This window comes from Pseudomonas sp. H26/SER47-MNA-CIBAN-0231, from assembly GCF_040310465.1.
Lineage (GTDB): Bacteria > Pseudomonadota > Gammaproteobacteria > Pseudomonadales > Pseudomonadaceae > Aquipseudomonas > Aquipseudomonas atacamensis.
This window is the reverse complement of the sequence record NZ_JBEOPW010000005.1, coordinates 167,118-224,788: the sequence shown is the minus strand read 5'-3', so window position 1 is coordinate 224,788 and position 57,671 is coordinate 167,118. Positions and strand designations below refer to the sequence as shown.

49 protein-coding genes (2 of these 49 cut by a window edge) are annotated in these 57,671 nt (G+C 60.7%); 15 read left to right on the top strand and 34 right to left on the bottom strand.

Annotated elements, in window-relative coordinates:
• The 3 genes from serC to mtnA all read right to left on the bottom strand — a co-directional run.
• A protein-coding gene (serC, locus tag AAEZ10_RS10490; protein ID WP_039760041.1) for a 3-phosphoserine/phosphohydroxythreonine transaminase crosses the window boundary here: on the bottom strand, positions 1–459 show its beginning. Its footprint begins 627 nt before the window's first position; only the first 459 of its 1,086 coding nucleotides appear in the window; its start codon is at positions 457–459; the stop codon falls past the left edge of the window.
• Between the two features lie 228 nt (positions 460–687).
• Positions 688–3,342: a DNA gyrase subunit A gene (gene gyrA, locus AAEZ10_RS10485; protein WP_016770926.1), complete on the bottom strand. Its 2,655-nt coding sequence runs from the start codon at positions 3,340–3,342 to the stop codon at positions 688–690.
• 423 nt (positions 3,343–3,765) lie between these two features.
• Positions 3,766–4,842, bottom strand: coding sequence for an S-methyl-5-thioribose-1-phosphate isomerase (gene mtnA, locus AAEZ10_RS10480; protein ID WP_016770927.1), 1,077 nt, complete (start codon positions 4,840–4,842; stop codon positions 3,766–3,768).
• Between the two features lie 108 nt (positions 4,843–4,950).
• Between mtnA and AAEZ10_RS10475 the strand changes: the two genes are divergently transcribed.
• From AAEZ10_RS10475 to AAEZ10_RS10455, 5 genes are all read left to right on the top strand, one after another.
• Positions 4,951–6,285: a TRZ/ATZ family hydrolase gene (locus tag AAEZ10_RS10475; protein ID WP_350569088.1), complete on the top strand. Its 1,335-nt coding sequence runs from the start codon at positions 4,951–4,953 to the stop codon at positions 6,283–6,285.
• Between the two features lie 58 nt (positions 6,286–6,343).
• Positions 6,344–7,042, top strand: a complete 699-nt coding sequence (ubiG, locus tag AAEZ10_RS10470) for a bifunctional 2-polyprenyl-6-hydroxyphenol methylase/3-demethylubiquinol 3-O-methyltransferase UbiG (protein ID WP_350569086.1) — start codon at positions 6,344–6,346, stop codon at positions 7,040–7,042.
• Between the two features lie 4 nt (positions 7,043–7,046).
• A complete protein-coding gene (gene mupP, locus AAEZ10_RS10465; protein WP_073472346.1) occupies positions 7,047–7,718 on the top strand; it encodes an N-acetylmuramic acid 6-phosphate phosphatase MupP in 672 nt (223 codons plus the stop codon).
• A gap of 248 nt (positions 7,719–7,966) precedes the next feature.
• Positions 7,967–8,707 (top strand): YciK family oxidoreductase, encoded by a 741-nt coding sequence (locus tag AAEZ10_RS10460; protein ID WP_024013876.1) that lies wholly within the window; start codon positions 7,967–7,969, stop codon positions 8,705–8,707.
• 361 nt (positions 8,708–9,068) lie between these two features.
• Positions 9,069–9,995 carry a GGDEF domain-containing protein gene (locus tag AAEZ10_RS10455; RefSeq protein ID WP_024013877.1) on the top strand — a complete coding sequence of 309 codons (927 nt, stop codon included), beginning with the start codon at positions 9,069–9,071 and terminating at the stop codon, positions 9,993–9,995.
• A gap of 102 nt (positions 9,996–10,097) precedes the next feature.
• On the opposite strand, the gene AAEZ10_RS10450 is transcribed toward AAEZ10_RS10455, so the two are convergent.
• From AAEZ10_RS10450 to AAEZ10_RS10420, 7 genes are all read right to left on the bottom strand, one after another.
• Complete coding sequence (locus AAEZ10_RS10450) at positions 10,098–10,859, bottom strand: iron-containing redox enzyme family protein (RefSeq protein WP_166554491.1); 762 nt, start codon at positions 10,857–10,859, stop codon at positions 10,098–10,100.
• A gap of 79 nt (positions 10,860–10,938) precedes the next feature.
• Entirely contained in the window at positions 10,939–13,398 is a 2,460-nt protein-coding gene (locus AAEZ10_RS10445; RefSeq protein ID WP_073472344.1) for an EAL domain-containing protein, read from the bottom strand.
• Positions 13,399–13,535: 137 nt separating this feature from the next.
• The gene (locus AAEZ10_RS10440) at positions 13,536–15,353 is read right to left on the bottom strand and encodes an ABC transporter ATP-binding protein (RefSeq protein WP_076563770.1); all 1,818 of its coding nucleotides are present in this window, start codon (positions 15,351–15,353) and stop codon (positions 13,536–13,538) included.
• A complete protein-coding gene (locus AAEZ10_RS10435; protein WP_177180902.1) occupies positions 15,346–15,948 on the bottom strand; it encodes a DsbA family protein in 603 nt (200 codons plus the stop codon). Before AAEZ10_RS10435 ends, AAEZ10_RS10440 begins: the two co-directional genes overlap by 8 nt.
• A 35-nt stretch (positions 15,949–15,983) precedes the next feature.
• Positions 15,984–16,925 carry an oxygen-dependent tRNA uridine(34) hydroxylase TrhO gene (gene trhO / locus AAEZ10_RS10430; RefSeq protein ID WP_016770934.1) on the bottom strand — a complete coding sequence of 314 codons (942 nt, stop codon included), beginning with the start codon at positions 16,923–16,925 and terminating at the stop codon, positions 15,984–15,986.
• 297 nt (positions 16,926–17,222) lie between these two features.
• Positions 17,223–17,522, bottom strand: coding sequence for a BolA family protein (locus AAEZ10_RS10425; protein WP_016770935.1), 300 nt, complete (start codon positions 17,520–17,522; stop codon positions 17,223–17,225).
• A gap of 12 nt (positions 17,523–17,534) precedes the next feature.
• Complete coding sequence (locus tag AAEZ10_RS10420) at positions 17,535–18,050, bottom strand: DUF2059 domain-containing protein (protein WP_016770936.1); 516 nt, start codon at positions 18,048–18,050, stop codon at positions 17,535–17,537.
• 191 nt (positions 18,051–18,241) lie between these two features.
• On the opposite strand from AAEZ10_RS10420, the gene AAEZ10_RS10415 reads away from it, so the two are divergent.
• Entirely contained in the window at positions 18,242–19,636 is a 1,395-nt protein-coding gene (locus tag AAEZ10_RS10415; protein ID WP_016770937.1) for a class II fumarate hydratase, read from the top strand.
• A gap of 85 nt (positions 19,637–19,721) precedes the next feature.
• Here the strand turns inward: AAEZ10_RS10415 and AAEZ10_RS10410 are convergent, their stop codons facing one another.
• Complete coding sequence (locus AAEZ10_RS10410; protein ID WP_350569081.1) at positions 19,722–20,675, bottom strand: DMT family transporter; 954 nt, start codon at positions 20,673–20,675, stop codon at positions 19,722–19,724.
• A gap of 31 nt (positions 20,676–20,706) precedes the next feature.
• Positions 20,707–20,841, bottom strand: a complete 135-nt coding sequence (locus tag AAEZ10_RS10405) for a hypothetical protein (RefSeq protein ID WP_350569079.1) — start codon at positions 20,839–20,841, stop codon at positions 20,707–20,709.
• 42 nt (positions 20,842–20,883) lie between these two features.
• Between AAEZ10_RS10405 and AAEZ10_RS10400 the strand changes: the two genes are divergently transcribed.
• Positions 20,884–21,075 (top strand): DUF6316 family protein, encoded by a 192-nt coding sequence (locus tag AAEZ10_RS10400; RefSeq protein ID WP_122603652.1) that lies wholly within the window; start codon positions 20,884–20,886, stop codon positions 21,073–21,075.
• 103 nt (positions 21,076–21,178) lie between these two features.
• On the opposite strand, the gene AAEZ10_RS10395 is transcribed toward AAEZ10_RS10400, so the two are convergent.
• Together AAEZ10_RS10395 and pap are read right to left on the bottom strand one after the other, a co-directional pair.
• Positions 21,179–22,363, bottom strand: coding sequence for a thiolase family protein (locus tag AAEZ10_RS10395; RefSeq protein WP_122707365.1), 1,185 nt, complete (start codon positions 22,361–22,363; stop codon positions 21,179–21,181).
• Between the two features lie 103 nt (positions 22,364–22,466).
• The gene (pap, locus tag AAEZ10_RS10390) at positions 22,467–23,981 is read right to left on the bottom strand and encodes a polyphosphate:AMP phosphotransferase (protein WP_016770941.1); all 1,515 of its coding nucleotides are present in this window, start codon (positions 23,979–23,981) and stop codon (positions 22,467–22,469) included.
• Positions 23,982–24,370: 389 nt separating this feature from the next.
• On the opposite strand from pap, the gene mnmC reads away from it, so the two are divergent.
• The gene (gene mnmC, locus AAEZ10_RS10385; RefSeq protein WP_350569076.1) at positions 24,371–26,350 is read left to right on the top strand and encodes a bifunctional tRNA (5-methylaminomethyl-2-thiouridine)(34)-methyltransferase MnmC2/FAD-dependent 5-carboxymethylaminomethyl-2-thiouridine(34) oxidoreductase MnmC1; all 1,980 of its coding nucleotides are present in this window, start codon (positions 24,371–24,373) and stop codon (positions 26,348–26,350) included.
• Positions 26,351–26,353: 3 nt separating this feature from the next.
• Here the strand turns inward: mnmC and AAEZ10_RS10380 are convergent, their stop codons facing one another.
• A complete protein-coding gene (locus tag AAEZ10_RS10380; protein ID WP_350569074.1) occupies positions 26,354–31,177 on the bottom strand; it encodes an NEL-type E3 ubiquitin ligase domain-containing protein in 4,824 nt (1,607 codons plus the stop codon).
• Positions 31,178–31,495: 318 nt separating this feature from the next.
• Here AAEZ10_RS10380 and AAEZ10_RS10375 point away from each other — a divergent pair, with 318 nt between their 5' ends.
• From AAEZ10_RS10375 to AAEZ10_RS10360, 4 genes are all read left to right on the top strand, one after another.
• Positions 31,496–33,268 carry an N-acetylglutaminylglutamine amidotransferase gene (locus tag AAEZ10_RS10375; RefSeq protein WP_151552273.1) on the top strand — a complete coding sequence of 591 codons (1,773 nt, stop codon included), beginning with the start codon at positions 31,496–31,498 and terminating at the stop codon, positions 33,266–33,268.
• Positions 33,269–33,271: 3 nt separating this feature from the next.
• The gene (gene ngg, locus AAEZ10_RS10370; protein ID WP_024013889.1) at positions 33,272–35,017 is read left to right on the top strand and encodes an N-acetylglutaminylglutamine synthetase; all 1,746 of its coding nucleotides are present in this window, start codon (positions 33,272–33,274) and stop codon (positions 35,015–35,017) included.
• A 147-nt stretch (positions 35,018–35,164) separates the two neighbouring features.
• Positions 35,165–36,355: an osmoprotectant NAGGN system M42 family peptidase gene (locus AAEZ10_RS10365; RefSeq protein ID WP_024013890.1), complete on the top strand. Its 1,191-nt coding sequence runs from the start codon at positions 35,165–35,167 to the stop codon at positions 36,353–36,355.
• A gap of 169 nt (positions 36,356–36,524) precedes the next feature.
• A complete protein-coding gene (locus AAEZ10_RS10360; RefSeq protein WP_003172962.1) occupies positions 36,525–36,752 on the top strand; it encodes a YheU family protein in 228 nt (75 codons plus the stop codon).
• Positions 36,753–36,757: 5 nt separating this feature from the next.
• Here AAEZ10_RS10360 and csrA read toward each other — a convergent pair whose 3' ends face one another.
• The 3 genes from csrA to AAEZ10_RS10345 all read right to left on the bottom strand — a co-directional run bounded on the left by csrA (position 36,758) and on the right by AAEZ10_RS10345 (position 38,288).
• Positions 36,758–36,943, bottom strand: a complete 186-nt coding sequence (csrA, locus tag AAEZ10_RS10355; protein WP_024013891.1) for a carbon storage regulator CsrA — start codon at positions 36,941–36,943, stop codon at positions 36,758–36,760.
• Between the two features lie 133 nt (positions 36,944–37,076).
• Positions 37,077–37,409 (bottom strand): YnfA family protein, encoded by a 333-nt coding sequence (locus tag AAEZ10_RS10350; protein WP_350569070.1) that lies wholly within the window; start codon positions 37,407–37,409, stop codon positions 37,077–37,079.
• A gap of 63 nt (positions 37,410–37,472) precedes the next feature.
• Positions 37,473–38,288 (bottom strand): SDR family oxidoreductase, encoded by an 816-nt coding sequence (locus tag AAEZ10_RS10345; RefSeq protein WP_016770947.1) that lies wholly within the window; start codon positions 38,286–38,288, stop codon positions 37,473–37,475.
• Positions 38,289–38,618: 330 nt separating this feature from the next.
• Between AAEZ10_RS10345 and AAEZ10_RS10340 the strand changes: the two genes are divergently transcribed.
• Positions 38,619–38,771, top strand: coding sequence for a DUF3309 family protein (locus AAEZ10_RS10340; protein ID WP_003183939.1), 153 nt, complete (start codon positions 38,619–38,621; stop codon positions 38,769–38,771).
• A 72-nt stretch (positions 38,772–38,843) separates the two neighbouring features.
• Here the strand turns inward: AAEZ10_RS10340 and AAEZ10_RS10335 are convergent, their stop codons facing one another.
• From AAEZ10_RS10335 to AAEZ10_RS10290, 10 genes are all read right to left on the bottom strand, one after another.
• Entirely contained in the window at positions 38,844–40,937 is a 2,094-nt protein-coding gene (locus tag AAEZ10_RS10335) for an LTA synthase family protein (RefSeq protein ID WP_350569067.1), read from the bottom strand.
• 314 nt (positions 40,938–41,251) lie between these two features.
• A complete protein-coding gene (locus tag AAEZ10_RS10330) occupies positions 41,252–41,857 on the bottom strand; it encodes an START domain-containing protein (protein ID WP_071173184.1) in 606 nt (201 codons plus the stop codon).
• A gap of 40 nt (positions 41,858–41,897) precedes the next feature.
• Positions 41,898–42,152 (bottom strand): YkgJ family cysteine cluster protein, encoded by a 255-nt coding sequence (locus AAEZ10_RS10325; RefSeq protein ID WP_071173185.1) that lies wholly within the window; start codon positions 42,150–42,152, stop codon positions 41,898–41,900.
• A 163-nt stretch (positions 42,153–42,315) separates the two neighbouring features.
• Complete coding sequence (locus tag AAEZ10_RS10320) at positions 42,316–42,789, bottom strand: translation initiation factor 2 (RefSeq protein WP_350569064.1); 474 nt, start codon at positions 42,787–42,789, stop codon at positions 42,316–42,318.
• A gap of 78 nt (positions 42,790–42,867) precedes the next feature.
• Entirely contained in the window at positions 42,868–44,307 is a 1,440-nt protein-coding gene (locus tag AAEZ10_RS10315) for an aminotransferase-like domain-containing protein (protein WP_041478242.1), read from the bottom strand.
• A gap of 201 nt (positions 44,308–44,508) precedes the next feature.
• Entirely contained in the window at positions 44,509–45,321 is an 813-nt protein-coding gene (locus tag AAEZ10_RS10310; protein WP_122746684.1) for an OmpA family protein, read from the bottom strand.
• Positions 45,318–45,680 (bottom strand): DUF4398 domain-containing protein, encoded by a 363-nt coding sequence (locus AAEZ10_RS10305; protein WP_350569062.1) that lies wholly within the window; start codon positions 45,678–45,680, stop codon positions 45,318–45,320. The genes AAEZ10_RS10310 and AAEZ10_RS10305 overlap by 4 nt, the downstream gene beginning before the upstream one ends.
• 9 nt (positions 45,681–45,689) lie before the next feature.
• Positions 45,690–46,511, bottom strand: a complete 822-nt coding sequence (locus tag AAEZ10_RS10300) for a substrate-binding periplasmic protein (RefSeq protein WP_339101182.1) — start codon at positions 46,509–46,511, stop codon at positions 45,690–45,692.
• A gap of 81 nt (positions 46,512–46,592) precedes the next feature.
• Positions 46,593–47,522 carry an electron transfer flavoprotein subunit alpha/FixB family protein gene (locus tag AAEZ10_RS10295; protein WP_056788298.1) on the bottom strand — a complete coding sequence of 310 codons (930 nt, stop codon included), beginning with the start codon at positions 47,520–47,522 and terminating at the stop codon, positions 46,593–46,595.
• On the bottom strand, positions 47,523–48,272 hold the full coding sequence (locus AAEZ10_RS10290; protein ID WP_007908338.1) for an electron transfer flavoprotein subunit beta/FixA family protein: 750 nt from the start codon (positions 48,270–48,272) through the stop codon (positions 47,523–47,525). It lies immediately after the preceding gene.
• A 551-nt stretch (positions 48,273–48,823) separates the two neighbouring features.
• Here AAEZ10_RS10290 and AAEZ10_RS10285 point away from each other — a divergent pair.
• Entirely contained in the window at positions 48,824–50,488 is a 1,665-nt protein-coding gene (locus AAEZ10_RS10285) for an electron transfer flavoprotein-ubiquinone oxidoreductase (protein ID WP_350569059.1), read from the top strand.
• Between the two features lie 122 nt (positions 50,489–50,610).
• On the opposite strand, the gene AAEZ10_RS10280 is transcribed toward AAEZ10_RS10285, so the two are convergent.
• Positions 50,611–51,501, bottom strand: coding sequence for an AraC family transcriptional regulator (locus AAEZ10_RS10280; RefSeq protein WP_016770956.1), 891 nt, complete (start codon positions 51,499–51,501; stop codon positions 50,611–50,613).
• Between the two features lie 190 nt (positions 51,502–51,691).
• Here AAEZ10_RS10280 and AAEZ10_RS10275 point away from each other — a divergent pair, with 190 nt between their 5' ends.
• A complete protein-coding gene (locus AAEZ10_RS10275) occupies positions 51,692–52,744 on the top strand; it encodes an NAD(P)-dependent alcohol dehydrogenase (protein ID WP_016770957.1) in 1,053 nt (350 codons plus the stop codon).
• Between the two features lie 11 nt (positions 52,745–52,755).
• Here the strand turns inward: AAEZ10_RS10275 and AAEZ10_RS10270 are convergent, their stop codons facing one another.
• The 5 genes from AAEZ10_RS10270 to AAEZ10_RS10250 all read right to left on the bottom strand — a co-directional run.
• Positions 52,756–53,559: an IclR family transcriptional regulator gene (locus AAEZ10_RS10270; protein ID WP_016770958.1), complete on the bottom strand. Its 804-nt coding sequence runs from the start codon at positions 53,557–53,559 to the stop codon at positions 52,756–52,758.
• A 61-nt stretch (positions 53,560–53,620) separates the two neighbouring features.
• Positions 53,621–54,931, bottom strand: a complete 1,311-nt coding sequence (locus AAEZ10_RS10265) for an MFS transporter (protein WP_130888462.1) — start codon at positions 54,929–54,931, stop codon at positions 53,621–53,623.
• Positions 54,932–55,122: 191 nt separating this feature from the next.
• Positions 55,123–56,271 (bottom strand): galactonate dehydratase, encoded by a 1,149-nt coding sequence (dgoD, locus tag AAEZ10_RS10260; protein ID WP_016770960.1) that lies wholly within the window; start codon positions 56,269–56,271, stop codon positions 55,123–55,125.
• 62 nt (positions 56,272–56,333) lie between these two features.
• Complete coding sequence (locus AAEZ10_RS10255) at positions 56,334–56,954, bottom strand: 2-dehydro-3-deoxy-6-phosphogalactonate aldolase (protein ID WP_073472308.1); 621 nt, start codon at positions 56,952–56,954, stop codon at positions 56,334–56,336.
• Between the two features lie 19 nt (positions 56,955–56,973).
• Positions 56,974–57,671, bottom strand: partial view of a 2-dehydro-3-deoxygalactonokinase gene (locus tag AAEZ10_RS10250; protein WP_350569056.1) — the 3' portion only. Its footprint extends 292 nt past the window's final position; the window shows 698 of its 990 coding nt (coding positions 293–990); its start codon lies beyond the right edge, outside the window — the gene reads right to left on this strand; its stop codon occupies positions 56,974–56,976.

Genomic DNA, 57,671 nt, shown 5'->3' with positions numbered 1-57,671 from the left:
GGTTTCGTTCGGCGCGTAGTGAACGTACGCGGCGTCTTTCGACAGATTCCACTCGTTCTGGCCTGGGATGGCGAAATAGTCGTAAGGCTTGGCAGTGGCAGCAACGTTGACGTGGCCGTAGCGCGAGGCTTCTTCGATGGCTTTCTGCGACCAGATACCGGTGTCGATGTAGTCGGCCGAGCCGCCTTCAGGCAACAGGTTCAGCGGGATCTGTGCGAACTGCTGGCTGGCGCCGCCCTGCAAAAACAGAACTTTGTAGTTCGACGGGATATTCAGCAGGTCACGCAGATCCTGCTCGGCCTGGGTGGCAATGGACACGAACTCATCGCTGCGATGGCTCATTTCCATGACCGACAGACCCTTGCCGTGCCAATCAAGGAGTTCACCCTGGGCGCGCTGCAGGACAGCTTCAGGCAGCGCCGCCGGACCGGCGCAGAAGTTATAGGCTCGCTTGCTCACATCCAATCTCGCTCTGATTTGGTGGTCACTTGAATCTTTTGGTTTGCGGCTGATCGTTCCCACGCTCCGCGTGGGAATGCATCCAATGACGCTCTGCGTCATGGGACGCGGAGCGTCCCCAGCGGCATTCCCACGCAGAGCGTGGGAACGATCATCCGCAGTGTTGCAATTTTCATACTGGACAAATAACAAGGGGGCGAATTCTCATCCGCCCCCTCGTTTGTCCGCTTATTCCTGCGGTTCTTCGTCTGCTGCGGCGTCGAGTTGCTGGTCTTCACCTGCTTCGTCGATACCGACGCTGCCTGCGATTTCCTCGCCCTCTTCACCTTCGAGCTCTTCGCCTTCGATTTCCGAAGGCTCCTGAACCCGCTCCAGGCCGACCAGGGTTTCATCCTTGGCCAGCTTGATCAGCGTCACGCCCTGAGTGTTACGACCCAGGCTCGATACTTCGTCGACACGGGTACGCACCAGGGTGCCCTGATCGGAGATCAGCATGATTTCTTCGCCGTCGAGCACCTGAACTGCGCCGACCAGACGGCCGTTACGCTCGTTGCTGACCATGGCGATCACGCCCTGGCCGCCACGCTTGTACTCAGGGAACTCGGTGATCGCGGTGCGCTTGCCATAACCACGCTCGGAAGCGGTGAGGATCTGGCTGCCTTCTTCCGGAATCAGCATGGAAATCAGCTTCTGCCCTTCCGGCAGACGCATGCCGCGCACACCGCGAGCGGTACGGCCCATGGCACGCACGTCGGACTCTTTGAAACGGGTGACCTTGCCGCCGTCGGAGAACAGCATCACTTCGCGCTCGCCATCGGTGATGGCCGCAGAGATCAGCACGTCGCCTTCGTCCAGCTCCAGAGCGATCAGACCGACGCTGCGCTGACGGCTGAAGGATTCCAGCGGGGTCTTCTTCACGGTGCCGTTGGCGGTGGCCATGAAGATGTAGTGACCTTCGGTGTATTCCTCGACCGGCAGCATGGTGGTGATGTATTCACCATCATCCAGCGGCAGCAGGTTGACCAGCGGACGACCACGGGCCGCGCGGGATGCTTCCGGAATTTCGTAGGTCTTGAGCCAGTACACCTTGCCCTTGCTGGAGAACAGCAGCAGCGTGGTGTGGCTGTTGGCAACCAGCAGGTGAGCGATGTAGTCCTCGTCCTTGACGCCGGTAGCCGATTTGCCTTTGCCACCACGACGCTGAGCCTGGTACGCAGCCAGCGGCTGGGTCTTGGCGTAGCCACCGTGGGAGATGGTCACGACGCGTTCTTCTTCCGGGATCATGTCACCCAGGGTCAGGTCGAGACGGGCATCGAGAATTTCGGTGCGGCGCACATCGCCGTATTCGGCGCGGATCACTTCCAGCTCTTCGCGGATCACTTCCATCAGGCGCACAGCGCTGTTGAGGATGCGGATCAGCTCGCCGATCTGGTTGAGGATCTCTTGATACTCGGCCAGCAGCTTCTCGTGCTCCAGACCGGTCAGACGGTGCAGGCGCAGTTCGAGAATGGCTTGCGCCTGTTCTGGCGAGAGGAAGTACTTGCCTTCGCGCAGACCGTATTGCGGATCGAGGTTTTCCGGACGGCACGAATCGGCACCGGCACGCTCAACCATCGCCACCACAGCCGAAGATTCCCAAGGCGTGCTGATCAGCGCTTCCTTGGCTTCCGACGGTGTTGGCGAAGCCTTGATCAGGGCGATTACCGGATCGATGTTCGACAGCGCAACAGCCTGACCTTCGAGAATGTGCCCACGCTCGCGCGCCTTGCGCAGTTCGAACACGGTACGGCGGGTAACCACTTCGCGACGGTGACGGACGAAGGCTTCCAGCAGATCCTTGAGGTTGAGGATGCGTGGGCGGCCGTCGATCAGCGCGACGATGTTGATACCGAACACCGATTGCAGCTGGGTCTGGGCGTAGAGGTTGTTGAGGATCACCTCCGGCACTTCGCCGCGACGCAGTTCGATCACGACGCGCATACCGTCCTTGTCGGACTCGTCGCGCAGCTCGGTGATGCCTTCGAGCTTCTTCTCTTTGACCAGCTCGGCGATTTTCTCGATCAGACGCGCCTTGTTCAGCTGGTAAGGCAGCTCGGTGATGACGATCTGCTGACGGCCACCGACCTTGTCGATGTCTTCGATGATCGAGCGGGCACGCATGTAAATGCGTCCGCGACCGGTGCGGTAGGCTTCGATGATGCCGGCGCGACCGTTGATGATCGCAGCCGTCGGGAAGTCCGGACCGGGAATGTATTGCATCAGCTCATCGACGGTCAGCTCAGGGTTGTCGATGAGGGCCAGGCAACCGTCGATGACTTCACCGAGGTTATGCGGCGGAATGTTGGTCGCCATGCCTACGGCGATACCGCTGGAACCGTTGACCAGCAGGTTCGGCACGCGGGTCGGCATGACCGCCGGGATCAGTTCGGTGCCGTCGTAGTTCGGCACCCAGTCCACGGTTTCCTTGTGCAGGTCAGCCAGCAGCTCGTGCGCCAGCTTGGTCATGCGCACTTCGGTGTATCGCATGGCCGCGGCGTTGTCGCCGTCGACCGAACCGAAGTTGCCCTGGCCGTCGACCAGCAGGTAGCGCAGGGAGAAAGGCTGGGCCATACGAACGATGGTGTCGTACACGGCAGTGTCGCCGTGCGGGTGATACTTACCGATCACGTCGCCGACGACACGGGCAGATTTCTTGTACGGCTTGTTGTAGTCGTTGCCCAGCTCGCTCATCGCGAACAGTACGCGACGGTGCACGGGCTTGAGGCCATCGCGCGCATCCGGCAGTGCACGGCCGACGATCACGCTCATTGCGTAGTCGAGGTAGGACTGTTTCAGCTCGTCTTCGATATTGACCGGGAGGATTTCTTTGGCCAGTTCGCCCATGAGAAGCCTGATTCCTTTTTCTGGTGAAACTTCGTCATATCCATGTGGGAGCAACGAAGCTCGTCGGGGCCGGCCGAGTGCCATGCGCCGACTTACGACAAATCAACATTGGATCGCGGATTTGCGCAGTAAAGACAGCTCCGTGGAGCCGCCTCGGAAAACGCCGGATGTTATCACAAAGGCCGCCACGCACCTATCCCCCAGATGCGCATGGAGCATAGTTAGTTGACCGATGACAGGCTTGAGGGGGACGAGAGAGGCTCAGAGCTTGGTTGAATGTGAAATCGGGGTCTGAATTAGCGATGTTTATTGACATTACCGACCTCTTCGCGAGCAGGCTCGCTCCCACACAGGCCAGTGGCGTTCACAAAACCTGTGGGAGCGAGCCTGCTCGCGAATGGCTCAACACAACACCAAAGCCTGTCAATGCAGGCGCTTGCGACACATCAGCTGGGCCATTTTCGCGGTGTCCGGGCGTTCGACGATGCCTTTCTCGGTGACGATCGCGTCAATCAGATCCGCCGGAGTGACATCAAACACCGGGTTGAACGCTTCAACATCGGCACCGACGCGTTTACCGCCAACTTCGAGCAGTTCGGCGCCATCACGCTCCTCGATCGGGATGTCATCGCCGCTGGCGAGGTTCATGTCGATGGTCGAACTTGGCGCCACGACCATGAAGCGCACGCCGTGGTGCATGGCGTTGACTGCCAGTTGATAGGTGCCAATCTTGTTCGCCACGTCGCCATTGGCGGTGATGCGGTCAGCGCCGACGATCACCCAGGTCACGCCTTTGGTTTTCATGATGTGCGCGGCGGCGGAGTCGGCATTCAGGGTCACCGGGATGCCTTCGTTGGCCAGCTCCCACGCGGTCAGCCGCGAGCCCTGCAACCATGGCCGGGTTTCGTCGGCGTAAACGCGCTCGACCATGCCTTCTATATAAGCAGCGCGGATCACCCCCAGCGCAGTACCGAACCCGCCGGTGGCCAGCGCGCCGGTATTACAGTGGGTCAGGATGGCTTGAGCGTTGCCCTGATGCTTGCGGATCAGATCGACACCAAGCTGCGCCATGGTCAGGTTGGCCTCGCGGTCGCTTTCATGAATGGCGATAGCTTCGGCTTCCAGCGCCGCCAGCGGATCGGCGTTGCTTTTCAGCCGATCCAGGCGATCGTGCATGCGCCCCAGCGCCCAGAACAGATTGACCGCGGTCGGACGCGAATCGGCCAGCAGAGCGAAATCCTCTTCCAGCGCCGCGTACCAGTCGCCGCCCTCGGCAATCCGCGCCCGCGCCGCGAGGACGATGCCATAAGCCGCACTGATGCCGATGGCCGGCGCGCCCCGCACGACCATCGAGCGAATCGCCTCGGCCACGCCGGCGGCGCTGGTGTAGGCGATCCAGGTTTCCTCGAACGGCAAAATACGCTGATCCAGCAGGTGCAGCGCGCCATCACGCCAATCGATGGCCTTTACTTTCTCCGCAGCCAACAGTCGATCGCGCATCCCACACCCCGCACTCATGAACAAAAGCCGCCGATTATAGCGATCCCCCCGCGAAGACGCTCGGGTATACTTCGCCATCCTTTACAAAAGCACTGGAACCGACCCTCGATGCCGAAACCTGCCATTGCGCTCGACCTGTTATTGCTGCCGACCTGGCTGGTCCCCGTCGAACCGGCAGGCGTGGTGCTCAAGGAGCACGGCCTGGGCATCCGTGACGGTTGCATCGTGTTTATCGGCCCGCGCGCCGAAGCGTTGAAGTGTAACGCGACAGAAATCCGCGAACTGCCGGATGTTCTGTTGGCGCCGGGACTGATCAATGCCCACGGCCACGCGGCGATGACGCTGTTCCGTGGCTTGGCTGACGATCTGCCGCTGATGACCTGGCTGGAAAACCACATCTGGCCGGCCGAAGGCAAATGGGTCGATGAGGATTTCGTCCGCGACGGCACCGATCTGGCCATCGCCGAGCAGATCAAGGGCGGCATCACTTGCTTCTCTGACATGTACTTTTTCCCGAAAGTCGCCAGCGAGCGCGTACACAACAGCGGCATCCGTGCGCAGATCGCCATTCCGATCCTCGATTTCCCGATCCCCGGCGCCAGCAGTGCCGACGAAGCCATTCGTCAGGGCGTCGAATTGTTCGGCGACCTCAAGCATCACGAACGCATCAAGATTACTTTCGGCCCGCATGCACCCTACACCGTCGGTGATGAGAACCTGGAGAAAATCAGGGTGATCGCCGAGGAGCTTGACGCCTCGATCCACATGCATGTGCATGAAACCGCATTCGAAGTGCAGCAGGCCGTCGAGCAAACCGGCGAACGGCCACTGGCGCGCCTGGGCCGCCTTGGCCTGCTCGGCCCGCGCTTCCAGACGGTGCACATGACCCAGATCAGCGATGACGACCTCGCGCTGCTGGTAGAAAGCAACAGCAGCGTGATCCACTGCCCGGAATCCAATCTGAAACTGGCCAGCGGCTTCTGCCCGGTCGAACGCTTGTGGCAGGCTGGGGTGAACGTCGCCGTCGGCACCGATGGCGCGGCGAGCAACAATGATCTGGATCTGCTCGGCGAAACCCGCACCGCCGCCCTGCTGGCCAAAGCCGTCGCCGGCTCTGCCACTGCGCTGGACGCCCATCGCGCCTTGCGCATGGCCACTCTCAATGGCGCCCGTGCGCTGGGGATCGAGGCGCAGGTCGGCTCGCTGGAGATCGGCAAAGCCGCGGACATCGTCGCTTTCGACCTGTCCGGTCTGGCGCAGCAACCGGTGTATGACCCGGTGTCGCAGCTGATCTATGCGACCGGGCGTGATTGCGTGAAACACCTGTGGGTTGCCGGCAAGCAACTGCTCGACGACCGGCGCCTGACCCGCATGGACGAACAACAGCTGGGCGCGACCGCCCGCCACTGGGGCCAGCGCATCAGCGGCCACACCGAATCGTAAACACCGCGGCGCAATATCCGCGGCTACAGCCCTTTTCAGGTTTTTCGAGGAATTGAACATGAGCAACGTCGACCACGCCGAAATCGCCAAATTCGAGGCCCTGGCCCATCGCTGGTGGGACCGCGAAAGCGAATTCAAGCCGCTGCACGACATCAACCCACTGCGGGTCAACTGGATCGACGAACGAGTCAATCTGGCCGGCAAGAAAGTCCTCGACGTCGGCTGCGGCGGCGGCATCCTCAGCGAAGCCATGGCTCAGCGTGGCGCCACGGTGATGGGCATCGACATGGGCGAAGCGCCGCTGGCGGTCGCACAACTGCATCAGCTGGAATCCGGGGTCAGCGTCGAATACCGCCAGATCACCGCCGAAGCCCTCGCCGAGGAAATGCCCGAGCAGTTCGACGTGGTCACCTGCCTGGAGATGCTCGAGCACGTGCCGGATCCATCCTCGGTGATCCGCGCCTGTTTCCGCATGGTCAAGCCGGGCGGCCAGGTATTCTTCTCGACCATCAACCGCAACCCCAAGGCGTACCTGTTCGCGATCATCGGCGCCGAATACATCATGAAGCTGCTGCCGCGCGGCACCCACGACTTCAAGAAATTCATCCGCCCGTCCGAGCTCGGCGCGTGGAGCCGCATGACCGGCCTGACCGTCAAGGACATCATCGGCCTGACCTACAACCCGCTGACCAAGCACTACAAGCTGGCCAACGACGTTGACGTCAACTACATGATCCAGACCCTGCGCGAGGAATAAGCCGATGGCCATCAGAGCGGTACTTTTCGACATGGACGGCACCCTGCTCGACACCGCGCCGGACTTCATCGCCATCTGCCAGGCGATGCGCGCCGATCGCGGTCTGCCGCCGATCAACGACAAGCACATCCGCGACGAGATTTCCGGCGGCGCCAAGGCCATGGTCGCGGTGACGTTTTCGATGGATCCGGAATCGCCGGGCTTCGAGGAACTGCGCCAGGAGTTTCTCGAGCGCTATCTGGTCGGTTGCGCAGTGCACAGTAAACTGTTCGACGGCATGGGCGAACTGCTCGCCGATATCGAAAAGGCCAACCTGATCTGGGGCGTGGTCACCAACAAACCGGTGCGCTTCGCCGAGCCCATCATGCAGCGTCTGGGGCTGGCCGAGCGTTCGGCGCTGCTGATCTGCCCGGATCATGTGAAGAACAGCAAGCCGGATCCGGAGCCGCTGATCCTCGCCTGCAAGATGCTTGATCTGGATCCGTCGACGGTCCTCTTCATCGGCGATGATCTGCGTGATATCGAATCGGGCCGCGATGCCGGGACCAAGACCGCTGCGGTGACTTACGGCTACATCCACCCGGACGACAACCCGCGGCACTGGGGCGCGGACGTGGTGGTGGATCACCCGCTGGAGTTGCGCAAGGTGCTCGACAGCGCGCTGTGCAGCTGCTGACCTGACTGCTGCAAACTCCCTGTGTGGCGAGGGGATTTATCCCCGCTGGGTTGTGCAGCTGCCGACCTGAATGTTGCAAGCTCCCTGTGTGGCGAGGGGATTTATCCCCGCTGGGCTGCGAAGCGGCCCCCGCTTTTATCCAGGCGATGTGACACACAGGTTTTGCGACGGCTTCGCCGCCGAACGGGGATAAATCCCCTCGCCACAGGGGTGAAGCAGGTCTTCATGAAATGGATTGTGAGGTTCTTATGTTTGATTACACCGCTCGCCCTGAATTGCTCAAGGATCGGGTCATTCTGGTCACCGGTGCCGGGCGCGGCATCGGCGCGGCTGCGGCGAAAACCTATGCCGCCCACGGTGCCACCGTGTTGCTGCTGGGCAAGACCGAAGCCAATCTGACCGAGGTCTACGACGAAATCGAAGCAGCGGGCCACCCGCAACCAGCGGTGATCCCGTTCAACCTCGAGACCGCCCTGCCCCATCAATATGATGAGCTGGCCGCAATGATCGAAACCGAGTTCGGCCATCTCGACGGCCTGCTGCACAACGCCTCGATCATCGGCCCGCGCACGCCGATCGAGCAACTCTCCGGCGAAAACTTCATGCGCGTCATGCAGGTCAACGTCAACGCGATGTTCATGCTGACCAGCACCCTGCTGCCGTTGCTCAAGCTGTCCCAGGATGCTTCGGTGGTGTTCACCTCGAGCAGCGTCGGGCGCAAGGGGCGCGCGTACTGGGGCGCTTACGGTGTGTCGAAATTTGCCACCGAGGGCCTGATGCAAACCCTGGCCGATGAAGTGGAAGGCGTCGCGCCGGTACGCTCCAACAGCATCAACCCGGGCGGTACGCGCACCAGCATGCGCGCGCAGGCTTATCCGGGGGAAAATCCGCTGAACAACCCGACACCGGAAGAGATCATGCCGGTGTATCTGTACCTGATGGGCCCGGACAGCGCGGGCGTCAATGGCCAGGCTTTCAACGCCCAATAACGCCATACGTCGCATTTGTTGCCGCGGCAGAATGCTGTCGCGGCAAGCCATTGCCGCTCATAACCGTCACAAAGCCGCCAATAACCCAGCGCGGCCGCCCGGCATCCATCAGCAAGTCTTTGATTCGAAAAGCTTTAAATTAAATCGAACCGAATGGCACGGGTTTCGCTCTAAATTCCCTCAAAACATGCCGTGTGATGGCCATGGGGCAACGCCGATTTCGATAGCTGACTGATCGTCTTGCGGCAGACTAAACTTACGCCAAACGTCCTACGGGACTGATGGATCAGTACGACGCGCAGCCCATAGCCGCTCTCACCCAGCCTGTAAGACAGACTTACTGCTTAGGGGCTCACGCCATATGAAATCTCCTTCCCAGACCCATGCAATTGACTTTGACAGTGCCAAATTGCAGCGCCTGGGCTTCGGTCAACTACCGGCGCTGATCGAGCGCCCGACCAGCCTGGCGCAACTGCGTCAGCAAATGAGCCTGCAACTGCAAACCAGCCTGGAGCCTCAGCGCATCCTTGGCCTGTTCTTCCGCGAAATCCAACGCCTGGTGCCACTGGACGCGCTGAGCTATGTGCATCAGGCCAGCGACTTGCGCCTGGAGTTCGGCGCGCGCGGCCACCACTCGGTCAGCTACACCCTGAGCCACGAAGGCGAGCACATGGGCGAGCTGGTCTTTCGCCGCAATCAGCGTTTCAACGACAAGGAACAGGGCGATCTCGAGTCGCTGCTGTCCTGCCTGCTGTACCCGATGCGCAACGCCCTGCTCTATCGCGCCGCAACGCAAAGTGCCTTGCGCGACCCGTTGACCGGTGCCGGCAACCGGGTGGCCATGGAGCAGACCTTGCAGCGCGAGATCGACATGTCGCGCCGCCATGCGCAGCCGCTGTCGGTGCTGATGCTCGACATCGACCACTTCAAACGGGTCAACGATGACCACGGGCATGGCGCCGGTGATGAGGTGCTCAGAGCCATTGCCGCGTCGATCAAGGCGCAACTGCGCAACGTCGACATGGTGTTCCGTTATGGCGGCGAAGAGTTTCTGATCCTGCTGTCCAACACCGGTCGCGAAGCGGCGGCGATGGTTGGCGAGCGTTTGCGCCAGGCGACGCAGTCGGAGGAATATTTTGCCGATGGCCAGTTGATCGAGATCACCGTGAGCCTGGGTTGCTCAACGTTGTTGCCGGGCGAGTCGGCAGACAGCTTATTGCGCCGCGCCGACAGTGCGTTATATGTCGCAAAGCGCGAGGGGCGGAACCGGCTGGCGATGGCCGGCTAAAAATCATTGTGGGAGCGAGCCTGCTCGCGAAGAGGGAGGGTCAGACAACGATTCGTTGCATGACCCACCGCTTTCGCGAGCAGGCTCGCTCCCACAGTTCGATCAGCTTTCGGTTACGGTCCGGCGCTCGCGGTTGACCAGCAGGCGCTCCGAAGTCTCAAGCTGCATGCACCGCTCCAGGAACAGGTACATGTAGTCATAACTCTTGCAGATCGCCTGCCGCAATTCCGCCTGCAAAGCCTTGCTCGGGTTCATGCCGGCCAGGGTGCAGATGATTTCCAGCGCTTCCCACGGATGGGCGTCGTCGTACTGGGCATGCATCTTCAACCACTTCATCGCGCGCTTGCGGTCCTCTTCCGGGAACGCTGCCGCGTAGACCCCGGTCGAGCAGACCACCGCTGACCACTCCCCGGTCGCCCCCTCGATCGCATAGTTGGTCGCGGCAATCGCCACGATCAGCGAATCCGCTGAGCTGGTGTGCCAGCACCAGTGACTCAGCGCGTGCAGCTCCGGCGGCACTTGCTGGGCCTGGAGATCTTCGAGGCTGACGCCATGGGCGCGACTCCAATGCATCCAGTAATCGGCGTGATTGAGTTCGACGCGGATGTTGCGCATCAGCCAGCGCCGCGCCATGTCTTCGCCGGGGTGGCGGGCGAAGCGGGTCTTGGTCAGGTTCTGCGCCATGTACAAGGCAAACTGCTCGACCACAGGCCAGCCGCCGATGAGGTACTGGCGCATGGTTTTCGCGCTGAGTCTGTTGTCGCGCATGCGCTGATAAAGTTCATGTTCGACAACCCGGCGCTTGCTCTCGCTGCAATCCTTGATGAGCTGTTGCGCCCAGGCAGGATAACTTGCAGCTTCCATGAGGGGTCCGGTTCGGTTGAATGTGTCGATCACTGTTCGGCTCCTTTTGAGTTGTGATGGCAAGGATCGGCGAGAGACTTCAACGGAACGTGCCAGGCGCTTTGAACAACAACGGCTGCGGTCTGGCAGGACGACTTTGCAAACTGTCACAGGTAAACAACTGCGGACGCTCGATGACATACCCCTGAGCGTAATCCACACCTATTTCAAGCAATGCCTGTTCGATCTGGTTAGTTTCAACAAACTCGGCAATTGTCTGCTTACCCATAACATGGCCGATGTGATTGATCACTTCGACCATTGCCCGATTAATCGGGTCGTCCAGCATATCCTTTACGAAACTCCCGTCGATCTTCAGGAAGTCTACAGGCAAATGTTTCAAGTAAGCGAATGAAGACATTCCGGCACAAAAGTCATCCAGAGAAAAGTGACAACCTAAGCCTTTGAGTTCATTGATAAAACGAATTGCACTGCCAAGATTTGCGATTGCACTGGTTTCAGTAATTTCAAAACAAATCATTTCAGGCGGTATAGCGTAGTTAACAAACTGTTCCCGCAGGAAGTGCAAAAACGCGTCATCTCCTATAGTAATGCCTGACAGATTAATCGCACACATCGCCAAAGGAAGTTCATGTTCCTGTTCAATACACTGGGCAATAACCTTGAAAACATTTTCAACTACCCAGCGATCTAACTGGGTCATCAAACCATATCGCTCCGCTGCCGGAATAAAGCTGTCAGGCAAAATCATCCGCCCGGATTCATCATGCAAACGCAGGAGTATTTCGATGTGCCCCGCCTGGCCGGGTTGCGGCTTGAGCGGTGCGATCTGTTGGGCGTAAAGGCAAAAGCGGTTTTCTTCCAGCGCCATGTGCAGCCGTTGCACCCAAGCCATTTCACCGAAGCGCATGGACAGTTCGGAATCATCGGCATGGTAGACCTGCACGCGGTTGCGGCCCTTTTCCTTGGCCATGTAGCAAGCCATGTCCGCCGCACGCAGAGAGGCTTCAAGGGTGGTCGGATTCTGCGCGACATGCACCAGGCCGATACTGACGGTGGTCAGGAACGGCCGCCCCTTCCAGACAAAATGCAGGTTCTGCACGGTCTGGCGCAGGCTTTCGGCAATCTTCTCGGCGATGTCCGGCGGGCAGTTCTCGAGCAAAATCCCGAATTCATCGCCGCCCAGTCGCGCCAGGGTATCGCCCTCGCGCAAGTCTGATTGCAGCAGCGTGCAGATGTGCCGCAGCAACTCATCGCCCGCCGCGTGCCCGCAGGTGTCGTTGACCAGTTTGAACTGGTCGAGATCGAGGAACATCAGCGCGTGCCGCCCGGGCTGGCGCGTCAGTTTGTGCAAGGCCTGTTCGAGGCGATATTCGAATTCGCGGCGGTTGGCCAGCCCGGTCAGGGCATCGTGGGTCGCTTGCCAGGACAGATTGGCGATGTATTGCCGCTCCTGAGTCATGTCGTGCAGCACCAGCACCGTGCCGCTGACATTCCCGGCATTGCGGATCGGCGCGCCGACCAGGGTCACCGACAGGGTGCTGCCGTCCAGACGCTGGATCAGCTTGGAATGTTCGCTACCGCCGCTGAGCTGGCCGCTGAGAATGTGCTCGATCAACGTCAGCCCTTCGGTCTGGGCGTTATCGTCAAGCAGGTTGAAAAGCGCCGACAACGGCAGCCCTGCCGCCTGCTCGGCCTTCCAGTGCGTCATGGCCTCGGCGGCCGGGTTCATGTAATCGATCGCGCCGTTGACGTCGGTGGTGATCACGCCATCACCAATCGACTGCAGAGTGATATGCGCGCGATCCTTTTCCAGTTGCAGCGCCTGGGCAAACTCATGGCGCTGCTTGAGCAGTTTGTGCGTGCGCCACAGCGCCAGCGCGATCAGACCCAGCGCGGTGGCCAGGTTGGTGAACAGCAGCAGGCGCATGATCACCCGCGAGCCTTCGCCCAAGGCATCGCTGAAAGCCCTGGCCGCTGGGGTGACTGCATCGTTGATGGCAAAGATCTGTAACTTCCAGCGCTGCACATCGCCGGGACTGGCCTGGTTCTGCGCAATGCCTTGGTGCATCTCCTGCGCGACTTCGTGCAGTCGGTCGAGATAGGCATCGCCAATCGTCCAGCGATCGATCGCGGTTTCCAGATAACTGTAGTGGCGGAAATTGAGGTACAGCCAGATGACGCTGGAGACATCGTCTGGATGATTACCGCCCTTGAGAATGCCTTCGCGCGCCGCTTGCAGATCCGGCGGCTGACGATCCAGCGCCAGACGCAATTGGTGCCCGCCCTGGGGCACGGCGATCGCCGTCAGGTATTTGCGATAGATCGCCTCGTCACGGCTGTCGGCGTAGAGGTTGAGGTAATAGATGGCGTCTTTCTGACCCTTGGACCACAGGCTTTCGCCAGCGACGTAGCCACGCACGGCCGAAAGCACGTAAAGGCTCACGCCCCCCAGTAATGCCTGGAACACCACGACAGCAATAAAGGGCCAGACGATACCCAACAACCGTGGTGTTCCCAGAGTCTGCTTTTGCTTCATGAGATTCCTTGCATGAGCACTGCCCGCTCGCCTTCCGGGCGAATTCGCTATGACGAGACTAGGTGGGGTTCTCGTTCAAGGCAAGGCGCGGCGTTACACCGCGCGCAGAACCTCTGACAGGTCGGCGAGGGTTTCGATCAGTGCTGTTGCAAGTTGCCGTAGAGCTTGGCGTACAGACCGCCGTCGGCGATCAGTTGGCGATGGTCGCCGTCCTCGGCGATCTGCCCGCCGTCGAATACCAGCACGCGGTCCGCCTGTTTCACCGCCGACAGGCGATGGGCAATGATCAGCGTGGTGCGGCCATGGAGAAATTTCGCCATCGCCTGGTGCAGGTTGTACTCGGTGGCGGCATCGAGGGCCGAAGTGGCCTCGTCGAGAATCACCACTTTCGGCTCGGCGAGAATCATCCGCGCAATCGCCAGACGCTGGCGCTGACCGCCGGACAAACGCACGCCGGAGCGACCAACGATGCTGTCGAGGCCAGCGGGCAGCGCACGGATGGTCGCGGCCATCTGCGCAATTTCCAGCGCCTGCCAGCAGGCTTCGTCGCTGCGCATGCGGCCCATGGTCAGGTTGGCGCGCACGCTGTCGTTGAACAGCGCCGGATGCTGCAGCACCACCGCGACGTTCTCGCGCACCGTCTCCAGACCGATCTCCTGCTGGGTCGACCCGCCAAAGCGGATGGTCCCGGCCGCTGGCGTGTACAGGCCCAACAGCAACTGCACCAAGGTACTTTTGCCACCACCGCTGGCGCCGACGATCGCGACTTTTTCGCCGGGCAGGATCGACAGGTTCATCTGATCCAGCACCAACTCGTCGCCGTAACCGAAGCTCAGGCCTTGCACCTCGATGCCGACGGTGTCGCGCCCCTTGAACGGATCGACGCCGCCGGGATACTGCGGCTCGTCGGCGCGCGCCAGCAATTCATTGATCCGCGTCAGCGCACCGCCCGCTGCGTAGTAGGCGTATTGCAGATTGAGCAGCTGTTCGACCGGGCCGATCATGAACCACAGGTAACTGAACACCGCGAGCATCTGCCCGATCGACAGGTCGGAAAACAGCACGGTGAGCATCGCCGCCGCGCGGAAGATGTCGATGCCGAACTGGAACAGCAAACCACTGGCGCGGTTCGAGGCGTCGGTTTTCCACTGCGAGTTGACTGCGTAGTTGCGCACCTCCTGCGCGCGCAAACCGAGGCGCCCGAGGAAATAGCCCTGACGATTGCCCGCGCGCACTTCCTGAATCGCATCGAGGGTTTCGCTCAGTGCCTGGGTGAAGCGCGAGGTGCTGTCGTTCTCCAGCTTCTTCAGATGCTTGACGCGTTTGCCCAACTGTACCGTGGCGTAGATCACCAACGGGTTGAACAGCAGAATCAGCAGCGCCAGCTTCCAGTGCATCCACATCAGAATGCTGGCGGTGCCGACCAGGGTCAGCATCGCGACGAGGAAGCGGCTGAGGGTTTCGCCGACGAATTTGTCGAGGGTATCCAGATCGGTGACCAAATGCGTGGTTACCGTGCCGCTGCCGAGGCTTTCGTATTCGCCGAGGGAAATGCGCTTGAGCCGCTCGATCAGGCGTACGCGAATGCGGTAGACGATGTCCTTGGCCAGGCGCGCAAACAGCCGCGACTGCAACACGCCAAAACACAGGGCGCTGCAACGCAAGGTCAGGGTCACCACCAGCATCAGGCCGATATAACCCGCCGCCTGCTGCCACATGCTCGGCAGAAAATGGTTCATGACTTTCAGCGCGGCATCGCCGTGGCCGAGCAGCACTTCGTCGACCAGCAACGGCAGCAGCAACGGGATCGGCACGCTGCACAGCGTCGCCAGCACGGCCACGCCGTTGGCGATCCACAGGGATTTCTTGTGATGCAGTGCCAGACGCCGGACTTCAGCCCAGCTCAGCCGGTCGACACGCTCTACGGCTGGCGTGTCATCGGCGCGGTCAGACACAGGCCGCGCGCTCCAGCCAGCGGCCGAGCAACGGCGACAGCTCGCTGAGCGGTTGATAACCGTTGGTGAGCAGCGCCAGTTGCCCGTTGCGCTCGGCCAGCAGGGTCGGAAAACCAGCGATGCCCAAGTCCTGCACCCAGGTGAAATCGGCCTGGGTCGCCTTGTGCTGATCGGCATGATCGAACAACGCCGCGAATTCGATACGCGGCACACCGGCCTGCTCCGCCAGTTCGACCAGCACGCTGGCCTGGGTGACATCGCGACCTTCGGCGTAAAACGCCTGCTGGATCAGCCCGACCAGTGTCCACGCGCAATCCGGCGCCAGACTGCGCGCGGTGACAATGGCGCGACAGGCAGGCTCGGTGTCGTAGACAAAACCGTCAGGCAACGCGCCATCGAACTTGAACGGCTGGCCGGTGGCCTCGGTGACCGCTTGCCAGTGCTCGAGAATATAGCGCCGCGTGGTCGGCTCCAGCGCCGAACCGCTGCCGGTGCGCAAGCCGCCCACCACCAGATGCAGCTCGACCCCGGCTGCCTGCGCCTGCTCGACCAGTGCCTTGGCCACCGGAGCAAACCCCCAGCACCATGAACACATCGGATCCATCACATAGAGCAGGCGCGCAGACATGGTTAAGCCTCGGTGGATGCTTGCTTATAGTTGTAGCCGATCGGGTGCGGCTGGTTGCGCGCCTTGGCCAGTTCGATCTGCTTTTGCCGATCGATGGCGCTGCGCCGGGTTTTCTCGCTGAGCTTGTCCCAGCAGTGCGGGCAACTGATGCCGGCGACGTAGTGCTCGGAGGCGCGATCTTCAACGCTGACCGGCGTGCGGCAGGCATGACATTGATCGTAGTCGCCTTCCGTCAGGTCGTGACGCACGGTGACGCGGTTGTCGAAGACGAAGCAGTCGCCGCGCCACTTGGTTTCTTCCTGCGGCACCTCTTCGAGGTACTTCAGGATGCCGCCCTTGAGGTGGTAAACCTCTTCGAAACCTTCGCCGAGCATGTAGCTCGAGGCTTTCTCGCAGCGAATGCCGCCGGTGCAGAACATCGCGACCTTCTTGTGCACGGCCGGGTCGAAGTGTTCTTTGATGTAGTCGGGAAACTCGCGAAAACTGGTGGTTTTCGGATCGATGGCGCCTTCGAAGGTGCCGATCGACACTTCGTAATCGTTGCGCGTGTCGATCAGCAGCACTTCCGGGTCGCTGATCAGCGCGTTCCAGTCCTGCGGTTCGACGTAGGTGCCAACCTTCTTGTTCGGGTCAACGCCTTCAACGCCGAGGGTGACGATCTCTTTCTTCAGCTTGACCTTGGTGCGATAGAACGGCTGCTCGTCGCAGTACGATTCCTTGTGGTCGATGTCGACCATGCGCGGATCGTTCTTGAGCCAGGCGAGCAGGCCGTCGATGCCTTCGCGGCTGCCGGAAACCGTGCCGTTGATGCCTTCTTCGGCGATCAGCAGAGTGCCTTTGATGCCGTTGTCGACCATCGCTTGCAGCAGTGGCTCGCGCAGGTCAACGTAATCTTCGAGGGTGACGAACTTGTACAGTGCCGCCACGACAATCGGTTGTGTCATGGGTATTTCTCCAGGTGGCTACCCTCGCAAAGGGTGAACCGGATTCAAAAAAAAACGCGCCGGCTAAGCGGCGCGTTGCGGATTCTAGCAAAAACATGATGTGTTTTGGATTTACTCAGTCTTCTGTGACAACACAAAACCTGTGGCGAGGGGATTTATCCCCGTTGGGTGGCGAAGCAACCCTAAACCCATTCAGCCCCGTTCCTTCTGCCAGGACTGTGATTACATGGTTTACGACTGCTGCGCAGCCGAACGGGGATAAATCCCCTCACCACAAAAATCCCGCCACATCCAAAATCAGTGCTTGCTACCGCCAGCACAGGTCGGCGACGCCGGAGCGCCGTCGATCTCTGCCCATTCCTGCGGGGTGTAGGTGTGCAGCGCCAACGCATGGAACTCGCCCATCAGCTCGCCGAGCGTGCCGTAGACTTTCTGGTGGCGCTTGACCCGGTTCAGGCCTTCGAACTGCGCGCTGACCACCACCGCTTTGTAGTGGGTCTGAGACCCGCGACTGTGCATGTGGCTTTCGTCCAGCACTTGCAGGTGCTCAGGCTGTAACAGGGCCAGCGTCGATTCGATGCGTTGTTGCATGGTCATCACGAACTCCGCTTACTTCTTCTTGGCTGGCGCCGCGGCCGGGGTCAGCTCTTTGGTCATGTCGTCGAGCAGCTTGTTGACCACTGGCACCGCGCTTTCCAGTTTGCCCTGGGTCATCTGCGCCGATTGCTGGGTCAGCTGCGGCATTTTTTCCAGGACTTTCTTGCCCAGTGGCGACTGGTAGAAGGCAACCAGATCCTTGAGCTCGGATTCGCTGAAGTTGCTGGTGTAGAGCTTGACCATGTCGGGCTTGAGCTTGTTCCAGCCGATGGCCTGGTCCAGCGCAGCGTTGGCCTTGGCCTGGTAGGTTTCGAGCACGGCTTTCTTCGACTCAGGCGCTTTGGTCTGTTCAAAGCGCTGGGCGAACATTTGCTGCACTTGCATGTACACCGGGGTACCCAGCTTGTCAGCGTGAGCCAGCGTCAGGAAAGCTTCGGCACTGGCGTTGTGGCTGGCGGTATCGGCAAGCACCTGGCCGCTGGCGCAAACCAGTGCAACCGCGGTACAGATGGCGCGAAGACGAGTCATCGAGTTTCCTTTAAGCAAAGCGAGGTCGAACCCCAAGGGCGACCATTCTGCGCCTAACAATCGCTGCGGCTCAACCCCCGGCCCTTGCCGCGCTTGATTGGCGGGGTTTTGCGGTCAACAATCGAGCCGATGGAACCACCCGGGCCGACGCCGGCCTAAATTGCGCCAACAGACCAACAGGAGTGTGCACGATGAGCCGTATCGAAACCGACAGCCTGGGCCAGATCGAGGTCCCGGACGACGCTTACTGGGGTGCTCAGACGCAACGCTCGCTGATCAACTTCGCCATTGGTCAGGAACGCATGCCGCTACCGGTGCTGCACGCCCTGGCGCTGATCAAGAAAGCCGCCGCACGGGTCAACGACCGCAACGGCGACCTGCCCGCCGACATCGCCCGCCTGATCGAACAGGCCGCCGATGAAGTGCTCGCCGGCGAGCATGACGAGCAGTTCCCGCTGGTGGTCTGGCAGACCGGCAGCGGCACCCAGAGCAACATGAACGTCAACGAAGTGATCGCCGGTCGCGCCAACGAACTGGCCGGCAACCCGCGCGGCGGCAAGTCGCCGGTGCACCCGAACGATCACGTCAACCGCTCGCAAAGTTCCAACGACTGCTTCCCTACCGCCATGAGCATCGCCACCGCCAAAGCGGTGCAGGAACAACTGCTGCCGGCGATTGCCGAGCTGTCCGGCGGCCTCGCTGAACTGGCGGCGCGGCACATGAAACTGGTGAAGACCGGGCGCACGCATATGATGGACGCGACGCCGATCACCTTCGGTCAGGAACTGTCCGGCTTCATCGCGCAACTGGATTACGCCGAGCGCGCGATTCGTGCCGCGCTACCGGCGGTTTGCGAACTGGCTCAGGGCGGCACCGCCGTTGGTACCGGTTTGAATTCACCACACGGTTTCGGTGAGGCGATTGCCGCCGAACTCGCAGCACTGTCCGGTCTGCCGTTCGTCACCGCACCGAACAAGTTCGCTGCATTGGCCGGCCATGAGCCGCTGGTAACGCTGTCGGGTGCGCTGAAAACCCTCGCCGTGGCCTTGATGAAGATCGCCAACGACCTGCGTCTGCTGGGCTCAGGTCCTCGCGCAGGTTTCGCTGAAGTGAAGCTGCCGGCCAACGAACCCGGCAGCTCGATCATGCCCGGCAAGGTCAACCCGACCCAGTGCGAAGCGCTGTCGATGCTCGCCTGTCAGGTGCTCGGCAATGACGTGGCGATCGGTTTTGCCGCCAGTCAGGGGCACTTGCAGTTGAACGTGTTCAAACCGGTGATCATTCACAATCTGCTGCAATCGATTCGTCTGCTCGGCGACGGTTGCAGCAACTTCCAGCAGCACTGCATCGCCGGGCTCGAACCGGATGCCGAGGTCATGGCCAAGCATCTGGAACGTGGATTGATGCTGGTGACCGCGCTGAACCCGCACATCGGTTATGACAAGTCGGCGGAGATCGCCAAGAAGGCTTACAGCGAAGGGCTGACTTTGCGTGAGGCGGCGTTGCAGCTGGGTTATCTGACGGATGAAGAGTTCGATGCCTGGGTGCGGCCGGAGAACATGATCGAGGCTGGCGCCAAGGGCTGAAGCAAAAGATCGCAGCCTTCGGCAGCTCCTACAGGGAAACGCATTCCAATTGTAGGAGCTGCCGCAGGCTGCGATCTTTTGATCTTCAGGCCATGCGCATCCGCCGCGCCCTGAGCCCGGCAATCAACGATGGCCCCAACGCCACCAGCGCCGAACCCAGCACCACCAGCACCGCCCCGCCATAGCCCAGCGCATTGATCTGCTCGGCATGCACAAAGTCCGGCCAGATCCGCGCCGCAATCGCCACCGCCACAAACGTCACCAACGGAGTGATCGCCAGCGTCGCGCTGACCCGCGATGCTTCCCAGTGCGCCAGTGCTTCGGCGAATGCGCCGTAGGCGATCAAGGTGTTCATGCAGCACGCCAACAGCAGCCAGCCCTGCAACGGGCTCAGGTTGAGCGCTTCAAGCGGATGCACCCACGGCGTCAGCAACAGCCCGCAGAACAGATAGATCACCATCATCACCTGCAACGAATTCCACACCGTGAGCAATTGCTTCTGGCCCAGCGCATAGAAGGTCCAGACCGTCGACGCCAGCAGCACCAAGAGCACGCCGGCGGTGTAGTCGGACAGCGAGGTCAGCAGCTCGGCCAGACGCTGATTGAAGAACAGACCAAAGCCGACCAGCAACACCAGCAGGCCGATGCCCTGGCCGATGCTGAAGCGTTCCTTGAACACGAACAGGCTGGCGATCAGCAGCATGATCGGGCCCATTTGCACCACCAATTGCGCGGTGCCGGGGCTGAGCAGGTTGAGGCCCATCAGGTACAACACGTAATTGCCGACCAGCCCCAGCACCGCCATCAGCACCAGCCAGCCACCCTTGGGCCCGAGCACCTTGCGACTTGGCAGGCGCTTGACCGACGCCAGATAAATGAACAGGCAGCCGCCGGAAACCATCAGACGAAACCAGGTCACCGTGACCGGATCCATCACCAGCAACACCTGTTTGAGCTTGATCGGCAGGATGCCCCACAGAAACGCGGTCAGCAGCGCCAGGAACAGTCCGTACACCCAGCGCCCCGATGAAATGTGCATGCGAACCCCAAAAGCCTGCTGACAAGAGCACTCATTCTAGGCGTCCGGCTGCGCACAACACAGGGACAGTTACCGCCAGGCCGCGAATGAAACTGTGCAGGTCGCAGCAGTAAACCGGCGCGCCGCCGTTGATCGGCCCGGCAAGCGGGCCAAGTGCTTCAGGCATAAGCTGATTGCAGACTTTTCAACGCATATCAGGGAGACCGACATGTACGCCATGCGCGCCGAGGACAGCGCCCCCGCCACCCGTTTTCGTAGCGACCGCGTGTGTCGGGTCAATGGCGAGCTGTATTTCAGCACCCGGGAAAATACCCTTGAAGGGCCGTATGACAGTCAGGTGATCGAGCGGGAGATTCAGGCTTATATAGCGCGGATGCAGCGGCAGGGTTCCAGCCGCTGAACCGTGGCGCTGCCTTCGCGAGCAAGCTCGCTCTCACAGGGGAATGCGATCACCTGTGGGAGCGAGCCTGCTCGCGAAGGGGCCTGAACAGGCAATCAATCCTTTAGCGCACCGCCTCAAACAACCCACTCGCCCCCATCCCGCCACCCACGCACATGGTGACGATGCCGTAGCGCAGATTGCGCCGCTGCAATTCCCGGATCAAATGCCCGACCTGACGCGAGCCGGTCATGCCGAACGGGTGGCCGATGGAAATCGAGCCGCCATTGACGTTGTACTTGTCGTTGTCGATCTCCAGCCGGTCGCGGCTGTAGAGACACTGCGAAGCGAACGCCTCGTTCAATTCCCACAGATCGATATCTGCCACTTGCAGGCCCTTGGCCTTGAGCAGTTTCGGCACTGAGAATACCGGGCCGATGCCCATTTCGTCCGGCTCGCAACCGGCGACGGTGAAGCCACGGAAAAACGCTTTCGGCTTGAGCCCCAGCTCCAGCGCTTTATCCAGGCTCATCACCAGTGTCATCGAGGCACCGTCGGACAGCTGCGAGGAATTGCCCGCCGTCACCGAACCGTCGTCGGCGAACACCGGTTTCAAACCGGCAAGGCTTTCGTACGTGGTGTCCGGGCGGTTGCAGTCGTCGCGCTCGACGACGCCGTCGACAATCTGCACTTCACCGCTGTTCTTATCCTCGACGCGGTATTTCACCGCCATCGGCACGATTTCATCATCGAACAAACCCGCAGCCTGAGCCTGGGCCGTGCGCATCTGACTTTGCAGCGCATAACGATCCTGGGCTTCGCGGCTGACACCGTAACGGCGCGCCACCACTTCGGCGGTCTGGCCCATGGTGTAGTAGATGCCGGGGGTCTGTTGCTTGAGCAGCGGGTTGATCAGGTGATCGGTGTTGACGCTTTTCAGGGTCAGGCTGATCGACTCAACGCCGCCGGCGACGATGATGTCGCTGCAACCGGAGGCGATCTGGTTGGCGGCAATCGCAATCGCCTGCAAGCCCGAGGAACAGAAACGGTTGAGGGTCATGCCGGCGGTGCCGGTGCCCAGGCGCGACAGCACCGCGACGTTGCGGCCGATGTTGTAGCCCTGCGCGCCCTCGTTGGAGCCGGCGCCGACGATGCAGTCCTCAACGCTGGCCGGGTCGATATCGTTGCGGGTCAGCAGCGCATTGACGCAGTGGGCCGCCATGTCATCGGGGCGGGTCTGGTTGAACTTGCCGCGAAAGGATTTGGCCAGGCCGGTCCGCACGCTGTCGACGATCACCACTTCACGCATGGCATACCTCATTGTTGTTGTCGGTTGAGAGTGGACCTGAGCATAAGTCCACCTTCTTGCCGACCGCGAGGATCATTCACCCGGCGTATGCGCGGCCATCGCTTCAGTCCTTGTGCTTTTTGGCCTTCTTGTCGGATTTCTCGAACGCGTCTTCCAGCGCGCGGTTGATGGTGCGCAATACTTTCACCCGTGCCCAGCGTTTGTCGTTGGCCTCGACCAGCGTCCACGGCGCGATCTCGGTGCTGGTGCGATCAACCATGTCGCCGACCGCCCGGCGATAGTCGTCCCACTTTTCCCGGTTGCGCCAGTCGTCCTCGGTAATCTTGAAGCGCTTGAAGGAAATCTCTTCGCGCTCCTGAAAGCGCTCCATCTGCGTGTCCTTGTCGATCGCCAGCCAGAACTTGACCACGATGACGCCGGCATCGGCCAGTTGCTCTTCGAAATCGTTGATTTCACCGTAGGCGCGCAGCCAGTCGGCCGGGGTGCAGAAGCCTTCGATCCGCTCGACCAGCACCCGCCCGTACCAGGAGCGGTCGAACACGGTGAATTTGCCCCGCGCCGGAAGGTGTCGCCAGAACCGCCACAGATACGGTTGTGCGCGCTCTTCTTCGGTCGGCGCGGCGATCGGGACGATGCTGTACTGACGCGGATCGAGCGCCGCTGCCACGCGGCGAATCGCCCCGCCCTTGCCGGCCGCGTCGTTACCCTCGAACACCGCCACCAGCGCATGGCGGCGCATGCGTTTGTCGCGCATCAGCCCGGACAGACGCGCCTGTTCGGTGATCAGTTGTTCTTCATAGTCTTTCTTGTCCAGACGCTGCGTCAGGTCGAGGCTGTCGAGCAGGTTCAACTGATCGACCGGCGTGCCCAGCGGCGCGGCACTGACTTCGTGGGGATTGACGTCGGCGCGCTTGAGCGCACTTTGCAGGCCTTCGAGGAGAATCTTGCCCACCGCCAGGCTGCGGTAATTGGCATCGACGCCTTCGATGACATGCCACGGCGCGTAATCGCGGCTGGTACGGCGCAGCACGCGCTCGCCGTATTTGACGAACTTGTCGTAGGTCTGCGACTGCTGCCAGTCCAGCGGACTGATGCGCCAGCTGTGCAGCGGGTCGTCGGCCAGCGATTTGAGCCGCGCTTTCATCTGCTTCTTGGACAGGTGAAACCAGAACTTGAAGATCAGCGCGCCTTCATCGCAGAGCATCTTTTCCAGACGCTCAGCGCCGGCGATGGCCTGGTCCAGACGCGGATCCTTGAACAGTCCGTGCACCCGGCCCTGGAGCATCTGGCTATACCAGTTGCCGAAGAACACGCCCATTCGCCCTTTGGCCGGCAGCATACGCCAGTAGCGCCACGCCGGTGGCCGCGCCAGTTCTTCATCGGTTTGTTGGTCGAAGGTGCGCACTTCGATCAGGCGCGGATCCATCCATTCATTGAGCAGCTTGACCGTCTCGCCCTTGCCCGCCCCTTCGATGCCGTTGATCAGGATGATCACCGGAAAGCGCTTCTGCTGCTGCAACTCGAACTGCGCTTCCAGCAAGGCTTCACGCAGCGCAGGGACCGCCGCCTCATAAGTGTCTTTGTCGATGGCGTGACCGATTTCAGCGGATTCAAACATTGGACGGCTCCTTCCAGGGTTCAACAAGACTAGCGGATTGGGCACGGGCGCAGGGCAGAAAATTCCCATGAACTCAGGACGGGATGAGAACTTTGTGGTGAGGGGATTTATCGTTGACTGGCTGTGCAGTATTCGTAGATCCGGGAAGTGCGGTTTGGATCGGGAAAACGGGGTGGATGGTTTTGGGACTGCTGCGCAGTCCAGCGGGGATAAATCCCCTCGCCACAGGGTTCTTTTCACTGCGAGTCTTGTGGTTTTGGGACTGCTGCGCAGTCCAGCGGGGATGAATCCCCTCGCCACAGGGTTCTTTTCACTGCGAGTCTTGTGCTGGATCAGGTACTACCGGCGTGATCGGCTAGAATGGCCGCCTTGTGTTTGCCGAGCCTGCCATGAAAGCCGAAATGCCCCACGCCCAACTCGACTGGGACGACCAGGGACGCCCACGTTCGCGGGTGTTTGATGACGTGTATTTTTCCGATCAGTCGGGGCTGGAGGAAACCCGTTACGTGTTTCTTGAGCAGAACCGTCTGGCCGAGCGCTTTGCTGCGCTGCCGGCGGATGGTCGGCTGGTCATTGGCGAAACCGGCTTCGGCACCGGGCTGAATTTTCTCTGCGCCTGGCAGTTGTTCGAACAGCACGCGGTGGCCGGTGCGCGCCTGCATTTTGTCAGCGTCGAGAAGTACCCGCTGGCGCCTGCGGATCTGCGCCGGGCCTTGGCACTGTGGCCGGAACTCAAGCCGTTGGCGGATCAGTTGCTGAGGCATTACGTGGCGATTCATCAAGGCTTTCAGCGCATTACTTTGGCCGAAGGTCGAGTGACGCTGACCTTGCTGATCGGCGATGCGCTGGAGCAATTGCCGCAACTCGATGCGCAGATCGACGCGTGGTTTCTCGATGGTTTCGCACCGGCGAAAAATCCGGACATGTGGACCGCTGAGCTGTTCGTCGAGCTGGCGCGCCTGGCCGCGCCGGGCTCGACCATCAGCACCTTCACCAGCACCGGTTGGGTAAGGCGTCTGCTCAACGCTGCCGGGTTCAAGATGAAGCGCACACCGGGCATCGGCCACAAGTGGGAAATCCTGCGTGGCGAATTTCTCGGCTGGCCCGCCGAGGTGACGGCGCCAATGCCGGTTAAACCCTGGTTCGCCCGCCCTGCTCCGTTGCGCGGTGAGCGCCGGGCGCTGGTGATCGGCGCCGGTCTGGCCGGCTGCGCGACGGCGTCGAGTCTGGCGGCGCGCGGCTGGCAGGTGAGTCTGCTCGAGCGTCACGCGGCGGTGGCGCAGGAAGCGTCCGGCAACCCGCAAGGCGTGCTCTATCTCAAGCTGTCCGCCCATGGCACGGCGTTGTCGCAGTTGATCGTCAGCGGCTTCGGTTACACCCGGCGCCTGCTGGAAAGCCTGCAACGCGGCAGCGACTGGGATGACTGCGGCGTGCTGCAATTGGCGTTCAATGCCAAGGAAGCCGAGCGCCACGGGCAACTGGCGGCGGCGTTTCCTGAAGATCTCTTGCAGTGGCTGGAACAACCCGAAGCGCAGGCTCGCGCCGGTGTCGGCGTGGCCCACGGCGGCTTGTATTACCCCGAAGGTGGCTGGGTGCATCCGCCGGCACTGTGTCAGGCCCAGGCGATGCACGCCAACATTGAATTGCTCAGCCATCACGAAGCTTTGGAACTGCGCAAAGTCGCTGACCAGTGGCAAGCGTTCGACGGCGAGCGTTTACTCGCCAGTGCGCCGGTGGTGATCCTGGCCGGAGCTGCCGAAATCAAACGTTTTGCCCAGAGTGCCGAATTGCCGCTCAAGCGCATTCGCGGACAAATTACGCGTCTGCCTGAAACCGCAGACAGTCGTGCGTTGGCCACCGTGGTGTGCGCCGAGGGCTACGTTGCCCCGGCGCGTCTGGGCGAGCACACCCTGGGCGCGAGTTTCGACTTCAACAGCGACGACCTGACGCCCACGACTGCCGAGCACCAAGGCAATCTGGCGATGCTCGAAGAGATTTCCAGCGACCTGCTGAGCCGTCTGAACATCAGCGAGCAGCCAATTGAGAACCTTGAGGGCCGCGCAGCCTATCGCTGCACCAGCCCCGATTACCTGCCGATTGTCGGCCCGCTCGCTGATCTGCAAACCTTCAATCAGACCTACGCTGCGTTGAGCAAAGACGCCCGACAGGTGCCGGACCTCGCCTGCCCGTGGCTCGACGGTCTGTACGTCAACAGCGGCCACGGTTCTCGCGGGCTGATCACCGCGCCGCTGTCCGGCGAACTGCTCGCCGCGTGGCTGGACAACGAGCCGCTGCCGTTGCCGCGCAGCGTGGCCGAAGCGTGCCATCCCAACCGGTTTGCCTTGCGCAAACTGATTCGCGGCAAGTGAATATCAGATGTCCGGCATCACACAGAGGCCGAGATCCATCAGGCGTATGGACTCTTCGGTCAGGCGCTTGATCACTGCCTCTTGTGCCTGCTCCTTTTCAAGCTGGAGGGCATTCGCCTGACTCACATAGTCGGCACTGAGCAGGGTGTCCGCCTGCTCATCGAGGGCACTCATGCGCGGCGCGAACGATTCATCGATCATTGAAAATTTGCGCGTAAACGTACGCTTCAGATAATCACGCCAGAACGTTCGCTCCTGCATGTATTTCAGCCATTGCGGGGAAAGTTCGGCAGTCATCACGCGATTTCTGGCGACCTCAAGATCAGCGGCTGTCACGCCACTCTGGGCATCGAACAGCATACCTTTCGGTTGACCGCGCAGCCCCAGCTCATCGGTCAGACCGATGCGATAAGCAAGGTTCATTTCCAGTGCATCGACCTTCGGCGCCCGGAGCGAATGCTCCAGGGCAATTTCTTCCAGCTTGTCCAGCCTGAACAGACTGCGGCCCAGTTCCAGCAGAGCTTTGGCAGTGACCTTGCGGCCGCTTGCCGCGCTGGTTACCCGCTCGACTTCCACCTCGACTTCCAGGCGACTGAACACCAGCGTTGCGTTGTCGGTGCAATGAAGCGGATCGGCAGCCGTGTCGAGCACTTGTTCACACAGCGGCCCGTCAGCTTCGGCCGCCTTCAGTACCGCCCAGACGCGTCGCTGCAAGTCGGCGCTGGCCTTTTTCCCGTCCGCGGTATCGCCCAGTTGCGCCAGCACGGTGAACAACCCATCGGCCTTCGGCTCGTTTCGCAATGCCGTCCAGATGCGCGTCTGTTCTGCCCACTCCTCGCCACTGTTCTTGGTCAACCAGAGCGAGCGGGCGTGTTGCTCGTTCATCCTGGCGATGTCATTGGGGAGGTAGTCCATACCGATGCCGAAATTATCGCGATAGTTTTCCAGATGCGTTTTGCTGCGTTCGGAAAAAGGATTCAGTCCCAGCTTGAGTGCGCTGGTGAAATGGCGTGTTTTCTGGAATAACCAGTCGGGCAGCTCTTTGATTTTATTCCCGGTCAGGTTCATCAATTCAATGTGGACGGAATTGGACAGGCCTTCTGGCAGTTCCGTGATGCCGGTGTCTTGCAGGGACAAGCGGCGCAGTTGCGTCATTTGACTGAAATCCGGGGTGGCGCCCAACGGATTCTTGTCCAGATTCAGGTAGCGCAACGTGCTCAGACTGTTCAGCTTCGCCAGGGTCTGTTCGGTCAGTTTGAGCTGATTGTTTGCCAGACTCAGCCGTTGCAGACGCGGCATGTGCGACAACACTTCAGGCAACCGGGTGATCGTGTTGCTGCCCAGTTCCAGTAGCTCGAGCTGTTTGAAGGACTTGAGGAAGTGCGCGACATCATCACCCAGCGCCATGTTGCGCATCGACAATTGCTCTATGTGGTCGAAGCTCACCGACGGCGGCAATGTTGGCACCTTACCGATGCGCATGCCGTCAAGGTTGAGGGTACAGAGGTTTTTTCCCTCTTCGTTGGTGGCCCAATGAAAGCGTCGAAATCCTTCTTCGATCAACTCGGCGGCGATTTTCCGGCTGTGCCGCGCTTCGGCCAGATCGCCACCCATGGCTTTCAGGGCCGCGGCATCTTCGCTCCAGACAAACAGAACGTCACGCAGGGTCTGCAGATCCTGACGCAGGGCTTTGATGCGGGTCGCACGGCTCAACGGATCATCGCCCAGCTCATCGAGCAATTGGCTGAGCTGCTGCTGATTCAAGCGTGGATACAGTTTGCGCGCCTTGCGCAGCAGCGCCCGCGAATGCTCCGTCCCGGCAGCCTGATCGCTCTGCATGCAGGCCGGCTCGACAAGCCGAGGCTCAAACGTGCCGCGAACCAATGTCTGCGCCGTCTCCTCGCGTTCGTCCAGCGCCGCATCGAGCAATTTGCTGCGCAAGCGCACCGTGTCAGCCTGCGCAGACCCGCCCAACCCGGCGGCCGTCCGCTGACGCAACGGCAGCGCTTTGAGAATCGCGCTGTACAGATCCCCCGGCGCTGCTGCCACTTTGCCAAGTGACTTGCCGTCGCCACTGAACGCCTCGTAACCGGCAGCAGACTTCACCAGCGAGCAGGTATTTTCGGGTTTCGCAGAGGCATCGCCGATGGCTTCCAGAATTGGCCCGGCGAGTGTCTTGTCACGCACTTGCAAGCGCAATTGTGCATCCCAGCCGCTCAGTCGTGGCAGCAACTGAATGGCCAGTTTGTCGGTATCAGCATTGGCCAGTCGTGGCCAATGCAAACCCGTCAGGGCACGATCGAGTCGCACTGCGTTGATGTTTTGCCTGACGCGTTGCCCCATCCGCAACGGCACCTGCCCGGTCTCGCGCAGATGCAATCGTTCGATACTCGGCGCGCGCTCGATCAGCTGCTGCCCATGGCGCGTCGTAATGGCGGCAAAGACCTTGCGCAACTTCAGCACATCGTCCGCCTCGCTCTGGTCATAACGCTGATACATACGCTCAAGCGCCTCACGATGATCCGTCTTCAGCGCCGCGCCGAGCTTCTTCGCCAGCGCCGACTCTTCCAGGCTGGCGGCGGTTTTACCGCCGAGCAAAGCATCGACTTCGTTCTGGTACAGGCCATCAATGACCGTTCGCAGCAACTGCCCCGCCGCCAGTTGTTCACGGCTGACTGCCACGCTCAGAGCTTCGTCGGGCTCGCGGGTCGATGGATAAGTTGCCTCGACGCTGCCATCGGCGTCGGTAACCTCGATGTAGCGGTCGGTTGGCCAGCCCTTGAGCTTGGGCAATGCATGCAATTGCTCCTCGGCGGGCTGACCGGAATGTACTTCGCCGGCCTGCAGTTCGCGGGTCAGCTGGCGCAGTTGACGGGAGAGACGCACGCGTTCCACCGTGTCGCGCAGACGCTCCGGCAACGCCAGGTTATCGTTGAACGCCTGGAGCAATTGGTCATGACTGGTGCCACTGAGCCGACGCATGTTATCCAGGTCGCTGTCGGTGAATTCGCTCAGGTGCGGGTCGATGCGTTTGAGTGTGTACGCAGAACTGCCCCACTCCTCGGGCTCTTCGCCAGGAATGCGCCAGCCGCCCTCAACGTGTCGGGCCAACTCCGGGGCATAGGCGTCAGCGCGACTGGCATGCTCCAGACGCCACAGGCTGGCATCGGCATCGTAACTGCCGGCAAAGAATCGATGATCGACACGCCCAAGGGTTTTGCGGCCCACCTGATAAAACTCCTTGGAGCTGGCATCAATGGTGAATCCCGCCGGGAGTGAATGCTCATAGGCAACGAGATCGGGCTTCCACAGACGTGCCTTGCCTGCGTGATTGAGGATGGCCCGGAATTGCCCGAAGAACTCCGGGTGCGAGCGCAGCAGTTTGCCGCCCAGCGTGCCCAACGCCTTCTGCCCGCCGGCAAACGCCGCCATCAGCGCAATGTTCTCCACCACGCTGAGCAGGTGCGAAAGCGCTTGCTGATGATCGCCACGCTGCCAGTCTTCGACCCCTTCATACACTTCGCCGAGCAATTGCCCGACCGCGACGCCCATCATCAGTTGGCCAAGGACCGGCACAAACATGCCCGCCACTGACGCGATGGTCACGCCCAGCTGGAGAAAATCCAGCAGACGTTTCTGGCGTGCGTCCTCATCGATATCTGCCGTCGGCACTGCCAGTTTGCGCGCATCGATCTGTAATTTGCCGACGTGACTCTGCACCATGAAATCAAAAAGCGGGACACTCATCGACAGTTGCCTGATGAGGCCCAACTCGCCCTTTTCCTCGAACGTTTTGAAGAAATCGGCCTTGTCATCCTCATCAAGGCATCGACCGAAATAATCCTTGTAGTCCGGTTTGCGCAGTTGTTGCGTGAGATAGTTTTTGAAGGCATTGAAGCTCGGATATTCGTACAACGCCCTATCGGGCTCGCCCGCCATGTAGACCAGGCAACCATCCTCGGGATGTTCCTGCACCGAGCGCGCGCAGAACACCACGACACCCCACACGCAGCTGTCCAGTATCTCGATTCCCTGCATGATCATCGGGTCGTTGCCGTGGCGCAGGGTTGCCGACGCCACGCCCTGGGCATCAATCAGATCCTGCAGCATGCGCAATCCCTGCGGAGTGATATCAGCCTTGAGCGCGGCCAGATGGGCGTCGAGCTGCAACAGGCTTTTTTTCATCGCGCCAATGTCGCGGGTCAGGACGCTACTGGTCACGACTTTGCCGTCGGCATCGCGCAGGCCGAAGACTTGCTGGAAATGTTGCTGATATTTCTTGCCCAGGTCGAGCGTGCGGCACAACGCGGCGAACGCCTGCGGTGTCAGGCCCTGCACACCCGCAGGCGCACTGGCAATGCGCACGACACTGCCGGACGGGAAACCATCGGCTTGCTCTTCGTCTTCAGTGAAGTTCTGCATCGCCGCCTGCAGCAGGGTTTGCTCGGCGTGTTTTACGACATTGATACCCGCTTGGTTGGTCGCCGTCGCGTCGCAGCCGCAATCGTCACCCGGCAGACTGAGCACATCCTGTTCGACGTCATAGACCGCCGGCCACTTGGCGTTCAACGCAGCGGTGAGTTCTTTTTTGCAGAAACCGCGCAACGATTGCAATCCGGCCAGATCCTTGGCCACTTTGAGCTGCAGGCGATGCAGCTCGCGAGCGGTCTGATCCAGCGTGGCCAGCGTGTCGGTCGAAGCCTTGAGCAAATAAGGCGGCAGACTTTTCTCCAGGGCCTCGGCCGTGTCGAGGTCTGCGGTGGCTTCCAGCAGCGTGCCGAGCACTGAAGATGGAGCAAGGTTTTGTTTCTGTTGCTGCACTGACATGGCAATAGTCCTTTATTGCTGTTGGGGCTTTCGACCTTAGCGATGGTGTGAATGAATTGATAATGGAAAAAACTGCTGGCAAATGCCGCAAACACACGCAGTTTTTCGGCCTATAAAACAGCCCGCTACCGCCCCGCAAAAAAAACCGGCTAACGCTGCCAGGGCACCCTCTAGCACCGACCTGCAGAGGCCGTAGCGCCGCGCTTATAACTTATCGATCTAAAACTCCGCCTACCGTGACAGGTCAGTTTCTGAGTACCCGCACTTTTCGCGTGGTACGGCTTGACCTTCCCCAACGGAAAAACCGGTAAGGACTTTATGTGCGGATTAGCTGGCGAGTTACGTTTTGATCAACAACCTGCAGACCTTGCAGCGATCGAGAGAATCACCCATCACCTGGCCCCTCGCGGCCCTGACGCGTGGGGCTTCCATGCCCAAGGGCCGATTGCCCTGGGTCATCGACGCCTGAAAATCATGGACCTGTCGGACGGCTCGGCGCAGCCGATGATCGACAGCCAACTGGGCCTGTCCCTGGCGTTCAACGGTGCGATCTACAACTTCCCGGAACTGCGCGCAGAGCTTGAAGCACTGGGTTATGCCTTCTATTCGGGTGGCGACACCGAAGTGCTGCTCAAGGGTTATCACGCCTGGGGCGAGGGATTGCTGCCGAAGCTCAACGGCATGTTCGCCTTCGCCATTTGGGAGCGTGATGCCCAGCGCCTGTTCATCGCCCGTGACCGTCTCGGCGTGAAGCCGCTGTACCTGTCGCGCACTGGCCAACGCCTGCGCTTCGCCTCGGCATTGCCAGCGCTGCTCAAGGGCGGCGACATCAACCCGATCCTCGATCCGGTGGCGCTCAATCACTATCTGAATTTCCACGCGGTCGTACCTGCGCCGCGCACGTTGCTGGCCGGTATCGAAAAACTGCCGCCTGCCACCTGGATGCGCGTTGAAGCCGATGGCCGCACCGAGCAGAAAACCTGGTGGACCCTGCCCTACGGCCCGAATGAAGACGAGAAAAACCTCAATCTGGAAGACTGGGTCGATCGCGTCCTCGACAGCACCCGCGAAGCGGTGGCGATTCGTCAGCGTGCGGCAGTGGATGTCGGTGTGCTGCTTTCGGGCGGTGTCGATTCGAGCATGCTCGTCGGCCTGCTGCGCGAAGTCGGCGTAGAGAATCTGTCGACCTTCTCCATCGGTTTCCAGGATGCCGGCGGCGAGCGCGGCGACGAGTTCCAGTACTCGGACCTGATCGCCAAACACTACGGCACTCGCCACCATCAGTTGCGCATCGACGAGAAAGAAATCATCGAACAACTGCCCGCCGCTTTCCGCGCAATGAGCGAACCGATGGTCAGCCATGACTGCATCGCGTTCTATTTGTTGTCCCGCGAAGTGGCCAAGCACTGCAAAGTGGTGCAGAGCGGCCAAGGTGCGGACGAACTGTTTGCCGGTTACCACTGGTATCCGCAGGTCGACGGCGCGGCGGATCCGTACGCCGCTTATCGCGATGCATTCTTCGATCGCAGCTACGACGACTACGCGGCGACGGTTCAGCCGAAATGGCTGGTCGATCATGATGCGGCGGGCGACTTCGTCAAACAGCATTTTGCCGAGCCCGGCGCCGAGGCTGCCGTGGACAAGGCGCTGCGTCTGGACAGCACGGTGATGCTGGTCGATGACCCGGTCAAACGCGTCGACAACATGACCATGGCCTGGGGCCTGGAAGCGCGTACGCCGTTTCTCGACTATCGACTGGTCGAACTGTCGGCCCGTGTGCCGGGCAAATTCAAGCTGCCCGATGGCGGCAAGCAAGTGCTGAAAGAAGCTGCGCGCCGGGTCATTCCAAGCGAAGTGATCGACCGCAAGAAAGGCTATTTCCCGGTGCCGGGTCTCAAGCACTTGCAGGGCGACACGCTCAATTGGGTGCGCGAGTTGCTGCTGGATCCGAGCCAGGATCGCGGCCTGTTCAACCCGAGCATGCTCGACAAGCTTCTGACTGATCCGCAAGGCCAACTGACCCCGTTGCGCGGTTCGAAACTGTGGCAACTGGCGGCCCTGAACCTGTGGCTCAGTGAACAAGGAATCTGATTGATGAAACCCCATGCCACGTCCATAAACCAACGCCTGTTGCGTGGTCAGGCCCCCTCGTATGAACGTTTGCAGGCGCGCCTGGCCGAAGACGGCAGCGAGCCTGCCAGCGCCCCGATTGCCGTGCATTGCGGTTGGGGCCGGCTGCTGATCGGCCATACCTTTCCCGACCCGGCGTCGCTCGCGCAGGAGCTGCTCAACGAGCAGCCCGGCGAACGCGATATCGCCCTGTATGTTGCCGCACCGCAGCAGATTCTCGGCCTGGAGCCGACGCAGCTGTTTCTCGATCCATCCGACACCCTGCGTTTATGGTTCAGCGATTACCGGCAAGCTACGCGGGTGTTTCGCGGCTTCCGCATTCGTCGTGCGCAAAGCGAAACCGACTGGCAGGGCATCAACCGTTTGTACCAGGCGCGCGGCATGTTGCCGATCGATCAGGAGCTGCTCACCCCACATCATCAGGGCGGCCCGGTGTACTGGCTGGCGGAAGACGAGGACAGCGGCGCGGTGATCGGCAGTGTCATGGGTCTCAATCATGAAAAAGCCTTCAACGACCCGGAACACGGCAGCAGCCTGTGGTGCCTGGCGGTCGACCCGCATTGCTCGCGCCCGGGCGTCGGCGAAGTGCTGGTGCGACATTTGGTCGAGCACTTCATGAGTCGCGGCCTGGCTTATCTGGATCTGTCGGTGCTGCACGACAATCGTCAGGCGAAAAACCTTTACGCCAAACTGGGTTTCCGCAACCTGCCGACCTTTGCCATCAAGCGCAAGAACGGCATCAACCAGCCGCTGTTTCTCGGCCCGGGGCCGGAGGCGAATTTCAATCCTTACGCGCGGATCATCGTCGAAGAAGCGCATCGACGCGGTATCGACGTGCAAGTGGATGACGCCGACGCCGGGCTGTTCACCCTCAGCCATGGCGGCCGTCGCGTGCGCTGCCGCGAGTCGCTGAGCGATCTGACCAGTGCGATCAGCATGACCCTGTGCCAGGACAAAAGTCTGACCCACAAGGTGCTCAAGGCCGCAGGCCTGAAACTGCCGGCGCAGCAACTGGCGGGCAATGCCGACGACAACCTGGCCTTCCTCGATGAGCACCAACGGGTGGTGGTCAAGCCTCTCGATGGCGAACAGGGCCACGGCGTCGCGGTGGATCTGCGCACCATCGAAGAGGTGCAGAAGGCTATCGAAACGGCGAAGCAGTTCGACAGTCGCGTGCTGCTGGAAAGCTTCCACGAAGGCCTTGATCTGCGCATCGTGGTGATCGGCTTTGAAGTGGTGGCGGCGGCGATTCGCAAGCCCGCCGAAGTGGTCGGCGATGGTCAGCATTCGATCGGTGCGCTGATCGAAGCGCAGAGCCGCCGCCGGCAAGCGGCCACCAGTGGCGAAAGCAAGATTCCGCTGGACCACGAAACCCAACGCACGCTGCATGCCGCCGGTTACGACTACAGCAGCATCCTGCCGGCCGGCGAGCATCTGTTCGTGCGGCGCACGGCCAACCTGCACACCGGCGGGACGCTGGAAGACGTGACCGACATTCTTCATCCAACGCTGGTCGACGCGGCAGTGCGCGCGGCGCGAGCGCTGGACATTCCAATGGTCGGGCTCGATCTGATGGTGCCGGCGGCAGATCAGCCCGAGTACGTGTTCATCGAAGCCAATGAGCGCGCCGGCCTCGCCAACCATGAACCGCAGCCGACGGCGGAACGCTTTGTCGATCTGTTGTTTCCGCATAGTCAGCCGGCTGTCTGAACCCTTCCTGATCGTTCCCACGCTCTGCGTGGGAACGCCTCATCGGACGCTTCGCGTCCATTCGAGGGACGCAGAGCGTCCCGGGCTGTATTCCCACGCAGAGCGTGGGAACGATCAGTGCTCAACCCATCAGGAGTTTCCATGACCATGACCACACAAATCCCTGAACCGGATCTGGCTTACCTGCAAAAAGTCCTGCTGGAAATGCTCGCCATTCCCAGCCCTACCGGTTTCACCGACACCATCGTGCGCTATGTCGCCGAGCGTCTCGAAGAGCTGGGCATTCCGTTTGAAATGACCCGGCGCGGGACCATCCGCGCGACGTTGAAGGGCAAAAAAAGCAGCCCTGACCGCGCGGTGTCTGCGCACCTGGACACCATCGGCGCCGCCGTGCGTGCGGTGAAAGACAACGGTCGCCTGACCCTCGCCCCGGTCGGTTGCTGGTCGAGCCGCTTTGCCGAGGGTAGCCGAGTCAGCCTGTTTACCGACACCGGGGTGATTCGCGGCAGCGTGTTGCCGCTGATGGCGTCCGGGCATGCGTTCAACACCCAGGTCGATGAAATGCCGATCAGTTGGGACCATGTCGAGTTGCGTCTGGACGCCTACTGCACGACCAAAGCCGATTGCGAGTCGCTGGGCATACATGTCGGCGACGTGGTGGCCTTCGATCCGCTGCCGGAGTTCACCGAAAGCGGCCATATCAGCGCGCGCCATCTCGACGACAAGGCCGGCGTTGCCGCATTGCTCGCGGCACTGAAGGCAATTGTCGACAGCGGCCAGGAATTGAACATCGATTGCCATCCACTGTTCACCATCACCGAGGAAACCGGCAGCGGTGCAGCGGCGGCATTGCCTTGGGACGTCAGCGAGTTTGTCGGCATCGACATTGCACCGGTCGCCCCCGGCCAGCATTCCAGCGAACACGCGGTGAGCGTGGCGATGCAGGATTCGGGCGGGCCGTATGACTATCACCTGTCGCGGCATCTGTTGCGTCTGGCCGATGAACACGAATTGCCGGTGCGCCGTGACATGTTCCGCTATTACTTCAGCGATGCGCACTCGGCGGTCACCGCCGGCCACGACATTCGCACCGCCCTGCTCGCCTTCGGCTGCGATGCCACCCACGGCTACGAACGCACGCACATCGACAGCCTGGCGGCGCTCAGCCGTTTGCTCGGTGCGTACATTCTGAGCCCGCCGGTCTTTGCCAGCGACGCGGCGCCGGCCAATGCTTCACTGGATCGCTTCAGCCATCAGATTGAGCATGACACCCAGATGGAAAGCGAAACCCGCGTGCCGCCGGTGGACAGTCTGGTGGGGCAGCGTTCTGACAGTTGAACCTTCGGTGAACAGATAACCGCCTTCGCGAGCAGGCTCGCTCCCACAGAGATCGCATTTCAAAGGTGGGAGCGAGCCTGCTCGCGAATGGGCAGGCAAGACCGATACAAAACTGGCACGCAAAACCCAATCCCCGTAGCATCCCGACATTGATTTGACCGAGGTGCCCATGCTCATTCCCCACGACGCGCTTGAAGTCGACACCCTCACCCGCCTGATCGAGGATTTCGTCACCCGCGACGGTACCGACAACGGCGATGACACCCCGCTGGAAACCCGCGTCCTGCGCGTGCGTCAGGCACTGACCAAAGGCCAGGCATTGATCGTGTTCGATCCGGAAAGCGAGCAGTGCCAGCTGATGCTCAAGCACGACGTACCCAAGCATCTGTTCGACTGAAACCGTCAGCCAGCCTTCGCCGCGGCTTCCTTGCGCTTGATCCGGTCATAGACCTCGGCGCGGTGTACATGGACCTTTTTCGGCGCCTCGACGCCGAAGCGCACGCTGGAGCCATTGACCGACAGAACACGCAGGGTGATGTCGTCTCCGATTGAAATCAACTCACCGACCACACGGCTGAGTACAAGCATGGGATTCATCCTTCAGGACTGGCAAACCCTGAAGATGCGCGGCTTACAGCGTCTTCACAATCCACGACGAGCAAATCAGTCTTGCCCTACAGCTGCCCACGCCCGCAGCTGTCAGACGCTTCGCACAAAAGCCTCAGGCAGCGGAAAAGCGCGGCCCGAACAGAATGATGCTGGCACCGACCACGCACAGGGCCATGCCGATCCAGTCCGAGCCCAGCGGACGCACCCGCTCGACCACCGCCAGCCAGCCAATCGAAGCAACGATGTAGATCCCGCCATACGCGGCATAGGCGCGCCCGGCGTAGGCCGCTTCAACACGGGTCAGCAACAGCGCGAACAGGGTCAGGCTGAGCAACGCGGGAAGCACCCACAACGCACTCTTGCCCTGGCGCAGCCACATGTAGAAGGCAAAACAGCCGGCGATTTCAAACAGCGCCGCAAGGAAGAACAACAAGTAATTGAGCATGGAGGCGTCTCGACAGGGTGACCGTGGCGGCCACCCTAACGACGCGGCGGGAATCGAACAAGATCAAGCGTTGTTTTGTTTGGCCTTGGCGCGCATTTTCTCGGCCATGGAAGTCATCTCGTTGTAGAGCAGTTGCGGATTCTTTTGCTTGATTGCCCAGGCCATGCGCCCTTGTTCGTGAGGCAGAATCAGGAATTCGCCGGCGGCGACTTGCTGGTAGATGTAGTCAGCGATGTCGGCTGCGCTGATCGGCGAACTTTCCAGCAACTTGCCGACCTGGGCTTTCATGGCCGGGGTCGGGCCACGGAAAGAATCGAGCAAGTTGGTCTGGAAGAACGACGGGCAAACCACATGCACCGCCACTTCCTGCTGCGCCAGTTCGATCAGCAGACTCTCCGACAACGCCACTACGCCGGCCTTGGCCACGTTGTAGTTACTCATTGCCGGGCCTTGCATCAACGCGGCCATGGAGGCGATGTTGATGATCTTGCCCTTGCTCTGTTCCAGCAGCGGCAGGAACGCTTTGCAGCCCTTGACCACGCCCATCAGGTTGATCGCGATCTGCCAGTCCCAGTCTTCCAGAGACAATTCGCTGAAAAACCCGCCCGAGGCGACGCCGGCATTGTTGACGATGATGTCGATGCCGCCGAGCTTCTCTTCGCAGGCCTGGGCGAAGGCGGTGAGCTGACTGTAATCGCGCACGTCACAGCGCTGGATGAAGCCGTCACCGCCCGCCTCGCGCACCAGCTTCAGGGTTTCCTGCAGGCCGGGCTCACTGACATCGGACAAGGCCAGCCGCCAGCCTTCACGGGCCCAGCGCAGCGCGATTTCGCGACCCAGGCCTGAGCCTGCACCAGTGATCATCATGCGATTTTGCATAGCGGACAGCCTTGTTGTTCCGGGAGAGATGCGCCGAGTGTAGCGAAGGAACTTCGTTCACCCACGCTCCATCCAGTTGCTGAATGGAGGATCAAAAGATTCCAGCCGTCATCGTTTTGGGGATGGTCTCCTGTAGGAGCTGCCGAAGGCTGCGATCTTTTGCTTTTTTGCTTTAAAGGAAATAACCAGCCAATCCAAATACATTAAAAAAACATTGAATTATTTTTCATCGGCGCAAGTCGGAACATGTAAGCCGGCTGGAATTTAGTTGCTCTCCAGCTGCCCACTGAGCATCAAGACTCTTCCAGACTCTGAACAAGGAAATCACCCATGGGCACAATTCTAATCATCATCCTGATCCTGTTGCTGATCGGTGGTCTGCCGGTCTTCCCGCACTCCAGAAGTTGGGGTTATGGCCCGTCGGGTATTATCGGCGTGGTGTTGGTCGTGCTGCTGGTGCTGTTGTTACTCGGCAAGATATGACGATTTGAAGCTGTAAAAAAAGAGGCCCTTTTGCAAGGGCCTCTTTTTTATTGCGTGGACTTCAAGGAGTGATCAGTCCGGCTTGCCGTGAATGACACCGGCGGTATTATCGAGCAGGCTCTTGGTCGCGGTTTGCAGGAACGCCTCAAGTTTGAGTTTGAGTTCGGCAGTGCGCGGCGCGTCCGGTACAACTTCGGCGTGCGGGTTGGCGCCCAGCTGATATTTCCAGATTTTCGGGCCCATGTCCTTGTCACGCGGCAACACCAGAATCTCATCGGCGGTGACGATGGCGGTGGTCTGCTCGCTGCCAGATGGCTTGATCACACCGAAGCCGGTGTCGCCCTGCGGCAGGTTGAGCAGGTCACGGCCCCAGCACTGGTGACGCACTTCGCCACCGAGGCGGCCCATGATGGTCGGCACGATGTCGATCTGCGTGCCCACGGTGTGGTCGCGGGTTCCGAACTTCTGCTGGATGCCCGGGGCAATCATCAGCATCGGCACGTTGAAGCGACCCAGGTCCATTTCGGTGATCTGGCGCTCGTTCCCGAAGCCGTGGTCGCCGACGATGACGAACAGGGTTTCGTTGAAGTACTTCTCTTTGCGCGCCTTCTCGAAGAACTGGCCGAGTGCCCAATCGGAGTAGCGCATGGCGGTCAGGTGTTCGTTGAGGCTGCCACGGTCAGTGACGCGCTCGACCGGCAATGGCGTGGGCAAGGCGTACGGCGTGTGGTTGGACAGGGTTTGCAGCAATGCGTAGAACGGCTTGCCGTTTTCCCGCGTCTTCAGTTCCTGCAGGCCACGATCGAACATGTCCTGGTCGGACACGCCCCAGGTCGGATCGGAGAACACCGGATTGACGAAGTCGTTGCGGCCAACGAAGTTGGTCATGCCCTGGTTGCTGAAGAAGCCCGACTGGTTATCCCAGGCGAAGTCGCCGTTGTAGACGTAGACGTCGTCATAGTCGCGGGCGCTGAGCAACTGCGGCAAGCCCGACAGTTTGTGGCTGCCTTCCGGGGTCTGCATCAGGTATTCGAAACCCGGCAGGTTGGGGAAGCAGGCCATGGTCGCGAACATGCCCTGGTGGGTGTGGGTGCCGTTGGAGAAGAAACGGTCGAACAGCAGACCTTCCTTCGACAGCTGGTCCAGGTACGGGGTGATATTGCCCGGCGCGCCCAAAGCACCGACCGAGTGACCGGCCATGCTTTCCATCAGGATCACCACGACGTTCTTGATCGGCAGGGTCTTGTCAGCCGGCGGCATGTAGTCGCGGCGAACAGCGGCGATGTCGGCATCGACCAGTTTGTCGTCCGGCATCAACAGCATGTCGCGCACCACTTGCTGCGCCTGTTCCTGCGGAAGCGTGGCTTTCCAGATATTGTCGCGGTCTTCACCCATGCGCGCCTTGGCTGCGGCGACCAGCGACAGCGTGCCATTGAGGCCGAGCTGGTTGGCGAAGTTGGAATCGGTGGTATAGACGTCACCCCAACGCATCGGCGGGCCTTGACGCAAGGTGCCGCGAGCGGCGACGACGCAGATCAGCAGGCAGACCACGAACACCGCCAGGCGGGTGTACCACGGCGCAACCTGACGGGAGCTGACGCTGCCGCCGCTGAACGGTCCGCGCGGGCGGGTGGCGCGGTCGGCGCCTTTGAACGCCAGGGTCAGAATGACCGTGCCGATCACCCACGCCAGCACGTAGCGCACCACCGGGAAACCGTACCAGAGCATGCTCATTACGGTTTTCGGGTCTTCCTTCACGTACTGGAACACCAGACCATTGAGGCGCTGGTGAAACTCGCGGTAGAAGTCCATCTCCATCAGGCCGAGGAACAGCGCGATGCTCGAGGCGACGGTCAGCCACAGACGGAAGAAACCGCGCGCGGCCATGGCCCGGGCACTGAACAGCGCCAGCACCAGCGGAATGCACAGGTACACCACCAGGCGCAGGTCGAAACGCAGACCGTTGACGAACGCTTCAAGGAAGGTCGCGGCCGGGGTGTCGAGGATCATCTCGCGGTTGTAGACCAGCAGCGCGAGGCGCAGCGCGGAAAACATGACCATCATGACCAGTGCGCACAGCAGCGTGTAGGCCAGATGCGATTTGACGGTCGGTTGCAGCAGGCGAGCAGAAGATCGCTGCTGATTCAGGGCGTCCGGGTTTGCCATGTCGTTTTAGGACCCATTGGAAGTTGAAGTTGCAAAAATACAGCGGCGCCAGGCCCTCTATTGGTCAGTCCAGACCCCGGGGCGTGCGCGGTGCGCAAATGTTGCACGATCGTTCACACCATTGCCATTGATTACTGCCCTGCTCTTCGAGACTTTCATTCAAAGGGCTGGCAGCGCAATGGCAGGCAACAAGTGCGGGCGAATTGTCTTGGAGACTTTGTGAAAATTTCGTGCAACGCATATCTGGAAATACAATTTAGAGACAAAACAAAACGCCCCGAACCGGTCGGGGCGTTTTGCTTACAGCGAATTGATTATTTCTCGGCGCGTTCTTTCAGCGCTTTCAGGGTATTGAATGGCGCATCGACCACGAACTTGTTGGCGACCATGGCCGGTACGCTACCGCCCGGCTCGGTGTGCACCTGATAAGTCACTTCAACCTGATCGCCTTTAGGCACGAACTTCCAGAAGCCCTTGACTTGCTGGACCCGCACGAAGCCTTTTTCTTCCGGCAGATAGGTCGGCACGCCTTCAAGATTACGAGTCAGGCTGCCATCGGCACCCTCAACAGTGGTGATTTTCAACACCGAATCACGCGGGGTCACCGGCCATGGCGTATTGAATTGCGAATAGGTCCAGCTCAGATCGCCTTCGTGCTTGAGCAGTTTCTGGCTCTTGCATTCGTGAATCCACGCGCAGGCGCCGGAGACGTCTTCCTGCAAGGCACGCAGTTTGGCAACGGTGGTTTTCATCAGCGCGACGCCTTGGTAGGACTTGTAATCCGAACCGGGTATTTCGCTCAGGGAAACCTTGATGCCGTCTTCGTTCTTGGCCACTTTCCAGTCTTCCGCGTGGACGACCGAAGTGGCAAGTACGGCAGTCAGACCACACAACACAGCGATACGGTGCAGCGAACCCATAGTGTTATTCCTTATTGTTGAAGTTCCGTTGGTGAACACATCACGCCGCCGTCATCTGCTCCCACCAGCCGATCAATCTGATCGCTTCTTGCGAACTGCTGCCGCACACCTCGACATCCGCAGCGAAGCCCGAGCAGACAGCCGGACGTTCCGGACGGCCGAAAATGCTGCACAGGTTATCGACCGATAGTTGCACGCAACGTTCGCCGGCGGGTTTGCCATCGGGCATGCCGGGAATCGGCGAACTGATGGAGGGGGCAATGCAGCAAGCGCCACAGCCTTCACGGCATTTCATGACGAACAGATCCTCGCGACGGGCGATGTGTAAAGAGACGGGGAACAGAGTAACCGCTAAAACAGCTGTTTCAAATTGCTGCAAGCGGCTTTTCAACGATAAGTAAATGTGACCGGGCAGTCTCCGACGAAGCGTCTGCTCTGCGCGTTGCAGAGGGCTGCATCTATTGTTTGAATTCGAAATCCAGCGCCGCACCTTCCACATCGCGTCGCGCTTCGTTGCGCAATTGCAACTCCATTTCATTGCTGAGCAAGCGGCCGTTGAGCTGGAAGCCGTTATCTTTTTCGCCAAACATCTGCGGCAGGATCGCCTCGCGTTTGGGCAGTTCTACGGTGCCCTTTGGCTTCAGGTCTTCAACCATATCCTTGGGCAGGCTGAGATCGAGTTTTGCCGGCGGCAATTTGGTTTTGGCCACTTCGCTGGCAGGTTTCGATTTCGAAGCAACCGGGCGGCGCTTCTTCACCGTGGCGTTTTTTTTGGCCTGGGCTTTTTTTGCCGGAGCCGCGGTTTTGGTAGCTTTGTTCGTGGTACTGGTCGCTGCCGGTTTTTCCTGGGCTGCGGCCGCCATGACACCCGGTGCCTGACCGATCATCAACAAACCCAGCAATACCCACGCGGCAGGAACAATCGCTTTCATGGACCCAACGAACTAACGGCAGAGGGCCACATGCTCGCTTGTTGTGCGTCACATGACAAGCACCACCGCCCTCCTCGTTCAGAATCCGCCAGCCATTTCCTGACACAGTTGGGTGGCCAACAGACCCAGCGTCATCAGCGCCCGCTCCGCCTCGCGGTTCCACGGAATACCGCAATTGAGCCGGATACAGTGGTTGAACTGCTCGGTGTTGCTGAAGATCAGCCCCGGCGCGATGCTGATGCCTTGTTGCAGCGCGCGGACATGCAATTCCTGAGTGTTGACCCGCCCCGGCAAGCTCACCCAGAGGATGAAACCGCCCGTGGGCCGGGACATCTGCGTGCCCTCAGGGAAGTGCTGCTGCACCGCCAGCTGGAACGCGCTGAGGTTTTTCCGGTACTCCTGACGGATGTAGCGTAAATGCCGGTCATAACCGCCGTTTTCCAGATAGGCGGCAATCGCCATCTGCGTGACGCTGCACGCCGAATGGGTGCTGAAAGTTTGCAGGCGCTGGATTTCCTGCTGGTATTTGCCGGCGATCATCCAGCCGATGCGCACACCCGGTGACAGGGTTTTGGAGAAGCTCGAGCAGTAGATCACCCGATCCAGGCGGTCGTAGGCTTTCAGCGCTTTGGTACGGCCCTGCTCGAACATCAGTTCGCCGTAGATATCGTCTTCGACGATCTGAATGTCGAAATCCGAGGCCAGGCGCAGCAACTGTTTCTGCCGCTCTTCCGGCATGGTGCCGCCAAGGGGATTGCTCAGGCGCGTGGTCAGCACCAGCGCCTTGATCGACCACTGGTTGGCGGCCAGTTGCAAGGCTTCCAGGCTCATGCCGGTGGCGGGGTCACTGGGGATTTCGATGACCTTCAGGCCAAGCAGATCGGCCAGTTGCAGCAGGCCGTAATAGGTCGGCGATTCGGCAGCGATCAGATCGCCCGGCCGGGTCAGCACGCGCAACGACATCTGCAAGGCGTCGACACAGCCGTGGGTGATCACCACTTCCGACGGATCGACAACCACGCCAGCGTCACGCATGCGGATCGCCACTTGCCGGCGCAGCGGCTCGAAGCCGGGGCTGAACATATAGCTGAACGCCCGTGGACTGTGAAACCGAGTGACCTTGGCCAGTTGCTGATGCAGCGCGCGCACCGGCAGATAATCGACACTCGGCACCGCAGCGCCCAGCGGAAACACGCCTTCGCGGCGGGATTCGACCAATACCTGCTGAATGATGCTGCTGCGCGTCACCAGCCCCGGCCGTTCGACGCGGGCGATGTCCGGCGTCGGCGCGGTCAGCGCCGGGGTCTGGTGCACGTAGTAACCCGACTGCGGCCGGGCGCGGATCAGGCCCTGATCTTCGAGATTGGCGTAAGCCTGCAACACCGTCGCATGGCTGACGTTGAGCTGCGAACTCATCTTGCGCACCGAAGGCACGCGCTCCCCCGGTTGATAAACACCACGGCGGATGTCTTCGGCCAGTTGCTGAGCAATACGTTGGTAGAGCAAGAGATTGGTCATGACGCAGCACTCGATTTCACGGGCGTTTTATTCTTGTCTGAAACAATACCGGAACAGTTTAGAAGTGTACTGGGACAGTTGCCAGATTACTCGACCGTACAGTGCGGTGTCTGCCCCATCTGTACGGTTTTGCGCGGCAATCGACAGACACAAAAAAGCCCGGCACTGCATGACAGCCCGGGCTTTCCAGAGACGCAGCCCTCAGCGGGCGGCGCCGAGCTGGCCTTTTTCGTCAGAGAACACGATTTCTACGCGGCGGTTCTGCGCCCGTCCACGCTCGGAGGCGTTGGCATCGACCGGATACTGGTCGCCGTAACCTTCGACCTGAATGCGTTTTTCGTCGATACCCAGATCGACCAGCACGTCAGCCACCGATTGCGCACGATCGCGGGACAGTTTGAGGTTTTCCTGCCTGCCACCGGTGCTGTCGGTGTAACCCTCAATGCGCACCACGCGCTTGGGGTTGAGTTGCAGAAACTGGACGATCTTCAGCACGACGCGGTTGGCCGAGTTTTTCAGTTCCGCCTGGCCGGTGTCGAACAACACGTCGCCGAGGGTCATCACCAGACCGCGATCGGTCTGTGTGGTCGCCAGCGCGACGATCTGTTCCTCCAGCCACTTGCCTTGTTGCTGCACGCTGAGCAGTTTCGATTCGCGCAGGGCCAGTTGCAGACGCTGACGCTCAAGCTCGAGCTTGGCTGCGCGTTCTTCGTTGAGCGCCTGGTTGGTGTGCTCGCGGGCGATTTCGCTGTAGCGCTGGCTCAGGTAGGCGTAATGCACCACGTCGGCACCGCTGCCCCAATAGGTCGACAGTCGATCGGCGCGGGCCAGGGACTCGCCGGCGCGGATCACGTCTTTCGGCGCGATGCGCAGCACGTTGGAATCTTCCTTGACCTTCTGGAAATCAGCGCCGGCCTGTTGCAGTGCCGCCTCGCTGTGCTGGCCGGCGCAGCCGTAGAGGCTGGCGCAACCGGCGAGGATCAGAATGCCGAGCGCATTGGACTTGAGGCTCATTGTGCTTCCCCCAGTTGCAGCTGCTTGCGCAGGCGGACAATGCGGGTATTGAGCACATTCAGCTGTTCTTCACTTTTTATCGTCAGCACCTTGGCCTCGGCCAGACGTGCATCCAGTTCGGCCTGCTCGGCACGCATGCGCGCGTTGCGATAGGACTCGTCGGCCATGCTGCCTTTGGCGCGGTTGTATTTTGTTTCGGCCAGTTGCATTTCCGGCACTTCGTCAGCGGTGGCGCCGACTGCCTTGGCCTGCACGATGGCTTGTTCGGTCAAACGCATTTGTTCACTGGGTGCCGGATCGGATGCGCACCCGGCCAGGGCCAGAACGGCCACAGCCGCGAAAAGAGGTCGAATACTCACTAAGAATCCCTACTGTTTTGGGGCACTGACAGGTAGTGGCGGCTGTTGCTGTTGCGCCTTCCAGCGCTCGATGTTGCGTTGCAGCGCGGCTTCCGTCAGTCCGGACGCGGGCAATTCTGTCATCTTTTTGGCGAGCTGTCCGCGCAACCACGGATCGTTGCAGGCCGAGTTATGCGAAACCGCGAGGAACAGACCCGGCCGGTCGATGGGTTGTTCAAACGCCAACAGATCGCTGGTCATGCCCAATGTCTGAGCGGCGGCCAAGCCTGAGTAACGTCCGGCGAGGACATATTCCACCTCGCCCAACAGCAACTTCTGTAGTGCCTCGGTAAGATTGGCTGTGCGGGTCAGCGTCAGATTCTGCTCGGCGAAAGTGCCGAATGCCTGGGTCATCCGCGACTTTTCCGACACCGCGCCGGCATGGCCTTTCAGGTCGCTGGCCTCGGCATAGGTCAGCGTCGAGCCTTTGCGGGTCCACACCAGGTAGTCGTTTTCCAGCAGTGGCGGATGAATGAAGTCGAAGTTCTCCAGCTCATTCACGGTCAGCGGCGCGTCGGCCAGCATGTCCATGCGCCCGCTGCGCACTTCATCGAGGGCCTGCGAGCGTTTGCCGGCGTAGAGCAGGTCGACTTTGATGCCCAGATCCTTGGCCACTTGCTGCAACAGATCGGCACTGGCGCCGATCAAGCGCTTGGGGTTTTGCGGGTCCTGCCACAAGTAGGGCGGCGCGTCAGGGCTGCCGGTGACGACCAGGCGCTCGCACTTGCCCGCGGCCATGGCCAAACCTGGCAACAGCAACCATCCCAACAACCATCCGCAGCGCAGATCCATGGCAAAACGCTCCCGCTTGAAATTCGAGACAAAAAAAAGCCCGACCAACAGGCCGGGCTCTTTATAAGTGAAGCCGCCGGATTAGACCAGCTTCTCCAGCTCAGGTACTGCTTCGAACAGATCCGCCACGAGACCGTAATCGGCCACCTGGAAGATCGGCGCTTCTTCGTCCTTGTTGATCGCAACGATCACCTTGGAGTCTTTCATGCCGGCCAGATGCTGGATCGCGCCGGAGATACCGACGGCGATGTACAGCTGTGGCGCAACGATCTTGCCGGTCTGACCGACCTGCATGTCGTTCGGTACGAAACCTGCGTCGACCGCAGCGCGCGAGGCGCCCACAGCAGCGCCGAGCTTGTCGGCCAGCGCGTACAGGTGTTTGAAGTTGTCACCGTTCTGCATGCCGCGACCGCCGGAAACGACGATCTTGGCAGCGGTCAGCTCAGGACGGTCGGACTTGGCCAGCTCTTCGCTGACGAAGCTCGAGGTACCGGCGTCGTGGGCAGCACCAACGGCTTCAACGGCAGCCGAACCACCTTCAGCAGCAACCGGATCGAAACCGGTGGCACGCACGGTGATCACTTTGATCGCGGCGGTCGATTGCACGGTGGCGATGGCGTTACCGGCGTAGATCGGGCGCTTGAAAGTGTCAGCGCTTTCGACCGAGATGATCTCGGAGATCTGGTCAACGTCCAGCGCAGCAGCAACGCGCGGCAGGATGTTTTTGCCGTTGGAAGTGGCGGCAGCCAGAATGTGGCTGTAATTCTTGCCCAACTCTGCAACCAGCGGAGCAACGTTTTCCGGCAACTGATGCGCGTAGGCGGCATTGTCAGCGTTGAGGACTTTGCTCACGCCAGCGATTTTCGCTGCGGCTTCGGCCACCGGGCCTGCGCCCTGACCTGCTACCAGAACGTGGATGTCGCCGCCGATTTTGGCAGCAGCGGCCACGGTGTTCAGTGTGGCCGGGGCCAGCACTTTGTTGTCGTGTTCAGCAATAACCAAGATAGTCATTTAGATTACCTTCGCTTCGTTCTTGAGTTTTTCAACCAGTTCAGCCACCGACTTGACCTTGATGCCTGCGCTGCGTGCAGCCGGCGCTTCAACTTTCAGTGTCTTGTTGGTGGAGGCGGTGGAAACGCCCAAAGCGTCCGGAGTCAGCACTTCGAGAGGCTTCTTCTTGGCTTTCATGATGTTTGGCAGGGACGCGTAGCGCGGCTCGTTCAAACGCAGGTCGGTGGTGACGATGGCTGGCAGTTTCAGCGAAACGGTCTGCGCGCCGCCGTCGATTTCGCGGGTCACGGCAACGCTGTCGCCGGAGACTTCGACTTTCGAAGCGAAGGTGCCCTGACCGTAGCCGCTCAGTGCCGCGAGCATCTGGCCGGTCTGGTTGTTGTCGCTGTCGATCGCCTGTTTGCCAAGAATCACCAGCTGCGGCTGTTCCTTGTCGACAACAGCCTTGAGCAGCTTGGCCACGGCCAGCGAGGTCAGGTCTTCAGCGGATTCGACGAGGATGGCGCGATCGGCACCCAGAGCCAGTGCGGTACGCAGCTGCTCCTGAGCGGTGGTCGGGCCGATGGAGACGACGACGATTTCAGTCGCAACGCCCTTCTCTTTCAGGCGTACGGCTTCTTCCACGGCGATTTCGCAGAATGGGTTCATCGACATCTTGACGTTGGCGAGGTCGACGCCGGAATTGTCCGCCTTGACGCGGACCTTGACGTTGTAATCCACAACGCGTTTGACAGCTACAAGAACCTTCATGGATTCCTCGTTACTCTCCGGTGAAAAGAAAGTCGCCTAGGCGAACCTGGCGGATGATGCTCATCGGGCGACAAGGGCACCTCTAAAAACGCCGGCTTGAATGTGAGGTGATTCACTTCGCGAAGGGAGGTGACCGTTCGTCAGGGGTGACTGCCGGGTCATTCATTCTCACGCTGTGTAAACTGCGCGCCGGACTTGCGCTGCGCATCACCGTCTACTGCCTGTGCCCTGTCTTTAGAGGTGCTCTTGAAACCGCCAGTCTGCCTACGGCGAGCGCAAAACCGCCCGTATCTTGACCGGAACGCCCATTCTGGTCAATACGCCAAAATGCCCTGTCATAAGCCGCGCTTCTTTGATTTATCAGGGCTGGAGGCGATTCAAACAAACGTTTGTATTGGACGCTCGGAGTGGTGTAGATATAATGCGCCGCCTAGAGAGAAAGGTGGATTCGCCAATATTCCCTTTGACGTTAACGTAAAGGCAATACGGATGCGAGATCAAACCTCCATATTAGAAAAAAAAACTGTTGAGCCTTGAGTAGGAGATAGCCTGTGGAACGCGAATACATGGAATTCGACGTCGTCATCGTCGGTGCCGGCCCCGCTGGTCTGTCCGCCGCCTGCCGCTTGAAGCAGAAGGCCGCTGACGCCGGTAAGGAAATCAGCGTCTGCGTGGTCGAAAAAGGCTCCGAAGTCGGTGCACACATCCTCTCCGGTGCGGTATTCGAACCCCGCGCCCTGAACGAACTGTTCCCGGATTGGAAAGAGCTCGGCGCGCCGCTGAACACGCCCGTCACACGCGATGACATTTTCGTGCTGAAAGACGCTGACAGCGCGCAGAAGATTCCTGACTTCTTTGTGCCCAAGACCATGCACAACGAAGGCAACTACATCATCTCCCTGGGCAACCTGTGCCGCTGGCTGGCTCAGCAGGCGGAAAACCTCGGTGTGGAAATCTACCCGGGCTTCGCCGCTCAGGAAGCGCTGATCGATGAAAACGGCGTAGTGCGCGGGATCATCACCGGTGATCTGGGCGTCGACCGCGAAGGCCATCCGAAAGAAGGCCTGTACACCCCTGGCATGGAACTGCGTGGCAAATACACGCTGTTCGCCGAAGGCTGCCGTGGCCACATCGGCAAGCAACTGATCAAGCGCTACAACCTCGACAGCGATGCCGACGTTCAGCACTACGGCATTGGTCTGAAAGAGATCTGGGAAATCGACCCGGCCAAGCATCAGCCAGGCCTGGTGGTGCACACCGCCGGCTGGCCGCTGGACATCATGGGCACCGAGAACACCGGTGGCTCGTTCCTCTATCACCTGGAAAACAATCAGGTGGTGGTCGGTCTGATCGTCGACCTGTCCTACAGCAACACTTACCTGTCGCCGTTCGATGAGTTCCAGCGCCTCAAGCATCACCCGGTGCTCAAGCAATATCTGGAAGGCGGCAAGCGCGTCAGCTATGGCGCCCGCGCCATCGCCAAGGGCGGCCTGAACTCGCTGCCGAAAATGGTCTTCAAGGGCGGCGCGCTGATCGGTTGCGACCTCGGCACCCTGAACTTCGCCAAGATCAAAGGCAGCCACACCGCGATGAAGTCCGGCATGCTCGCGGCGGAATCGGTGGCCGATGCGCTGTTCGCCGAGCAGGATTGCACCGTCGAACTGACCACTTACGTCGACGCATTCAAGAACAGCTGGCTGTACGAAGAACTGTTCGCCAGCCGTAACTTCGGCCCGGCGATTCACAAGTACGGCGCGATCATCGGCGGTGGTTTCAACTGGCTGGACCAGAACATCTTCGGCGGCAAACTGCCATTCACCCTGCGCGACACCAAGCCGGATTACGCCTGCCTCAAGCTCGCGGCCGACTGCAAGAAGATCGATTACCCGAAACCTGACGGCAAACTGAGTTTCGACAAACTCAGCTCGGTGTTCATCTCCGGCACCAACCACGAAGAAGAGCAGCCGTGCCACTTGAAGCTGACCGATCCGAGCATCCCGATCAGCAAAAACCTGCCGCTGTACGACGAACCGGCGCAGCGTTACTGCCCGGCCGGCGTATACGAAGTGATCACCAAGGAAGATGGCGAGAAGCGCTTCCAGATCAACGCCCAGAACTGCGTGCACTGCAAGACCTGTGACATCAAGGACCCTGCGCAGAACATCACCTGGGTGGCACCGGAAGGTGCCGGCGGCCCGACTTACCCGAACATGTAAGTCGAAACGCTGAACAACAAGGCTCCCGACATGGGGGCCTTTTTGTTGCCCAAAATTCCTCTGCCACCACAAAACAACTGTGGGAGCGAGCCTGCTCGCTCACACAGGGGATTATCGGCGGGTCAGGCAGCGCGCTCATCCCCCGGACTGCGTTCGAAGTAACGCTTGTATTCGCGACTGAATTGCGACGTGCTCTGATACCCCACCCGATGCGCCACCTGCGCGACACCCAGCCCCTCCGCCACCAGCAGCGTCTGCGCCTTCAACAAGCGCAAACGCTTCAGATACTGGACCGGCGACAACAATGTGCTGCGTTTGAAATGCTCATGAAACGTCGACACGCTCATGTTCGCGCAACCGGCCAGTGTCTCGACATTGAGCGGCTCGGTGTAATGCGCATGCAGATGGCTGATCGACGCCGCCACCCGGGCGAATTGCCCTTGTTGCTCGACTAACGCCCGCAACACATCCGCTTGCGGCCCGCGCAGCGCGACGAACAATAATTCGCGAACCCGCGCCGGGCCGAGAATCTGGCATTCCAGCGGATCGTGCAGACAGCTGAGCAGCCGTTCGACACAACCGCGCATGCCATCGTCGAGTACCACCGAGGTCATCGACTCCGGCGTCTGCGCCGGAATATGCCGACCCGGCGCCAGCCCCATGGCCAGCACCAGTTCGCCGAGCAGGACACGATCGATCGCCACCGACACACCGAGCAATGGCGCATCGGGCAAGGCAAAGGTTTCGCATTCGAACGGCACCGGCAGCGCCTGGATCAGGTAATGCCCGGCGCCATATTCCATGGTCCGTGGGCCGAGGAACGCCAGTTTGCTGCCCTGGGCGATGATCATCAGGCTCGGCTCGTAGATATGCGGGCCACGGGCGACGTCGCAACTGGCGCGCAAAATCTGCACACCGGGCAGGCCGGTCTGGCTGTAGCCATCGCGCAGCGCCAGTGGCTCGATCAGCGAAACCAGCCGGGCATTGGCATCAAGATGACGGGTCAACTGCATCGAATAGGTCTTCGTAAAATTCACGGAAAAGGGGATGAAAACATCATCGCAGATCCGCTGGCCAATGCGATCGCTGCGACCCGCATGCCGGAGGATTAGGCATGAGACCCGGAGAAATCGTCATGGCCGCACCCGCGTCTGGCGGCCAGAATTCACCGCCTCACTTGTCACTGTTTTTGCGAGGTCACCCATGTACACCGCCATCGGCTATGCCGCCCAATCGGCCACCACTCCCCTCGCCCCGATGAAATTCGAACGCCGCAGCCCGCGCGCCGACGACGTGGCGATCGAAATTCTGTACTGCGGCGTCTGCCATTCCGACATCCATCAGGCACGCAACGAATGGGGCATCGCCGTTTATCCGCTGATGCCCGGCCATGAGATCGTCGGAAAAGTCACCGCTGTCGGTGCGAATGTCACCCGTCACAAGGTAGGCGATCTCGTTGGCGTCGGCTGCATGGTCGACTCCTGCCGCAGCTGTGAAGCCTGCCAGGCGAACCTCGAGCAATATTGCCTCGAAGGCCCGACCATGACTTACGCCACCCCGGACCGGGTCGATGGCAGCAATACCATGGGCGGTTACTCCGACAGCATCGTGGTCAGCGAACACTTCGTTGTGCGCATCCCCGAGAAACTCGCTCTGGCCAGCGCCGCACCGATTCTCTGCGCCGGCATCACCACTTACTCGCCGCTCAAGCACTACGGCGTCAAGGCCGGTGACAAGGTCGGGATTCTCGGCATGGGCGGCCTCGGCCACATGGGCATCAAGTTCGCCAAGGCCATGGGCGCGGAAGTGACACTGTTCACCCGCTCGGCGAGCAAGGCTGAAGAAGGTCGCCGTCAGGGCGCCGATCACGTCATCGTCTCCACCGATGCCGAGCAGATGAAGGCCGCGGCCGGCTACTTCGACTTCCTGCTCGACACCATTCCGGTGCAGCACGATTTGAACCCGTACCTCGACACCCTGCGTTTCGACGGTGTGCACATTCTGGTCGGCCTGATCGAGCCGGTGAACCCGCCCGTCCACGCCGGCAAACTGGTGATGAGCCGCCGCGTGCTGGCCGGTTCCTTGATCGGCGGTATCGCCGAGACCCAGGAAGTGCTGGATTTCTGCGCCGAGCACAACATCACCTGCGACATCGAAATGCTCGACATCCGCCAGATCAACGAAGCCTACGCGCGGATGATTGCCGGTGACGTCAAGTACCGTTTCGTCATCGACATGGCCACGCTGAAGGCCTAAACCTTCACGGCTTACACCTTCAAGCCCAGCTCCGCCGACAGCCGGGTTGTGACCCCTTTGAGCAGGGGAATCAACTCGGCCATTTTTTCCAGCGGCATGTACGGCACGGTGCTGGCGATACTGATTGCCGCGACGATGCCCTTGCTCGCATCACGAATCGGCGCCGCCACGCAGCGGATCGACGGTTCGTTGTCTTCCAGATCGAACGCGTAGCCACCGGCGACGTATTCGCCCATGCGCTGCTCAAGCTGTTCCCACGACTGCTGGGGATGCTGCGGCCAGAACTGACTTTTGCCCCCCGCCGGCAGGCTGATGTCGTACAGCCGCCGCCAATCCTGCGGCGAATCATCGAGCATCAAGGCCTTGCCGATCCCGGTGCGCACCAGCGGCATGCGATGGCCGACCCGCGAGCGCATTTCCGGCCCGTTGCGTCCGGGGTTCTTCAATAGATACAGCACTTCGTCGCCTTCGCGGATTCCGAGGTGCACGGTATCGCCGGTCAGCGCCGACAACTCATCCAGATACGGCCCGGCCAACGTCACCAGCGGCAACTCTTCGCGGGCCTGAAAGCCCAGTTCGATCAGTTTCGGCCCGAGCAGATAACCGATTTGCGGCACCACGCGCAGATAACGCTCGTCGACCAGACAGCTGGCCAGACGATGGGTAGTGCTGCGCGTGGTGCCGATCAGCCGGGCGATCTCCTTGAGATCGCGCGCGCCACTGGCCACTGCCTGCACCACACCGAGGCCGCGCAGCAGCGTCTGGGTGCCGGTGGGCGCGGCGTCCTTGGTTTTTTCCGGGGCGTCTTCCTGCATATCCAGCCTTTTACCGTTGAGCGAAGGAACGGGCGGCATTATGGTCGCCCGACGCAGAGCACTACAACTCGATACGCTCGACCTTGCCCACCAGCAGCACGTAGGACAAGGCACCGACCAGCGCGAGCACGGCGATGTAGGTGATCGCCGGCGCGAACGAATCGCCGCTGGCGAGGAAGCCGATCACAATCGGCGTAGCAATCGCCGACAGGTTGCCGATGAAGTTGAACACGCCACCGGTCAGGCCGAGCAACCGCGCCGGTGCCAGCGTCGACACCAGTGACCAGGTGATCGACGCCAGACCGTTGCCAAAAAATGCCAGGGCGAGGAAGGCAATCACCAGCGGCGTCGACTCGACAAAGTTGGCGCCGATGATCGAAGTCGAAATCAGCAGCCCGCCAATGATCGGCAGTTTGCGCGCGAAGCCCACGGTGTAGCCGCGCCGGATCAGGAAGTCGGAAAAGAATCCCGAGCACAACACGCCGACGAACGCGGCAAGAAATGGCAGCGATGCGAGCAGACCGGACTTGATGAAGTCCATGCCGCGATATTTCACCAGATAGGTCGGAAACCAGGTGAGGAAGAACCACAGCGTCGAGTTCAGGCAGAACTGGCCGAGGTAGATGCCCCACAACTTGCGCTTGCTGAGGACGATGCCCAGATCGGTCCAACTGAATCTGGCCTTGACCTTGGCCGCCTCGGCCTGGATATCGACCAGCCCGCCGCCTTCGCGGATCAGGTCGATCTCCGCCTGATTGGTGCCTTTGAAATCGCGCGGCTCGCGATACACCGCGTACCAGATCAGCGCCCACAGAATGCCCACCGCACCGGTGGCGACGAACACCATGTGCCAGCCGAATGCATGTTGCAGCCACGCCAGCACCGGGGTCAGGAAGGCCAGGCCGACAAACTGTCCGGAGGTGTAGAAACCGATCGCCGTGGCGCGCTCGCGCTCAGGAAACCAGGTGGTGACCACGCGGCTGTTGATCGGATAGGCGGGCGCCTCCAGCGCACCGACGGCCATGCGCAGCACGAACAGGGCGATGAAGCTGCTGACGAAACCGAGCATCACCGTGGCCACCGACCACAGCAGCAGCGCGACGCTGTAAAGGATGCGCGGCGGCACGCGATCGACCAGCCAGCCGCCGGGGATCTGCATGGCAGCGTAAGTCCAGCCGAAGGCGGAGAAGATCAGACCGACGTGAACCGGATCGATGCCCAGCTCACTGGTCAGCGCCGGCGCGGCAATCGACAGGTTGCTGCGGTCGAGGTAATTGATGACCACGGTGATGAACAGCAACACCATGATGAAAAATCGCTTGCGGCTAGGCGTGACTAAAGACGCCTGCCCGGAGAGGGTGTGCGTTTGCATGAGAGATGCCTCTTTTTATGTTTGTTGAGGTCATGACGCAGATCTCCTCTCCCTCGGAGAACTGATCGTTCCCACGCTCCGCGTGGGAATGCAGCCCGGGACGCTCCGCGTCCCAGCAGCGGACGCAGAGCGTCCATTGAGGCATTCCCACGCAGAGCGTGGGAACGATCTGATGCTAGCGAGTCAGAGACTCACCACTCGGCAAAGCTGCCATCGGCATGACGCCAGATCGGGTTGCGCCAGCGGTGGCCGACGGCGGCACGCTCGATCACGTATTCCTCGTTGATCTCGATGCCCAGCCCCGGGCCGTTCGGGATCTTGACGAAGCCTTGGTCGTAGTCGAAGACGCGCGGATCCTTCACATAGTCGAGCAAGTCGTTGCTCTCGTTGTAATGGATGCCCAGGCTCTGCTCCTGGATAAACGCGTTGTAACAAGCCGCGTCGAGTTGCAAACACGCCGCCAGCGCGATCGGTCCCAGCGGGCAATGCAGCGCCAGCGCGACGTCGTAGGCTTCGGCCATGTTGGCGATCTTGCGGGTTTCGGTGATGCCGCCAGCGTGGGAGGCATCCGGCTGGATAATGTCGACGTAGCCTTCGCTCAACACCCGTTTAAAGTCCCAACGCGAGAACAGCCGCTCGCCGAGGGCAATCGGCGTGCTGGTCAGCGGCGCCAGTTCTTTCAGCGCTTCGTAGTTTTCGCTGAGCACCGGTTCTTCGATGAACATCAGTTTGTACGGGTCGAGCTCCTTCATCAGCACCTTGGCCATCGGCTTGTGCACGCGGCCGTGAAAGTCGACGCCGATACCGACGTTCGGCCCCACCGCATCACGTACGGCGGCAACGTTGGCCAGGGCGAGGTCGACTTTCTCGAAGGTGTCGAGGAACTGCAGTTCTTCGGTGCCGTTCATTTTTACCGCCGTGAAACCACGGCTCACTGCTTCTTTCGCCGCACGCGCGGTGTCGGCCGGACGGTCGCCGCCGATCCACGAATAGACACGAATCTTGTCGCGCACCTGGCCACCGAGCAGATCGCTGACCGACACGCCGAGGGCCTTGCCCTTGATGTCCCACAGCGCTTGGTCGATACCGGCCAGCGCGCTCATGTGAATCGCGCCGCCACGGTAGAAGCCGCCGCGATAGAGCACGGTCCAGATGTCTTCAATATTGCGTGGGTCTTTGCCGATCAGGTAGTCGGACAATTCTTCCACCGCAGCCGCTACGGTATGGGCGCGCCCTTCAACCACAGGCTCGCCCCAACCGGTCACGCCCTCGTCGGTTTCGACCTTGAGGAAGCACCAGCGCGGCGGGACGATGAAGGTCGTGAGTTTGGTGATTTTCATCTGTGCTCTCTTTTGTAAATGCAGCTTTTATTAGATGCAGCGCACACAGCGCCCAAAAATTCTTAACGCAGGGCTTTCCAGGCAGCCACGTAGGCCTTGGCATTGACCGCCACCTGCTCGGGCGTCATGCCCGGTTTGAACAGGCCGGAACCGAGACCGAAACCTTTCACACCGGCGTCGATAAAGGCCTGCATGTTGTCCGGCGTAATGCCGCCGACCGGCGCCAGCACCGTGCCGGCTGGCAACACCGCGAGCCAGGCCTTGACGACCGCCGGGCTCATTTGCTCGGCCGGAAACAGCTTGAGAATGTCCGCACCCTCAGCCAGTGCGGCGAAGGCTTCGGTCGGCGTGGCCACGCCCGGCGACAGGTACAGGCCCGCCGCTTTCGCCGCGCGCAGAACCTTGGCATCGCTGTGCGGCATGACGATCACCTGTCCGCCAGCAGCTTTGACCTGCTCGACCTGCTCAGGGCTGAGCACCGTGCCGGCACCGATCAGGCAATCGGCGGGCAGCGCATCACGCAGGATGCGGATACTTTCGTACGGCGACGGGGAATTGAGCGGTACTTCGATGACGCGAAATCCGGCGGAATACAGGACTTCACCGACAGCCGCCGCTTCCTGCGGTTGCAGGCCACGCAGAATCGCGATCAGACCGTTTTGTGCCAGTGCTTGCTTGAGCATGTCAGGCCTCCAGTCAGGGTTAACGGGATGAGGAATCGATCAGTCCGGCGGCGCGCGCCAGTTGCCACAGGCCACGCTCGGTGGCCTGCTCGGCCAGCGTCACCTGAGCAAAGCCGCAGGCGTCGAGGGCGCGTCGATAGCGTGCGCACAATTGCGCGTTGCCGATGAGCACGATCGATGGAAGATTCGCTTGATTGCGCCGGCGCCGCTGCACATTGGCGAGTGCGGCCAGCTCATGGCCGATCATCAGGCCGGAGAGATAATCCGCTTGAGCAGTCGGGCTCAGTTCGCCGGTCAGGCCGAGGGTACGGGCGCTGAACAAGGTCGACAGCACACCGAGCTCGGCATCCGCCGAAAGCGCGATCTGCACGCCGCGATCAAACGCCTGCGCATCGAAGGTCGCGCTCGGCTTCTGGGTACGGCCAAGAATGCTGTGCTCGCTGAGCACCGCAAACACTTCGCCGGTCATGAACGTATCGAAATGGGTGATGCGGCCATCGACCACTTCCACCCATTTCGAGTGGCTGCCGGGCAGGCCGATCAACAGATCGTTACCCGCCTCGGCCGGCAGACTTTGCAGCACGCCGAGGACTTGGGTTTCTTCGCCGCGCATCACGTTGGGCAGACGCGAACGCTGGATCACGCCAGGGACAATATGCACCGGCGTGCCGCGCAGGCTGAGAACAGTTTGTAGGGAATTTCCGAGATGGGCGACGT

What these genes read in the sequence shown, in the direction of transcription:
- gyrA (WP_016770926.1), bottom strand. Translation starts at nt 3,342, where the DNA reads ATGGGCGAACTGGCCAAAGAAATCCTCCCGGTCAATATCGAAGACGAG.
- mtnA (WP_016770927.1), bottom strand. Translation starts at nt 4,842, where the DNA reads ATGCGCGATCGACTGTTGGCTGCGGAGAAAGTAAAGGCCATCGATTGG.
- AAEZ10_RS10475 (WP_350569088.1), top strand. Translation starts at nt 4,951, where the DNA reads ATGCCGAAACCTGCCATTGCGCTCGACCTGTTATTGCTGCCGACCTGG.
- ubiG (WP_350569086.1), top strand. Translation starts at nt 6,344, where the DNA reads ATGAGCAACGTCGACCACGCCGAAATCGCCAAATTCGAGGCCCTGGCC.
- mupP (WP_073472346.1), top strand. Translation starts at nt 7,047, where the DNA reads ATGGCCATCAGAGCGGTACTTTTCGACATGGACGGCACCCTGCTCGAC.
- AAEZ10_RS10460 (WP_024013876.1), top strand. Translation starts at nt 7,967, where the DNA reads ATGTTTGATTACACCGCTCGCCCTGAATTGCTCAAGGATCGGGTCATT.
- AAEZ10_RS10455 (WP_024013877.1), top strand. Translation starts at nt 9,069, where the DNA reads ATGAAATCTCCTTCCCAGACCCATGCAATTGACTTTGACAGTGCCAAA.
- AAEZ10_RS10450 (WP_166554491.1), bottom strand. Translation starts at nt 10,859, where the DNA reads ATGGAAGCTGCAAGTTATCCTGCCTGGGCGCAACAGCTCATCAAGGAT.
- AAEZ10_RS10445 (WP_073472344.1), bottom strand. Translation starts at nt 13,398, where the DNA reads ATGAAGCAAAAGCAGACTCTGGGAACACCACGGTTGTTGGGTATCGTC.
- AAEZ10_RS10435 (WP_177180902.1), bottom strand. Translation starts at nt 15,948, where the DNA reads ATGTGTTCATGGTGCTGGGGGTTTGCTCCGGTGGCCAAGGCACTGGTC.
- trhO (WP_016770934.1), bottom strand. Translation starts at nt 16,925, where the DNA reads ATGACACAACCGATTGTCGTGGCGGCACTGTACAAGTTCGTCACCCTC.
- AAEZ10_RS10425 (WP_016770935.1), bottom strand. Translation starts at nt 17,522, where the DNA reads ATGACCATGCAACAACGCATCGAATCGACGCTGGCCCTGTTACAGCCT.
- AAEZ10_RS10420 (WP_016770936.1), bottom strand. Translation starts at nt 18,050, where the DNA reads ATGACTCGTCTTCGCGCCATCTGTACCGCGGTTGCACTGGTTTGCGCC.
- AAEZ10_RS10415 (WP_016770937.1), top strand. Translation starts at nt 18,242, where the DNA reads ATGAGCCGTATCGAAACCGACAGCCTGGGCCAGATCGAGGTCCCGGAC.
- AAEZ10_RS10410 (WP_350569081.1), bottom strand. Translation starts at nt 20,675, where the DNA reads ATGCACATTTCATCGGGGCGCTGGGTGTACGGACTGTTCCTGGCGCTG.
- AAEZ10_RS10405 (WP_350569079.1), bottom strand. Translation starts at nt 20,841, where the DNA reads ATGCCTGAAGCACTTGGCCCGCTTGCCGGGCCGATCAACGGCGGCGCG.
- AAEZ10_RS10400 (WP_122603652.1), top strand. Translation starts at nt 20,884, where the DNA reads ATGTACGCCATGCGCGCCGAGGACAGCGCCCCCGCCACCCGTTTTCGT.
- AAEZ10_RS10395 (WP_122707365.1), bottom strand. Translation starts at nt 22,363, where the DNA reads ATGCGTGAAGTGGTGATCGTCGACAGCGTGCGGACCGGCCTGGCCAAA.
- pap (WP_016770941.1), bottom strand. Translation starts at nt 23,981, where the DNA reads ATGTTTGAATCCGCTGAAATCGGTCACGCCATCGACAAAGACACTTAT.
- mnmC (WP_350569076.1), top strand. Translation starts at nt 24,371, where the DNA reads ATGAAAGCCGAAATGCCCCACGCCCAACTCGACTGGGACGACCAGGGA.
- AAEZ10_RS10380 (WP_350569074.1), bottom strand. Translation starts at nt 31,177, where the DNA reads ATGTCAGTGCAGCAACAGAAACAAAACCTTGCTCCATCTTCAGTGCTC.
- AAEZ10_RS10375 (WP_151552273.1), top strand. Translation starts at nt 31,496, where the DNA reads ATGTGCGGATTAGCTGGCGAGTTACGTTTTGATCAACAACCTGCAGAC.
- ngg (WP_024013889.1), top strand. Translation starts at nt 33,272, where the DNA reads ATGAAACCCCATGCCACGTCCATAAACCAACGCCTGTTGCGTGGTCAG.
- AAEZ10_RS10365 (WP_024013890.1), top strand. Translation starts at nt 35,165, where the DNA reads ATGACCACACAAATCCCTGAACCGGATCTGGCTTACCTGCAAAAAGTC.
- AAEZ10_RS10360 (WP_003172962.1), top strand. Translation starts at nt 36,525, where the DNA reads ATGCTCATTCCCCACGACGCGCTTGAAGTCGACACCCTCACCCGCCTG.
- csrA (WP_024013891.1), bottom strand. Translation starts at nt 36,943, where the DNA reads ATGCTTGTACTCAGCCGTGTGGTCGGTGAGTTGATTTCAATCGGAGAC.
- AAEZ10_RS10350 (WP_350569070.1), bottom strand. Translation starts at nt 37,409, where the DNA reads ATGCTCAATTACTTGTTGTTCTTCCTTGCGGCGCTGTTTGAAATCGCC.
- AAEZ10_RS10345 (WP_016770947.1), bottom strand. Translation starts at nt 38,288, where the DNA reads ATGCAAAATCGCATGATGATCACTGGTGCAGGCTCAGGCCTGGGTCGC.
- AAEZ10_RS10340 (WP_003183939.1), top strand. Translation starts at nt 38,619, where the DNA reads ATGGGCACAATTCTAATCATCATCCTGATCCTGTTGCTGATCGGTGGT.
- AAEZ10_RS10335 (WP_350569067.1), bottom strand. Translation starts at nt 40,937, where the DNA reads ATGGCAAACCCGGACGCCCTGAATCAGCAGCGATCTTCTGCTCGCCTG.
- AAEZ10_RS10330 (WP_071173184.1), bottom strand. Translation starts at nt 41,857, where the DNA reads ATGGGTTCGCTGCACCGTATCGCTGTGTTGTGTGGTCTGACTGCCGTA.
- AAEZ10_RS10325 (WP_071173185.1), bottom strand. Translation starts at nt 42,152, where the DNA reads ATGAAATGCCGTGAAGGCTGTGGCGCTTGCTGCATTGCCCCCTCCATC.
- AAEZ10_RS10320 (WP_350569064.1), bottom strand. Translation starts at nt 42,789, where the DNA reads ATGAAAGCGATTGTTCCTGCCGCGTGGGTATTGCTGGGTTTGTTGATG.
- AAEZ10_RS10315 (WP_041478242.1), bottom strand. Translation starts at nt 44,307, where the DNA reads ATGACCAATCTCTTGCTCTACCAACGTATTGCTCAGCAACTGGCCGAA.
- AAEZ10_RS10310 (WP_122746684.1), bottom strand. Translation starts at nt 45,321, where the DNA reads ATGAGCCTCAAGTCCAATGCGCTCGGCATTCTGATCCTCGCCGGTTGC.
- AAEZ10_RS10300 (WP_339101182.1), bottom strand. Translation starts at nt 46,511, where the DNA reads ATGGATCTGCGCTGCGGATGGTTGTTGGGATGGTTGCTGTTGCCAGGT.
- AAEZ10_RS10295 (WP_056788298.1), bottom strand. Translation starts at nt 47,522, where the DNA reads ATGACTATCTTGGTTATTGCTGAACACGACAACAAAGTGCTGGCCCCG.
- AAEZ10_RS10290 (WP_007908338.1), bottom strand. Translation starts at nt 48,272, where the DNA reads ATGAAGGTTCTTGTAGCTGTCAAACGCGTTGTGGATTACAACGTCAAG.
- AAEZ10_RS10280 (WP_016770956.1), bottom strand. Translation starts at nt 51,501, where the DNA reads ATGCAGTTGACCCGTCATCTTGATGCCAATGCCCGGCTGGTTTCGCTG.
- AAEZ10_RS10275 (WP_016770957.1), top strand. Translation starts at nt 51,692, where the DNA reads ATGTACACCGCCATCGGCTATGCCGCCCAATCGGCCACCACTCCCCTC.
- AAEZ10_RS10270 (WP_016770958.1), bottom strand. Translation starts at nt 53,559, where the DNA reads ATGCAGGAAGACGCCCCGGAAAAAACCAAGGACGCCGCGCCCACCGGC.
- AAEZ10_RS10265 (WP_130888462.1), bottom strand. Translation starts at nt 54,931, where the DNA reads ATGCAAACGCACACCCTCTCCGGGCAGGCGTCTTTAGTCACGCCTAGC.
- dgoD (WP_016770960.1), bottom strand. Translation starts at nt 56,271, where the DNA reads ATGAAAATCACCAAACTCACGACCTTCATCGTCCCGCCGCGCTGGTGC.
- AAEZ10_RS10255 (WP_073472308.1), bottom strand. Translation starts at nt 56,954, where the DNA reads ATGCTCAAGCAAGCACTGGCACAAAACGGTCTGATCGCGATTCTGCGT.